We start from the raw sequence: 45,946 nt of genomic DNA, 5'->3' as shown, positions 1-45,946 counted from the left end.
GTATTTTTAATTATATTGAAATATTCTATAATCGAAAGAGACGTCACTCAACACTGGGGTATCTTTCTCCAGTATCTTATGAGCTCGAATCTATGGTAGCCTAACCTAACTTAGTGTCCTTAAATTCGGGGGAAGTCCACTGGAAAGCTGTCGGAAGATATAGTGTTGATGAACATCAGTATGGATCTTCCCTTTGCCATTTCCAGGTTCTGCTCCACAGCAGGCATAGACAAGGTTCAGACATTATCCGACCACAGGGATGCAAGTTTCGGCGCTGCTTATGGCGTTTTAGTCAAAGAATTGAGGCTACTTGCGCGTTCCATATTTATTATTGATAAAAATAATCTAATCAAATATGTTGAGATTGTGCCTGAAATGTCAAACCATCCTGATTATGATAAGGCGATCGAGAATGTGAAGAAAGTAATACGTTGACCCGAAAAAAGCATTTTTTATTTTTGGGGCAAGAGTGGGGAATGAGTGGGAAATGGGGACAGATTTATTTGTTTTTACTTTGATTATTTAGTTTTGCCGGCTGTATCCAAATTATATTCGCCTGCAGGCAGAGGTTTGTTCAAGACATCCGGAAATATAAATGTTGTCTTGTCTACTTTTCTGTACTGTTTCACTTTTATGTTGAGCTCCCATTTCCCTTCTCTCTTAATATTAAGGTTTGAGACTACATAAACCCCGTGTCCCTTTTCTATTACGACAGGGGATTCCTTCATGTCTTGATAGCTGATTTTTATGTCGGCAAATTTAACATCATTGTCATTTTTATCGTGGACTACAATGCCAATCACACCCTTGCCTATTTTGTACTCCTTATCATCAAGCAGAACCTCAACGCTGAACTCTTCCTTCTCTGTAATCCTGAAAAGGCTTTCATTGAAATGTTTTGTAAATTTTGCCTTTCCAGCGTCTGTCTTTTCTTCCAGATGCTGCGCCCGAACATTGATAAAAGCAGGGAAAAATACTATCATAAAAATGGGAATAATGTATTTTCTCATCACAGTTCTCCTTTTAACAAATATTTATTGTAAATAATGTTATCAAATCTGATAGTATAATTCTATGAAAATAAAAATGTGACGGAAGGCGAGGATAACGATATGCATAAAAACATAAATATAAACATAAACCATATTACACGGGTTGAGGGACACGGCAATATTGTAATAGACATAAAAAAGGGCGTAATAAAAGAACTCCGTTTTGATATTATAGAATCGCCGCGGTTTTATGAGGCAATGCTCAGGGGAAGGAGGTATGACGAGGCGCAGCACATTATGTCCAGAATCTGCGGGATATGCGCTGTAAGCCATACCCTCGCCTCAGTAAAGGCGATTGAATCTGCCATGGGCATTGCCATAACAAACCAGTCGGCGCTTTTAAGAAAACTTGCGTTCCACGGCGAAACCATCCAGAGCCATATACTCCACCTCTATTTCCTGATATTGCCGGACTTCTTCAATGCAGGAAGCATAGTCCCTCTTGCCAAAAGCCATCCTGAAATAGTGGCGCGCGGCCTTAGGCTTAAAAAACTTGCCAATAAAATATGCGAGGTTATTGCAGGAAGGCACATACACCCCATATCATTCTTCCCAGGCGGGGTTGCGCATATCCCGAAAAAGGGCGAGTTGAAAGAATTAAAGAAAGGGCTTGAGGAATCATTTGAAGACCTGAATGCAACCCTTGAGATGTTTAAAACCTTTAATGTCCCTCAATATTCCAAAAAAAGGGAATATATCTCGCTTAAGGAAGACGGCGGATACGCATTCTACAGCGGAAATATATCGTCCAGCCAAAAATACACTGCAAAACCCGGCGATTACAGGAAGGTCATAAAGGAAAACATCGTCCCGCAATCCACTGCAAAACATGCCAGAAGCAGAAAAGGTATCTTCATGGTTGGCGCACTTGCAAGGGTGTGCAACAATTTCACGAAACTCTCCCCTGCGGCAAAGAAGGCAGCCAAAGAACTCGGCCTTGCGCCGGATACACACAACCCGTTTATGAACAATATCGCGCAACTTGTTGAAACATTCCATTGCGCAGAGGATGCAATAAAGATAATTGATAAACTCCTGTCAGGCAGCCTCAAAAAAGAGGAATTAAAAAAACCAAAAAAATACGGCAGGGGCGCAGCCGTTGTTGAGGCGCCGAGAGGCTCTCTCTATCATGAATACACAATCAGCAAGAACGGGATTGTAGAAGACGCAAACTGCATTATCCCAACAGCCCAAAACCTTGCTATCATAGAAGATGATTTAAGAAACTTCATCCCGACAATCCTTAATAGACCCAAAGAGGAAATAACAAGGGGCGTAGAATCCCTTGTAAGGGCATACGATCCATGCATATCCTGCTCCACGCATATAATGGATGTAAGGTTTGTATGAGGAGGCTTTATGGCAAAAATCTTAATCATTGACGATGATGCAGATATAGTAGAGGCAGTAAAGATAGTGCTTGGGAGCAAAGGTTACGCTGTTATAACCGCCAATGAAGGCGATGCAGGCTATAAAAAGGCTGAAGCGGAAAGACCTGACCTTGTAATACTTGATGTGATGATGAAGACAAAGGATCAGGGGTTTCAGATAAGCTATAAATTAAAAAACAACCCGGAACTTTCAAAGATACCAATTCTAATGCTCACCTCAGTGGGAAGGGAGACCGGCTTCAGATTCAATAAAGAAACCGATGCAGACTATCTGCCCGTTGAAGAATTTATTGAAAAACCCATAAAACCCAAGGACTTGCTCGTAAAAATTGAGAAACTTCTTAAACAAAAGTGAAGCAAACAACTAACCTGCTGGAAGAGGAGCTTTTACAAAGACTTGAGTGGTTCATCTATATAAGATGGGCCGCAATAGTTTTTATCATTCTCTTATTTCTAACTGCCCTAAACCTGTTTAAGATTATCCTCCCTGCCAGGATTATCTTCTTGCTCGCATTATTTATCGCTATTTATAATGCAGGGTTTAAGCTTTATTTAAAACATAAAACCCCTTCAACCGCTAACATTAGAAGGTTTGCAATTATCCAGAGTATGCTGGATATAATCAGCCTGACCATCCTTATCCATTTTACAGGCGGCGCTGAAAACCCTTTTATATTCTATTTTATATTTCACACCATATTTACAAGCATGCTCCTTTCAAAAAAGGAAAGCTATATTCAGGCAGGCATTATTTGTTTTCTGGTAGTTGGGCTTTTTATATTTGAGTATCTGGATGCCATGCCTCATTACCCTGTAAGAGGATTTCTGAATACAGATATTTATAAAAACTCTGCATATCTGACAGCCATATCATTTGTATTTTCATCCACCATCTTTATTGCCACCTTCTTCACCGCATCTGTATCAGAAAGACTCCGGCTTAAGGAAAATGAGTTAAAAGAGATCGCCCTGAAACTGTTGGAAAAAGACAGACAGAAAGACGAATATGTAAAGATGGTCAGCCACGATTTAAAATCCCCCCTCGCCTCTATCCAGAGCCTTTTGGAGGTTATACTTGGCGGATTTGCCGGAGTTGCTGATGAAAAGACAAAAGAGATTTTGCAGAGGATTTATAAAAAAACAGAGTTTCTCCATCATTATACAAAAGACCTTCTTGATCTATCCAGAATCAGGGCAGAGAGAAATCTCAATCTTCAGAGATTGAATATCAAAGATCTGATATATACTGCCGCTGAAATAGTGCTGCCTAAAATAGGAGAAAAACAGATAGAATTAAAAGTTGCAGTTGATGAGGAGACATCGGAAATAGAAGCGGACAAAGAACTGATAATCCATGTCCTTGCAAACCTTATTGCCAATGCCTTCAAATATACACCGTCGGGCGGAAATGTTCTGGTAAAAGTTTCACAAAGCGATGGTTTTATTATTGTTGAGGTAAAAGATACGGGGATAGGCATACCGGCAGAGGATATGCCGCACATGTTTGAGGAATTTTTCAGGGCCGGCAATGTTGCAAAAACAACAAAAGGCACAGGCCTGGGCCTTTCTCTGGCAAAATATATTATTGAGAGGCACGGAGGCAATATTTCAATAGAAAGCGAATTGGGAAAAGGAACTATTTTTAGGTTTACAATACCAATCAGCAATAACCCCTCATCGCCAATTGAGATAAAGGCCGTTAATGCAACAAAAAAACATTAAGAACGATTTTTTACATTATTCATTATAGCGCTGTCATCATAATGATTAAGCTCACTTGCGCGTCTGGCTTGCGGTTTTTTTGCAAGCAGCAGCGTCAATGTGGAGCGGCTTGTTATCTGAGCGTTTTCTTTATTCGTTCCTGCCACTTTTTCGGATCACGTTTTAAGTGCATTATTGCAGAGACAAGGATAAACTCCTGCCTGAAATGGTACAAAACTCCATAAGGGAATCTATTGGTAATACAGCGTCTTGAGCGGCTGGATATAAGGGGCCATGCTTCAGGAAAGGATTTAATGCGATAAAATGTGTTCTTAACCTCTGCCGCGAATTCATAGCCAAGTCCGGGACACTGTTCGTTATAGTAGTCGACGGTCTCTGCTAATTCTTGTTCTGCGCAGGAGAGAACACGGATTTTCATCGTTTGCTTATCCGCTCAAATACAGCCTCAGCGGAATCGGCACTTATCTGTCCAGCATCGAATGCATCAATTCTTGACTCTGACTCAACGGCCCAGAGAGCATCAATCCGCTCATCATGGCTTTTATCAAAGCTGTGAAAGAGTTCGTCGATTAGTTCCGCTCGTTCTACCGGGTTGAGGCGAAGCGCCTGCTCAAAAATAGTTTGCGTTGCACTTGTCATATCCGAGATTACACCTCCATATTCTTTGGGATCTCAGTTAAATCACAGCATATCAGTTCGTTGGAGTGGTGTCAATTTATACTGCCTGTCCTGTCCAAATCTTATGGGATCTGGTCAACGGGGCATTCAACAAGCAACTGACCAAAGCCGCAGCCAATAACGTTGCTTTAAATCTGACTGTTATGACTGTATTCTTGACCAGTTTATTGATCGTTCTGACTTTCATAGGCGCCTCCCTCTCCTGTTTAATGCCAACGGACATCTCTGCGTTTATGTTCTTCCAAGATGGATTAGGTTGCGGCTTACAGTCAGAGTTGGATTGCCTTGCAGGAATAGAACCTGCACCCGTATCCCCCGAAGGCCAGATGCCATAAGAAACGTTTCACAATTCATTATAGCGCTGTCATCATAACGGCTTCGAGGTGAGTCGCCCGTCGTCGTGGGCGAGGCTCCCTTCACTCTACGTCAGCCTGATGGGCAAGACAAGTGTCCGTTTGCGGCACGTAGGCGGGTCGCCTCCACCGAGTTGTTAGGCGGCGTTGGGTGATCACTTGATGTAGTTGCTGACAAGTTGAAGAGCGAATCCTGCAATCAGGAGGACTACTGCTACATTGGACCAGAAGCAGTAGCGCTTTCCCATGGCGATTTCGGCTTCATCTACCTGCTCTGCGATGAAATAGATGTGGCCCTGGGGATCGATCTTCGGTGGAATGCCGAACTTGAGCAGAAGAATTGCGCCGAGGACGTCCAGGATCAATCCGAGGGAATTGACTGAAGTTGCCACTTGAAGACCCCCTTTCAGGATAACGACAACGCCGCCTAACTAGTAATTATACAGTTTTTGGACTTTATCCAACTTATTGAACCATGTCAACCAAATTATAAAAATAAAATTGACGCAACTATTGAATTTCATTATAGTTATGTGGTTGGATAACATTACAATTTTCATGCATAGCCTGTTTCTTGATAACATACCATGCTTATTACCCCACCCTCACCTTAATCCTCTCCCTGAGGGAGAGGGAGTTAAAGTGTGAAAGCTCTCCCTGAGGGAGAGGAAATATTCCCTACCCTTCAAGGGGAGGGTCAGGGTGGGGATGGGGTATTTTCGGAATCAAAACATTGAACAGCAAAAGCAGGCTGATTATATTTCCTTTGTTTTTCTTTACTTCACAATATCATCCAATCCTTTCATCTGTTCTTTTTGCTTCTGCTCAATAAGTTTTTTTGCATCTTCAGCAGTTTTTTTTGCATCGGAAAATTGCCTGTAAACATTTTCGGCATATGTCTTATAAAGGAATACCATAAGCACTGCTGCTATCGCAACAAAGATGAGTCTGGTTACCATCCTGTTCTTGACATATTTGTTTAAAATAAATATCATTGCAGCCAATAATCCTAAACATGAAACAAGAGCAACAGCCAAAATCTTCTTGTTTGCCGCAAGGGATTTTAAACCCTCCGCAGTTATTCCGCCGCCTATTGCTGCCGGCTCTTTACTGCCTGACATTTTTTCTTTTTCTGCCGGCGCCACTATTACCTGTATCTTCTGTTCTTTGATTGCCTCTGTCTTTGACCTGTATTTTTCCGGCACCTTTGCCAAATCATCAGTAATAGACAGAGTGCCCTTGTCATCAACATATTTATACATATCAGCCCGCGCCCTGACAGAACAAAATATCGCAATGATAATTAGAAGCGCAGGCAATATGGAATAAATCTTTTCTTGATTATTCATATAAGCAGTCTAATCGTAGTTTATGAACCGTGGCAATTATTGCAAGCAGAAAAAAATTGTCAAATGGAAAAATTTTTGCAATCAGCAATACTACCTAAAGTTTTCCTCCCCCTTGACGGGGGAGGGCAGGGTGGGGGTGAAAACTTTTTGTAATACTGCACACCCTCCCCTTAGTCCCCTCCCGTCAAGGGAGGGGAGATTTTAGGTTAGATACCCACCAGCTTGCTGGCGGGTAATTCACTTCAGGATTGCAGCGCTTACCGCTGCGCCGTAATCATATACTAATTGTCCACCGTAATATGCGGTTGTAAGAAGCAGGCCAATCCCCATAACTGCGGCTATCAAATAGTATGGCCTTATCTTGCTGAAATTATCATTTCTCACGAATATATAGCGGACAATAAGTAGGATTATAAATAAAAGCGCGGTGGTAAATGCAAGGGCTTCATGCGTCTCAATAGTATCGGCTATATTAGGCCTGTCTGACGCCACATCCGCTGCAAAATGGCCAAAGATAATGGCAACTATGCCGCCGAGAGCTCCCAGAAATAAAAGGTGAAAGGCGCTCCTTTCAAAATCGTCCTTCTTTGTCACCAACCTCAAGAAATCAAGAAAAACGCTTGTAATCAAAAGCGCTATAGGGAAATGCACTATCATTGGGTGAATCCGTTCTATTGGCATATAACCTCCTTTTTTATTCCCCCCTCTCTCCCTTTTCCTGTTTTATTTTTTTGCCTTCAGAATCAACTCCAGCCATCTCGTTCTCAAGTTTTAAAGCAATATTTGCCGGATTAGCCCATCTTGCGGCGATATCGTATGTATTGATTACCTTCAGCTTGCCTAACAAGAGGTCAAACCTTTCCTCCAGTTCCCTTCCAATTTTCTCTCTTGTGCTCAGGGGCAGATTCCAGAATTTCTCCTTAAAAGGCCCTAATCCCTTTTTCCTTGTCTTATAGATAAATTGCTCGTCAGTCTCAGTTTCCTTTTTCTCCTTTGCCATATGGGTATGCAGATATTTATAAATCTCCTGCCTAAGGCTTTCAGGGAAGTTTTTGCTGTCATAGAGCATATTCTGGAAACCGGTTGCCAAATGCACCTCTGCCGCGCCTCTTTTCTGGAAGAGGTCAAAGGCGTTATCTGGCAGGGTTGATGCGCCGTGCTGGACAACGCCCGCAAGTCCGTAGGCCTTGCGCGCCAGATTGGAAAGTTTTTCAATGGTATCAAAATCAACCTTCACCTTTGCGATTGTGCCGTCCGGCAGGACAACGCCGCCGTGGCTTGTGCCGGTTTGGATGCTCATCTTGCTTATGCCCTTCATGTTGTTGCCCATCCGCGCAAGGGTTGAGAGATAGTTGTCCATAAATGTCCTTAATTCTTCCTCGGTAGAGTTTTTACCCCCCACCTCGCCTATCTCTCCGCCGATGGATATCGGCGTTGTCTCCGGCTCTATATCCCGTATAAATTCAGTAAGCTGCGCTGTAACATCAAAATTAGGCCTCTGCTGTTCTGCAACAGATGCCTTGTTTAAATCCACAATCGTTGACGAATCAATATCTATATTGTAAAAACCCGCGCCGACCGCCTTCTTTATAAGCTCCCTTAATCCGGCAATCTCCTTTTCCCTGTCCTGGGCATAATTCTTCGGGTTTATCTGAAAGTGGTCTCCCTGAATAAAGATAGGGCCTTTGTAGCCTTCTTTTACTGCTGCCGCAATGACAACTGTTGAATATTCATAAGGGCTCTGGTCTGTATAACCCATCTCGCTTTTTGCTATCTCAAATATAATTGCGCCGGCCTTGTTTTTCAGGGCTGACCTAAATAATGCCCGCGCAGTGTCATAAGTAAGCCCTCTTATATTCACCGCAGGCACGGTAAAACCAGCCACCTCTCCCCTCCCCATCGCCTCGTAAAGCCCCTGAATAGACGCAGACCTTATACCCAAAGCTAAAGCCGCAGCCTTTATAAGCCACCTGCAATTGGCCTTTATCTCATTATCGGCATTGAACACCGCATTATAAACAAGCCAGTCCACCGCCTCCATCAGCCTCTTTTCGTCCTGCACCGCCACATTGTCTTTTTCTATTTTTACAATCCCTTTCAGGCAGTCGTGAATGTCCGAAACCTTTTTCTTAAGTTCCATAGAAGCCCTCCTGTTTAGAATAGGCTGAAGGTTGAAGGAAAAAATCCTTTTCTTATACCTTCATCGATCAATCTTAAGCCGGCATTTTACTCTCCCACCCTGTGCACCTTCATCATATTTGTTGCGCCCATTTGGGCCGATGTCCCTGAAACTATAACAACTACATCGCCCTTATTCAAGAGCCTTCTCTTGATAAGCGCCCTCTCGCCAATATCCAACATCCTGTCTGTAGAATCTCCAAAAGGGATGACTACCGGTACAACTCCCCATAAAAGCGGAAGCCTGCAATAGACGGTATTTTCAGGCGTCAGGGCAAACACTTTGCATTTTGGCTTAAGTTTTGAGACAAGCTGCGCAGTCCTTCCTGATATGGTATAGGCTAATATTGCCTTTGCGTCTGTCTCTATGGATGCATCCAGCGCTGCATAGGCAATGGCTAATGGGAATGTTGAGGATTTTCCGGAACCAGTATCGTAGGCTGAAAACATCAACTCAGACCTGCGCCGCCTGAAATCCGATGATATAAGCCCGTTCTCTGCCTCAGATGCAATCTTTGACATCATCTCCACAGCCTCCATCGGATATCTTCCAACAGATGTCTCGCCTGAAAGCATAACCGCATCAGTCCCGTCAAGAATGGCGTTGGCAACATCGCTTGCCTCTGCCCTTGTGGGCCTCGGACTGTTAATCATGGACTCAAGCATCTGTGTTGCTGTTATGACCACCTTTCCTTTTTTATTTGCCCTTTTTATTATATCTTTTTGGATGAGGGGAACCCTCTGCGGCTCCATCTCAACACCAAGGTCGCCCCTCGCCACCATAACACCGTCGGCCTCATCAAGTATATTATCTATATCCTCCACTGCCTCTGGTTTTTCTATCTTGGCTATTACAGGAAGAGAAAATCCGAGCCTTTTGATATAATTCCTTATTGCCTTCACATCTTTGGCGCTTCTAACAAATGAAAGGGCAACATAATCTATGCCCCACTTAAGCCCTTGTTTAAGATTCTTTTTATCCTTTTCTGTCAAAGATGGGACGCTCAGCCTGACACCTGGAAGGTTCATGCCTTTATGCTCTTTAAGGAGGCCGCCTGTTACGACCTTGCATTTTATATCAGCATCGGATGAACTTAAAACCTTCAACTCCATTGTGCCGTCATCCAGAAGTATCCTGTCCCCTTTTTTCACATCTCCTAAAAGGGATTTATAAGGTGTTGAGATAATGCCGGGAGCGCCATATTTTTGCTTTATTGTTATTGTAACAATATCGCCTGATTTGAGATTGATGGGCTTTCCGTCTTTCAAAAGCCCTGTTCTGATCTTTGGCCCCTGAAGGTCAAGGATGATGGAGACAGGCTTAGCTGCCTCTTTGGAGGCTGTGCGAATTATTTTAACCCTTTCTTCATGCCACGATAGGCTGCCGTGGGAAAGATTAAGTCTGAACACATCAACCCCGCTGTTAATAAGCCTTCTTACAGCAGATGCCTTTTCTGTGGCTGGCCCAAGTGTGGCAACAATCTTTGTTTTACGCATAATATAACCTGTATAACCTCTGCGGCGAAACACCGGCATAATAAAGGGAAAGGAAAAACAAATTTCCGATTGTTGTCTTCAGTATCCCTTTTTTCTGCCACTGTCTCGACGATGTGGAAACATCTGCATTTAGCAGAAGGACTTTCCCCTTCTTTCTAATCCTTCTTATAAAATCCACATCCTCCATTAGCGGAAGGCCCATGAAACCGCCTGATGAGAAGAAGGCATCCCTTCTTACAAATATGGCCTGGTCGCCGTAGATGAGGCCAAGATATTTTGCGCGTATATTGGCAACGGCCTCTATTAAACGAAAAGAAAAACCCTTTGAATCTATCTTCAGGCTGAACCCTCCGCCAACAACCAATGTGGGGACAGATTTAAAATCTGTCCCCAGTAAAACATTTTCAATGCAACCCCTCCAATTTTCTGGAAGGGATGTATCGGCATGAAGGAAAAGAAGTATATCACCGGACGCCTCCCTTGCGCCCATGTCCATCTGAATCCCCCTCCCCTTTTCAGTAATGATGATTTTTTCTGTAAAACCTCTGGCTATTTCCCTTGTTGCATCCCTACTTCCACAGTCTACGATGATAATCTCCACACCCTGACCAACTGACTTCAGCGTATCCTCAAGATTATGTTCTTCGTTCAAGGTTGGGATTATGACGGAAATGGACATATTAAATTATCTCAGCGTCAGGCTTTCTTTTGAATATTTCACAATAGGCGAGAGGAAGAATTATATTATCTTCCTTTTGCCTGTTTTGACCTCCACTGACGAAAAGGAAAAAGGAAAAGGGGACGGTTGTCCCCTTTTCTTCTTTTCTTAAAAAATAAGCTGTGATATGGTGGAAAAAGTGAGATTGCAGTACTTATGGTCATTTAAACCTTCCCTTAGGTATAGGGGGCATAACGAAAAATATAGCCCTTAAACCGTCATTTCCTGCTGCTGCATAAATGTTATTATCATCACCCACAAATATAGAGGAGGCACTAATATTCATTCCGTCCTTTTGGGATATAACGGGATTTGCAGGATCAGAAACATCTAATTTAATCATCTCTTTTTCTGATGCAATATACAGATTATTTTCTTTCAGGTAAATATCTCTAATCAAAGAACCTATTTCGATATTCTTTACCTCTTTAACAGATTGAATATCGCTAATATCAAGGATGCGCAGACTATTTTTACCAATGGAAGTAAATACAAAATTATCTTTTGTTCTTACTTTAGTTACACCTTTTCCAGATAATAAATTGATTTTTTTCAATTTTTCGGGATTGCTGATATCCACTATTTCCAATCCCGAATCCCTCTCTGCTATCAATAAATAATTTTTATAAATACACATGTCCATTATATATCCGCCAGGCTTATAGTTGCTTACAGGCTTAGGTTTTGCCAGTTCGGAGATATCTAATAATTGCAAATCATCTTCTTCATTGGCAATATAAATGTAATTGCCTTCCATCAAAACTTTATTGGCTATTCCGCGGGTGTCATATCCGCCGACCCGTTCAGGTTTATAAGAATTGCTGATATCAACAATATGCAATCCTGCATCGCCTGCAGCGATAAAAGCAGTATTGTCTTTTACAAAAAGGCTCTGTGCATCGCCTGGCAAATCGACACTTGTAATCCATGTAGGGTTGCTGGCATTGCTTATATCAATTACATCAAGCCCCTGTGAACCATTCAGCAAATAAGCAAAAATTCCTTTTGTATAAACCTGTCGGGCATAACCGTAATATCCATATCCTCCTATTTCAAAAGGTTTTCTAGGATTGGAAACATTTATTATTTTAATCCCGGATTCCCAATCCGCCAGATAAGCATAGTTGCCTCTTACAGTAACATCCCAGACCATTCCGCTGGTATCATACCCTCCTATTCTTTCAGGTTTTTCCGCATTGCTAATATCTATGACTTGAAGCCCCGCTTTCCAGTCAGCAATATATGCATAGTTACCGGAGACAAAAACCCCTCTTGGATTACCCTGTGTTTTCAAAACGCTTTTAACTTTAGGTCTTTCTGGATTTTTTATATCAATAATATGTAAACCAGTGCTATAAGAAGCAACATAAGCCAAATTATCTTTAATTTTAACATCTTCCGCATTAATAGCGGCAGGATAACTGGCGACAAGTACCGGATTTTTAGGGTTTTTGACATTTATAATCAATAATCCTCCTCTATCTGCCGCTACATAGGCATATCCATCCTTTATCTTTATTCCCCATGCAAATCCCTTGGTTTCAAATCTGCTGATTAATGCTGGATGATAGATATCACTTGCATTAATAATATAGATTCCGCCTTCGTGATCGGCCACATAGATATAATCTTCGACCATATCAACAATATGTGAAAGCCCTTTAGTAGGGACATTACTGATAATCTTAGAATTAATTGGATCGCTTACATCTATAATTTGCAGTCCATGGTCATCATCACCGACATAGGCAATATTCCCTTTTACACATATACGCCTTTTGGCGATCCGGGGGTATGAATATTTGAAATATGAACCGGTTTATAAGGTAAGGTTACATCGTAAATATGCATGCCGGAATACCAATCCGCAAGATAAAGATAGTTGTCTTTAAGAAAAAGTTTTCGCGCATACCCTCCTTTAGTATTGTCTCCAATGATTACTTCTGCAGAACATGGTTTAAAAATAATGGCTGCCAATAATATTCCTAAAGTAAAGTTTAATAAGTCTTTAAATTCTATCTTCATTTTCTATACCTCATTTAATTAATTGGTAAAATACTATCAAACAATAGTGAAAAAGTCATCAAAGGAAATGATTGATATGGACTCTTAAAGTAAAAAGGTAAAAAGGGACGGTTGTATTTTCCCTCTTCCCCGCCTTTCTTTGGTCTCCCTTTTCCCTTCCCTAATTAGGTAAGTTTTTGTGTCTTCTTCAGGCATCCTTCCTCATTCAGGGTCGGGGTTACAACAGCGAGGGTCATATCTATGTCTTAATCGCCTCATCAATCCAGTTTAGATACATCTGCAGCCCGTCTTTTATGGAAAATGCTATAATCTCAGGTGTTTCGTAGCTGTGGAGTGTTTTGACCTTTTTTTTGAGTTTTTCAAAGACAGGCGCCTTGCTTTTCACCATAAGCAAGACCTCTGTTTCTTTACAAACTTTGCCTTTCCATTTAAATACAGACTTTATTCCGGGTATGATATTGCAACATGCCGCAAGCCCTTCTTCAACCAGAGCGCAGGCTATCTTTTCTCCTTCCTTTATAGAACCAACGGTTATGAGAACAAGGATATAATCTTTCATGAGCAAAATGTATCATACTTGATACAGTTGTCAATTATAAAGGAGGCATAAATAAAGGCGGCTAAGGCAGGACGGGCTTAAACTCAAGATTGGGGTATAAATTAGGAGGTCTTTCCCCTTTTTGGCAATACTTTATCTACCATATTAATAAACCTTCTCCATTTGTAATTGTTAGACAATGCAAGCCGTTGAAACATTACCAAAGAATTTAAATGCTGGGTCAATATCGAATTTCCAAAATCCTCGGTGCGCCATTGACGACGTCTGTTTATCCCCTTCCATGTTTCATCTGGCGGGCTTTTTTTCTCTAATTCTTTTAGCAGCCAAGGCGCAATTCTTTCATAGACTAAATCCCGTGTATATCGTGCAACAACACTGAATCGGCTCTTTTTAATGTCTGGCCACGGCCAGCCTTTGAGTCTATATATGTTTTCATAAAATTCATCAGGGATCTTTTTAGCCCATGCAACAAGTTCTTTAGCGATGATTGTTTCTAAATGCGCCTGCAAAGCATCTTTCGGCCTAACCTCTTGGTAGCCTGTAGCTTCGTCAACCAATGCAACAATGCCCACCTGGGCAAAACCTCGCATTAATATTTCTGCTTTTGCTGCTGTTGCTAATTGGTTTTCCGTAAGGACGCCTTTTTCACGCGCCGATAGCCATATTTGACATATTTCAGGCAATAGGGCAGCGGAAATTCCATGCACACTTGCTCCTGTTTCTGTATTGTAACTTATTGGATTTAAGAGTTTTTCCCTTATTTCTGGACCGATAAAAGGCTCTAAATTCCTTATGGAAATATATTCCGGCAATAATCCATTATTACTATGAGAGGCGTTTTTTACCATCTGCAAGTAAAAACCTTCTCCCTTGTTGCCGTTGCCTAATGCCTTTGCTACGCTTCTTTCACTAAGAATACGGGTTCCATCATCAAGAACAGCGCATGGTATTTTGATGCCAATAAGCTTTATTACGCCAAGATGGACAGCTTTTGGTATCTTTAGGTCTGTGTCCCATCTTCCTTTTGCGGCTTTTTGCGCTATTGCTGACCGCTCTTCAGGGGTTAATTTTGCTGCTCGTGCGTAACCACCTATTGCTTTACTATAATTGTCCTTGCGCATGCTTGCACCTGCATTTGTAATTTATGCTTGCATATTACATTATAAAAACATATAATGTCAACTATTATTTAATGCTTAAAGCGGGTCATCTTCACAGTCCAGCCTTTTTCCCAGCATAAATCATATTCATCTCTTTAGTTTTAGGCTCAAACATAAATACCGCCCTGATTTCTTCCTTGCTCTCATCCATATAGATTATAAGATACAGGTTCTTGGTAGTGTCATCAATCCTATACTCACACCACAACCCTTCTTCATTAGACGATGGGATTTTACAAATAAACTCATCTATAATCATCATATTTCCCAATCCCAATCCCATTTCTTCTAATTCCTTTGGTGTTTCTTCCTCCTCCGGACATATTATCTCCATTCCAGATTCGACATCTCCTGTAGAATTCTCACATGCCCATACAGGTGCGCATAGAAAAAGTAAAAGTGTAAATAAAAAGATCTTCATAAAATCACCTCCCTTTTACCTACTTTCACTTGTTGGTATTATAGAATAAATCAAAGTAAAATGCAAGCATTATTTTACAATATGCTTGCATTTTGGACAATTGGGGACGGGACAATTGGGGACTTGGTGTTCAGACTGTGGGCTTCGTAAGGCAGGCAAGATTTTCACTAATTTAGTTACGACTTTGTTTGCAGTTTCTTCAATTCACTGCTTAAAATCGCAAACTCCTCAAGGGTAAGCGTCTCCCCTCTCCTCTTTGGGTCTATATTTATTATATTAAATAATTCAACAAGTTGAGTATGTTTTATATTAAACAACTTTAAGGCATTCAATAAAGTTTTTCTCCTTTGGCCAAAAGATGCTTTTACAACCTTTTTGAAAAAATCGACATCACCAACATCTACCCTCGGCTTATCAAGTATGTTAAATCGAACAACAGATGAATTGACCTTTGGGATAGGATAAAAAGATGACGGCGGAACATCAAATTCTAACTTCACATCAGCAAGCAGCTGAACCATCACGGATAAGATCCCGTATTCTTTAGTATCCGAAGGGGAAACGATTCTTTGCGCCACTTCCTTTTGGAGCATAAAGAGAAACATTGAAAAAATCTCCCGCTCCTCAAGGAGTTTAAAGATAATCGGGGTTGAGATATTGTAAGGAAGATTGGAAACGAGCTTAAGCCTTTTATTATGCTGCGCCGCAAGTTCTTTATAAGAAATCTTGAGGGCATCTGCGCTGATTATCTCAAGATTACTGCAATCACGGAATCTTTCCCTGAGTTTTCCTGCAAGGTCTCTGTCTATTTCTATTGCAATTACCCTTGCCCCGCTGCCCAAAAGCCCTTCTGTCAATATCCCCAGCCCGGGGCCTATTTCTATAACCGTGTCACCTTCACTCAGGCCAAGACATTCAATAATCCTGATCGCAACATTTTTGTCAGTCAGGAAATTCTGGCTGAATCTCTTCCTTGGCAAAAGACTGTATGATTTAAGGAGGCCTTTGTAATTCATCTTTTGACTTATGATAAGATTTTCACATACTTGGCATAGCATTCATATCCAACTCTCCCCTCCCCCCTTTTTTAAGAAGATGATACGCGCATGCCGCAATCATCGCGCCGTTATCACTGCAAAGTTTTGCCTCGGGGAGAAAGAGTCTTATGCCGTTATCTCTGGATTTGTCCGCAAGCTTTTCCCTGAGTCTCGTGTTGCAGGCAACCCCGCCGGAGATTGACAAATCCCTTATATTATTTGCCTTGCACGCCGCAACTGCCTTGTCTATCAACACATCAACCACTGCCTCCTGAAAGCTGGCTGAAAGGTCATTTATATTGATTTTTGATTTTTGATTTTTGATTTTTGATTTAAACCCTGACCCCTGACCCCCGACCCCCGACCCCTGATTTTCAGTTTCCTTAAGATAATTCAAGACTGCTGTCTTTATGCCGCTGAAGCTGAAATCAAATGTATCCTTTGATATATATGGTCTTGTAAATTTTATAGCGGATGGATTTCCTGACCTTGCAAGCCTGTCTATGACAGCCCCGCCCGGATAACCGAGACCGAGGAGTTTTGCAACCTTGTCAAATGCCTCTCCTGCCGCGTCATCCCTCGTCTGTCCCACAATCTCGCAATCACAAAAATCCTTGAATTTAAAAAGCGTAGTGTGGCCGCCTGATACAACAAGGGCGATGAAAGGGAAAACAGGGTATCGGGGGTCGGGGGTCGGGGGTCGGATATTATCATTTCTGATCCCTGATCCCTGACCCCTGATCCCTGTCTCTAAAAACACTGACAAGGGATGCGCCTCTATATGATTCACTCCAACAAACGGCATCCCCTTTACATAGGCAACAGCCTTTGCAAAGGAAAGGCCAACAAGTATAGAACCAACCAGGCCTGGCCCTTGAGTTACGCCAATGGCATCTATATCATTTATAGACACACCTGCCTTATTTAATGCCTCTTCTACAACAGGGATAACGGTTTCAAGATGCCGTCTTGAGGCAAGTTCAGGCACAATGCCGCCATATTTATGGTGTATCTCGTCCTGAGAGGATACAACATTGGAAAGGATATACCTGCCATCCTTTACAACAGCAGCAGCCATATCGTCGCATGAAGATTCAATGCCAAGGATTAGCAGCGTGCTATCTCCCTTATTGCCCTCAAAAACTCCTCTATCTCATTGGATGTATTAAAATACCCCGGGCTTACCCTTACTGCGCCGTTTGGATATGTGCCTGCAGCCTTATGCGCGTGAGGGGCGCAGTGCAGCCCGCACCTGAGCATGATATTGAACTCATTATCAAGCCTGTAGTCTATGTCAGAAGGGTCTTTGCCTTCTATATTGAATGAAACAAGGCATGTCCGCTTTTTTTCATCTGTCGGACCAATGATGCTTATCTCCTTTATCCCTTTCAAACCATCCAATATCTGCCTTATAAGCCCCTCTTCATGCTTCCTTATCTTTTCTACGCCTTCATTTAGTAGAAATTCAATGCCTGCGCCGAGTCCGCCTATGCCCGGAGTATTCATTGTGCCGGCCTCAAGCCTGTCCGGGATTTCCAGCATATCATCATCCTCAGCAGTACCGCCGTCCACAAGAGGCAAGGGCTCAATCCCCTCCTTTATATATAGAAATCCTGTGCCCTGGGGGCCAAAGAGGCTCTTATGTCCTGTGGCAGCGAATATATCTACATTCAATGCCTCAATATCGATCGGCATTGCACCTGCGGTCTGCGCCGCGTCTATCATGAAGATAATGCCTTTTTTTCTGCATACACTGCCTATTTCAGCAACAGGCAGGAGTGCGCCGAATACATTTGAGGCATGGACAACAGATACAAGTTTTGTCTTATTTGTTATTGCCTTTTCAATATCCTTTGGCAGAGTCCAGCCCTCTTTATCAGCCTTAATCCTTATAACCTTAACCCCATCCCTTTCCAGCCTTTTTAGCGGCCTCACCACTGCATTATGCTCAATGGATGTGGTAACAACATGGTCGCCCGGCTTGAGTATGCCCTTAAATGCCACATTTATGGCCTCTGTGGCATTTTTTGTAAATGCAATCCTTGAGGCGTCTTTGATATTAAAGAACTTCGCAGCAGACTCCCTTGCCTCAAATATCACACGGCTGGCGTCCAGCGCCATCCTGTGGCCGCTCCTTCCCGGATTTCCGCCGATATGCCTCAGGATATAATCTATCCTTTTATAAACTGATTCCGGCTTTGGATATGATGTTGCTGCATTGTCAAGGTAAATCATAATGCTATCATATCAATTCTCATGTATAGTTCAAGGAAGAATTTATAATTTAAAAAGTTCATGACTCAAAAAGTTCATAAAATGAAATATATTACTACCTGTTCTTTTGGACAGGTTGCAAGTCTTGCCGAATTAAACAATAATAAAATAGCATGAAACGTACCAACTGCCTTGCGTTAAATTGCTGAGAGCAATACAGATGAGATAGCCAGAGGAACAAACCAATGACATCTCAATCCAATCATTCTTTAATCCCTTCTAAATTCTTTTCGCAACTTTGCGGTCTCATTGCGGCAGGATTAGGGGGGATTGCCATTGTGGGTTGGCTGATGAGATGGAGAATCCTCACCAATATACGGGCAGATTACATCCCCATGGCGCCAAACACAGCCATCTCCTTCATTGTGCTTGGCATATCACTTTGTGCATTCATAACTGAGAGAAAGCGGGGTCTTATATTATCAAGATTCGGCGCTGCCGTGATTTTCGTTCTATCTCTGATCCGATTCACAGAATTTAATATAAATATTAACCTAAATATTGATCAATGGATTTTTAAGGTTCCATCGGAGAAACTCGGTCTTATTCCTATGGGCCAGATGGCTTTGCCTACCACCCTCAATTTCATATTTGCAAGCATTGCGCTTTTTCTTGCCACATCTTTGAAAAGACACTGGTTTGCGGATGCTCTAACAAGGGTACTGGCCGTACTGACAACCTTTATTGGTTTAGCTTTCTGTTTAGGTTACATCTATGGTACGCCATTACTTTATGGCGGGACAACAATACCCATGGCGCTCAATACTGCAATTGCATTTGTTGTTCTGGGCCTTGGACTTGTTGTCAACAACATAAGCCATGACATAGCGGAACGGAAACAAGCTGCGGAAGCGCTGATAAAGACACATGATAAGTTAGAGATACGGGTTGCAGAGCGAACCGCGGAACTGGCCAAAGCCAATGAAGCATTACAGGCCGCAATCATTGAACACAGGCATACAGAGGAAGCATTGAGAAAGAGTGAGGAAAGATTCAGAAGCATCGTTGAGGGGAATTTTGATGCGATACATGTTCTGGATCCTGAGGGGCGATTCACCTATTCCTCCCCGTCGGTGGAGAGAATTACCGGATACAAGCCCGACGACATTATAGGAAAGTACTTCAAGTATTTTATTGCTGAAACTGATATCCCAAAGGCTTCACAGGCCTTTTATAGTATGCTGAACGGCAATGCTATGGAGATGGTGGCGCTTGAGGCAATAAGAAAAGACGGGACCCCTTTCATTATAGAGGCAAATGGTTCCCCTATTTTTAAGGATGGAAAAATTATGGATATCCAGGTGGTATACAGGGACATCACAGAAAAAAGGATACTTGAAGAACAATTAAGACAATCCCAGAAGATGGAGGCTATAGGCCAGCTTGCGGCAAGTGTTGCCCATGATTTCAACAACATCCTGACGGCAATAATAGGATATGGAACCCTTTTGATTAGAAAAAACCCCGACGACAATCTTGTAAATGAATATACGGGCGAGATAATAACCTCGGCCAACCGCGCCGCTGCCCTTACCAGGGACCTGCTTACATTCAGCAGAAAACATACTATAAACCCCCAGCCTGCTCTTTTGAATGAACTCATAAAAATGGTTGAAAGGATTCTGGCAAGGGTGATTGGCGAACAGATTGAACTTAAGGTAATCCTTGCAGATAAAAATATGATAGTGAAAATGGATGCCACTCAGATTGAACATGTTTTCTTAAATCTTGCCGCAAACGCAAGGGATGCCATGCCTGAAGGGGGAAAATTAACCATAGATGTCAGCCATGTGAACTTGGACAATGAATTTATAGACGCCCACAATTACGGTATCCAAGGACAATATGCGCTTATAACCTTTACAGATACAGGCATTGGCATGGATAAAAATATTCAATCAAAGATATTTGACCCATTCTTCACAACCAAAGAGGTTGGAAAAGGCACAGGACTGGGACTGTCAATGGTATATGGCGCTGTTAAACAACATAACGGCTATATAAATGTTTACAGCGAACCCGGGCACGGCACAGTATTTAAAATATACTTGCCTTTGTCAGAAGAAGGCGTCTTGGGTGAAAAGAAAGAGCCGGAGATTGCCGCGCTAAAAGGCAATATGGAAACCATCCTTCTTGCAGAGGATGACCCTGATACCAGAAAAATCATAAAGGCTGTGCTTGAAGAATATAATTATAAGGTTATAGAGGCTGTGGATGGAAACGATGCAATAAGCAAGTTTATGGAGAAGAAGGGTGAAGTTAAGCTCCTTATCCTTGACACAATAATGCCAAAAATAGGCGGCAAACAGGCCTATGAAGGGATTAAAAAGATAGACCCAAATATCAAGGCCATCTTTATAAGCGGATATACAGCGGATATGATAAAGGCAAAGGATTTGCTTGAAACAGGGATTGAACTTCTTGTAAAACCAATAGCGCCGGATAAACTTTTGGTAAAGATCAGAGGGCTGATTGACTTGAAAGGAGGTCTAATGGAATGAATATTGAAACCCAGATTTCAACGCTTGTTGTAGATGACAACACATCTGTCCTTAATTCCATCTCCATGCTTTTAAGGGATTACGGCTATCTCGTTACTGCCTGCAATAGCGCCGAAGACGCATTGGCCGAGCTGCAAAAAAAACAGTTTGATGTTGTGCTGACCGATATACAGATGCCGGGGATGTCAGGCATTAACCTGCTTGAAAAGATACATTCCACTAACAGAAATATCCCTGTAATTTTAATGACAGGGTATACAGAGGTAGATGCGGCAATTGAGGCCGTAAAAAAAGGGGCGTTTGATTTTATTCTCAAGCCTTACAATCCGGATTATCTTGTCGATTCGCTTAAAAAGGCAGTCAATTACCACAGGCTTATAGAGATGGAGGAGAATTATAAACACAGGCTTGAGGAAGATGTAAGAAAAAGAACCATGGAGCTTGCTGAAGCGCTCAGCATGGTTAAGAGCATGAACATTGAAATAGTGCATCGTCTGACCATGGTATCTGAATACAGGGATACTGATACAGGCGCTCATATCAAACGAATAGGTGCATATTCAGGCAAGCTGGCAGAGGCATTGGATATGGAAGAGGATTTTACAGAGGCAATAACCCTTACAAGCAGCATGCACGATATAGGAAAGATAGGTATATCCGACAATATACTCCTTAAACCAGGTTCCCTCACTCAAGAAGAGTTTGCTGTCATGAAAACACATACTTCCATAGGCAGGGAGATATTAGCCGACTCGCCTCATCCGCGCCTTAAAATGGCGGCAAACATTGCCATAACGCATCATGAAAAATGGGATGGCAGCGGTTATCCTCAAGGATTAAAGGGGGTGGGGATACCCGCCGAAGGGAGGATAACCATGATTGTTGACACATACGATGCATTAAGGAGCAAAAGGCCATACAAACCCCCATTCAGCCATGAGGAGGCATGCAGGATAATAACACAAGGAGATGGAAGAACAAAACCTGAACACTTTGACCCGAAAATACTTAAGACATTTATTAAACTGGCGCCGGTGCTTGATAAGATATTTGAAGCACACAAAGATTAGTTATTAAAATCTTACCCTACTTCATCATATTCCCTTACCCTGAACGTCACGGCTATCTCATCCTCTGCAAGCCTTCTACATGCCTCTATATCAAGTCCCGGCACAGCGACAACAGTGGCAACAACCTTTGCAATATGTTTTTTAGCCTCTTTAAGAAACCAGATTATTGCAGAAAATGCATTGTCGCCATACGGCGTTTTTATTAATTTCTGATATGTTGCTGAATCAGGGGCGTTCAGGCTTACGGATATTTCATCCACGAATTTTAGTTCAGGCAGGCAATTTTTCCCGTGGACAAGATTGGCAAGGCCGTCTGTGTCTATCCTGATTTTGCATCCCTGTTTTTTCAGAAACAGGCCAACCTTTTTTATAAGGTCAAGCCTTATAAGAGGCTCGCCAAAACCACAGAACACTATCTCATCGTATCTTGATGCTGGATTTTCTCCCACAGCCTTTATTACATCTGAAAATGCCGGCTCCTCTTTCAATCTCAAATAATGGCCTTTGACAGTATAGGATTTGAATTTTGCGCAGAATGTGCAGTAGTTTGTGCACCTGTTGGTTATATTCAGATAAAGGGATTTTCTGATGGGATATGCTATTTTAGCATCCTCTTTTTCTCTCTCTATGCCAAATAATTCCTTTGCATTCAATGTGGTAATCCTTGCCGCATCATTAAAGGAAAGCTTTTTTATATCAGCAATCTTTTTTGCTGCTTCAACAACAAAAGACGGCTCGTTTCTTTTGCCCCTGTAAGGAAGAGGCGCAAGATACGGGCAGTCTGTTTCAATGAGCATCCTTTCTATCGGGATATTTTTTACAATCTCATGGACATTTGCCGCCTTTGGAAATGTGACAACGCCTGTAAAAGACAGATAAAGCCCCATATCAAGGCATTTTCTTGCCATTTCATAACTGCCTGAAAAACAGTGCAGAACACCGCCTATATCTTTGACGCCTTCCTGCGCAAGTATCTCCAATGTATCACTCTCTGCCTCTCTGCTGTGAATTGTAAGAGGCAGATTCAATTCACGGGCAAGCTCAATGTGTCTGATAAATACCCTTTTCTGTATATCCTTCGGCGAATGTTCATAGTGGTAGTCAAGCCCTGTTTCGCCGATGGCAACAACCTTTGGATGGGATGCAAGTTCTTTAATCTCATTAAATGTTTCTTCACCTGCATCTTTGCTTTCATGCGGATGGGCGCCGAGCGCGGCATAGACCATTGGATATTTATCCGCAAGCCCTGTAATATGCTTAAGCCCTTTTGCCTTTTCCCATGTGCCTACTGTTATTATATATTCCAAACCTGCATCCTGCGCCCTTTTAATTACCTCGTCTCTGTCGTTATCAAACTTTGGGTCGTCAAGATGGGCATGGGTGTCAATGAGTTTTGATTGATTGGACATGATTTTTATCAAGGCTAAAGCCTTGAGTTACTGTAACTCAAACCTTTAGGTTTGAGGTCTTTAAGTCTCTATTTTTGGAAACAACATCTCTCCTTTGCAAACCTTTGTGCCGCTTATATCTTTGCCCCATTTAAATTTAACCTCATCATCAAATAGTATATCGTTAAAGTCTTTTTTCAATCCAAGTTGCTGCCATATTTTTTCAGCGGTGGATGGCATGAAGGAATAGAGGTAAACAGCGATGATACGCAGACCTTCGGCAAGGGTGTAAAGTATGTTGTTGAGCTTTGTTTTATTTCCTTCTTTGTAAACCTTCCATGGCGCTACCTCTTCAATATATCTGTTCATGCTGCCAACGACAGACCAGATGTCAAACAAGACCAGATGGAATTGAAGGTTTTCCATGTGGCTGTTCACATCAATAGGAAAACGGTTTTTGATATTAAACTCACTCTGCTGTTCTATACTAATATTAGAACTATAAACAGGAATTGTACCCTCGCAATATTTCTCGATCATGGTCAGCGTCCGGCTCAACAGATTTCCCAAATCATTTGCCAAATCACCATTTGTCCGTCCAATGAGTGCCTTTGTTGAAAAATCTCCGTCCAATCCAAACGGCACTTCTCTTAAAAGAAAATATCTAAACTGGTCAACGCCATATTTTTCTATCATCTCATGCGGGTCAACCACATTTCCCAAAGACTTGCTCATCTTTTGCCCTTCCACGGTCCACCAGCCGTGGGCAAAGATATTTTTTGGCAAATCCATATCAAGGGCCATGAGCATGGTTGACCAGTAAACTGCATGGGTGGTGAGAATATCTTTGCCGATGAGATGATGGTCAGCAGGCCACCGGCCTGTTTCCGGCGGAGCAAGATCAAGATATTTTGTTGCAGAATAATAGTTCAGCAGCGCGTCAAACCAGACATAGGTGGTGTAGTTTTCATCAAATGGAAGCGGTATGCCCCATGCGAGCCTTGCCTTTGGCCTTGATATGCAGAGGTCGCCAAGGGTTCTGGTCTTGGGGTCGAGAAAACCCAACACCTCATTTCTCCTCGTCGCCGGAAGGATAAAGCCGGGATTGTTTTTTATATGTTCAATGAGCCAGTTTTGATATTTTGCCATAAGAAAAAAATAATTCTCTTCTTCTATATGCTCAACAGGCCGCTTGCAATCAGGACAATTGCCATTCACAACATCTTTCTCTGTCCAGAATCTCTCGCACGGCGTGCAATACATCCCGGAATACGAACGTTTCTCTATCTCTTTCTTGTCCCACAACCTTTGCAGCATTTCCCTGACAACTTTTTTATGCTCATCCTGCGTTGTCCGAATGAAAGCATGCTCACTGATATTCAGCGCCTTCCAGAGATTCCTGAAATTTTCCACCATCAGGTCTGCATGTTCCTGAGGAGTTCTTGCTTTATCCTTTGCAGCCTTCTCCACCTTCTGGCCATGCTCATCCGCGCCTGTTAGAAAAAAGACATCATATCCCTTGAGCCTTTTATACCGCGCAAGACAGTCCGCCGCAACAGTGGTATAGGCATGACCGATGTGTGGCACATCGTTGACATAGTAGATGGGCGTTGTTATGTAAAAGTTTTTTTTGTTTTGAGGCATCTGGAATTACGCACCTGGTAAAGAGGATGGTTGGCTTTGTGAAGGATTATTATTGGAATGGCAGCAATTGGAAGCTGGATTAGCGGCATTCCCGACGCTCTGGCCTGCCTCATATGAAAGACAGCACATAAGCCTGCCGCATACGCCTGACAACTTTGCAGGGTTAAGAGAGAGATTCTGCTCCTTTGCCATCTTAACGCTCACCGGCTCAAAATCCACAAGATGCGAGGAGCAGCAAAGCATCCTGCCACACGGGCCAATCCCTCCCAGCATCTTTGCCTCATCCCTGACCCCTATCTGACGCATCTCTATGCGCGTATGAAGCTCATTAGCCATATCCCTGACAAGTTCCCTAAAGTCCACCCTGTTTTCGGAGATAAAAGAGAATACGACCTTGCTGGAGTCAAAAAGGTATTCTGTATTTATAAGTTTCATAGCAAGACCGTATTTATCTATCTCCCGATTGCAGATAGAAGCCGCCTCTTCCTCCCTTTCTTTATTGAACTCGAACCGTTCCATATCGCTCTCTACAGCCTTTCTGATTACCTTTTTAAAGGGTTGAACAAGACTTGCCTCCCCCTGCTTACTGCTTGGAGGAGCAGGTTTATCAAGCGGACCTCTCGCAACCCAGCCCATATTCATCCCTTTTTCTGTTTCAACAATAACCTGGTCGCCTATCTTGAGTTCCAGATTGTTGACATCAAAATCATATACTTTGCATGCCTTCTTGAATCTTACGCCAACTACTATAGGCATTGTATAACCCTCCCTCAACTCGCCAACTGCATCAATAAATTCTCAACAGTCAATTGTTTATTTGCATATCTCGGCGGCATAATATCAACCTGGGCTTTGTGTATCATTTTAAAACCCGACGTAAGTCTTGAGAATGTATGCCCTTCAACACGTTGTCTCAAAACAGGCAGAAGATCGGAGTTTACAACCATATCCTCCCTCCCCTCCTTTAATATCGCGATATCCCTGTATAATGTCTTTAGAAATTCCAGAGACTCCACAGGCCTCTCACCTTTTGATATTTCCTCTGCCGCCTTAAAGATTCCTTCTGTGTCAGCTAAAGAAAGCCGCGACAGCATTTCTACCATCCTTTTCCTCTGTTCAAGGATGGATTCCATATCCCAGTTTAAGACCTTCCCTATACTTCCGCCGCTCAGAGAAGACAGAAGCATAGCTGCATCTTCGGTCATTCCTAATCGCTCTTTAATTATTCCAACCATAACACCTTTTGGCAATGGTCTAAAATTTATCCTCTGACACCGGGAAATTATGGTTGGCAAAATGGCTGTTACGTCGCTGACAACCAATATTATAACAGAATCAGGCGGCGGCTCTTCAAGCGTCTTGAGAAAGGCATTCTGAGCCTCCTTATTCATCTTTTCCGCGCCATCTACTATACATACCTTCTTGCCGCCCCTGACAGCCCTGTAAGACAGTCTTTGCTGCGCATCTCTCACAGCATCAATCTTTATTGTGCCGGCCACATGATCTACTCCACCGCCCTTTGATTCAGGCTCTCTTGGCTCAATCAGAAAAACATCACTGTATGAGGACTTCTCTATATCCCTGCAATTCTGACAATCCCCGCAAAAATCATTTTTAAATCCCGTGTCCCCGCCTTTAATCAAGAGTGGATTGTCCGTGGAAGCAGCGCAATTAAGAGACTTTGCAAGAGAAATGGCAGTAAAACATTTACCTATGCCTTCCGGTCCAACAAATAGAACGGAATGGGCGATCCTGTCATTTGAAAGCGCCTTTTTTAAAATATTTATCTCTCTATCGTGGCCTAAAATATCTTTGAACGGCATATTAAATCCTCAAAAGTTTTTCCTCAATTATACCACATATCTCCTTATGAATAACAGGGATATCTCTGTCTCCATTTATAATCTTAATTCTGTTAGGTTCTGTTTTAGCCAATTTCAGATAACCTTCCCGCACCTTTTTATGGAATTCAATATCCTCTCTTTCAAAGCGGTCTTCTTTGTTGCTTCCTGCGCGTGTATCTATTCTGGCCAATGCGCGCTTCAACCCGATTTCAGGCGGGCAATCTATAATGAATGTGACGGTCGGCAATATACCTTCGGTTACCCACTTATTAAGATTAGTGACGGCCTCAAGGTCTAAACCCCTCGCATAGCCCTGATAGACCATAGTGGAATCTGCAAACCTGTCGCATAAAACAATTTTCTTATCGAGAAGCGCCGGTTTTATGATTTCATTAACCATCTGCGCCCTGCAGACTGCGTAAAGTAAAAGCTCTGACCATGGAGCAATTGTCATGCCTTCAATATTTAAAAGCATACTTCTTATCTTTTCACCCAATTCCGTTCCGCCAGGCTCTCTTGTGGAAACAACCTGAAAGCTTTTCCATTCAAGATGCTCCTTCAGCATCTCCATCTGTGTTGTTTTTCCACTACCCTCAACTCCTTCAAATGTTATAAACAGGCTCAAATTAACCTCCTTATAAAAGATTTGACTCCTTCAGGACATCCCTTGCTGATACGAGATGTCTGGACAGTTTCAATTCCTCTGCTGTTATACCAAGGGCAAGGCCGACCAATTGGGCAAGATGAAAAACCGGCATGTTTATTTTATGACCTGCCTTTTTCTCTGCCATACCCTGATAATTATCCAGATTTATATGACAAAATGGGCACGGCGTAACCATGCAGCTTCCGCCTTCATCTTTGGCATTTAGAAGCCTCTTTCCTGTCATCTCCATGGCAGTATCTTCTGCAACCAAATCCACCTGAAAACCACAGCATTTTGTTTTTCCATTATACTCCACTGCCTCCGCTCCTAACGTTGAAATCACAGCCTCAAGGGACCACGGCCTTTCAGAGTTGTCAAAACCTAATGCGTCAGACGGCCTCAAGGAATGACACCCATAAAACGGCGCTACCTTAAGGTTTTTTAACGGCCTTGTTACCTTCTTCTTCAAATCCTCCAGCCCATAATCACCTGCTAAAACCCAGAGAAGTTGTTTTATTTTTACAGTCCCATTGTATCTTATATCCGCGCTTGCCAGTATCTCATTTGTCTTTTCTAAGAGTTTGGGGTCATTTTTCAAATCCCTGTTTGCTGTTGACATGACCATAAGGCATGTTGAACATATAGTCATTATGTCCATACCCATCTCCTCTGCCTGGGCAAATATCCGCGCATTAAGGGCAAGATAAAGGTCATAGTTATAGTCTGTTAAAAGGCCTGCGCCGCAGCAGTTTGCCTTCGGCATATCATGGAGCTCAATCCCAAGGATTTCTGCGATCTTTCGGGTTGCTGAATTTGCCTCTTTTGTTATTGCCTGGGATGCGCAGCCGGGATAGTAGGCATATTTTAAGGGATTGGCCATAAATATAGCTTTCAGCTATCAGCTTGCTGACCGCTGACTGTCTCTTTTCTCCTCTTCTTTTCTACTTCCTCATATATCTTTTTCACCTCTTCTATCTTCTCAATCTGCGGAAATATAAGCGGCATGGGCATTTTCCCGTGCATCTCCATCCTTAACCCAAATGGTATCATGCCAATAGACCTTAAAAACCCAAGTGTCTTAAATGTCATAGCAGCCTCATCCAGTCTGCCAACCCTCTTTACAGAATCCACCATGGACTCCACATGCCTTGCGCCATGATTATCTGTAATACCTTCTTTTATCGCCTCTGCCCTTAATCTCTCTATTGCCTGAAGCGGCGCCACATCCTTTGGGCAATACTCTGTGCAGCTGACACACCTTACACAATCCCACATCCCATGCGCCTCGCTGATTTTCTCAAGCCTCTTTTTCTTCTGTTTTTCTCTTGCATCGCCCACAAATCTCCATGCCTTTGCCAAAGCAGCAGGGGCAATAAAATGCCTGTCAATCTCTAATGAGTTACACGCCCCATTACAACAACCGCACATTATACATTTGCTGGAGTTGTTTATCTTCAAGATGTCTTTCTTACTGATAGCTGATAGCTGCTGGCTGATAGCTGATTCAAAGTTCAGCCACGGCTCTATATTGTTTATCTTATCCCAGAATGGATTGAAATCAACAACAAGGTCTTTTATTATCCTGTGATTTGGAAGGGGTTCAATAACAATAGTTCCGCTTTTTTTATATTCAGTAATAAGCTGTGTATTGCAGGCAAGTTTTGGAATGCCGTTTAGGTTTACAGCGCAGGAACCGCAGATGGCGCTCCTGCAGGACCGTCTGAACGCCAATGTTCCATCCTGCTCATCCTTTACAAAATGAAGGGCATCAAGGATGGTCATCCCCTCCTTTGCCTCTATATCATAGGCCTGGAGAAACGGCTCGCAGCCTTCTTTGCCCATTGGGTCGCAGCGTGAAATTTTTAATTTAATCTTCATCTTATTGTGAAGTTAGAAAAGATTGAGCTTACGCATAAATCTATCACCACTGCAATATCCTGTCAATAACTACAATTCGCATGGAAAAGAAACAACTCTGATCCTGATTTTTGGAGTTGAATCGCCGTATTGAATCTGTTAAATTTTGGGGGTTATTAAATTAAATAATCTGCCCATAAAAGGAGAGGCCATGAAGACATATTACTCATCGGAATGCCTGTCTAAAATCAGCGGCAGGCAAATTGTAACAGGCCTCCACTGTTATTGGCTGTACTGCAGGCGCCGGCTCAAGCTGCAGCGGGGCAGTGATATAATTACAGCATTGTTGGGTCAGGGATAAAGGTAGAATGCCAATCTTTGGTCTGCAAAAAATGCTGAATCTTCTGTTCAACCTCTTCTGGTATATCGTAATGTGTTCTGACAAACAGGTTTATATCAGGAGGTAACCGTTTTTTACCCTTATTATAAAGCCCTATATAGTTTTTCAGTTTTGCCTTCCTCCCCTCGCTTGTATCATTGGGCCTCATGCAGAGTTTAGCCGCAAGCGGCAGAACATCTCCTGCGGTTTCGGCATAACATATAAGGCTCTGAGGCGCAGGACCTGTTGAAACCATGTCTTTGAACCTTGCGTCTTTTACACACCAGCCGTTATCCTTTGCCATTAAATTGATGCCATAGTTTTTAAGCCTCGGCCCGAATATAACAGGAATTCCAAGCCTTGCCATGCCAAGCGCAGATGAAAATGCCTTCTGCGTAAAACCGCCCCACAGTATGACTACAGCGCCCACCCTGTTTATTATATAGTCTGCTATCTCCTCATAATTGCCTTCCAGTTTTCTGTGGCACATTATCCTGGCTATCTTTATGCATGCGCCGATAAGATGCGAAGCAGACACGCATGAACCCAAATTTGTGAGGTTGCGGCTGTCGAAAGAATCGGCATTATCTTTAAACAAATCACCCTTTGCAACATCCATTGAGGCGCATCCGCCTGTTGAAACAATATAGCCTCTTGCAAGAAATTCTTCTGCAAGTCTTTTAGCCGCTGAATCTGAATTGATTAGTACAGGTTTTACTGACCACCGACCACTGACCCCTGATCCCTGTCTTTCTTCCGGGCACCCGAATATCCCGATAATCCCAGGTATCTCTCCCATCACAATAGACGGCGCAATCCCTCTTATTTCGCTGTCCCGAATAGGGCCACGGCCGATTCTCAAAAAACCGGGAGCAGAAGGCATTATCTGATTGTTTATAGATTTTTTTCTAACCCCTATATTTAACGCTATCTCTGCCGCCATTTTTTTATCAAGTATTATTCCAGCCCCACTCTTTAAGATATGCTCTTTTACCTTATCCACCGGCGCATCTGTCAAATCACTCAAACCAAGGGCAGTCTCCTGTGTTGTAGCAATAACCAGACTCCCAATCTTATTTGCCTCTCTAACCACATCAGCCCTTATGCACTGCGTATCCAAAATAACCACATCCGCTATTCCTGATTTAATAACATCTAATTGCGCAGACTGGTTGCCGATTATCTTAAAATCATGGCTGTGCCTTGCCCCGTCAGAAGCAGCGCAGCATAGGCCGCAGACCTCTATCTTATCCTTAAGACCTCTTCCTTCAATAAGGCGCATAATCTCATGGGCAACAAATGAATTGTGTCCGATAATGAGGATTACAGGTTTTGATGTGTCAACGGTTTCAAGTCCTATGTTTATCAATTTAGAATTGGATTCGCCCTTTGGCATATTCATGGCGGATAACTGGGCAATGTCTGCAATCTCCATTGCAAGGTTATCCAACATGCCTGCATGGAGCATCTTGCTCACAAAGTCCTCAGGTGACGCCTCTGTGCCGAAGCTTATGGATGAAAGGAGATGGGTTAACTGCCCTTCTATATAGGCAATAATATCTTTCAGATCCCCTATATTTTCAGGCTTACGGCCTGTTATAAGCGTTGTAATTGGGGTTGGTATATTGGTGGGCAAACCGGCAGACACAGGACAGTTTTTGCCAAATCTTTTTATTAAATCCTCTAAAAGCCTTGCAGCATGAGATGTATGGCCTGAGGCGCCTATGACAGCGTCCAGCAATATCGCCCTTGCCTTAAAACCAGTCTCATCAATCCCGCATTTACCTAACCCTTCCTCTTTCCCCCCTTTAGCAAAGGGGGGCTGGGGGGATTTCATCGGCTTGCAAGGCCCAAGTCCGCAGAGGTGGCAGACCTTATCAGATTTTCCAAAAACAGGCTTGTATCTATCCAGCAATGTAAAATCCCATTTCCTGAAACTAAAGATGTCCGGAAATGGGCTATGCAGTGATCTATTCTGTGTTGTTTTTGGCATTGTCAACTTCTTTGCCTGTAGCAGACAGGGAGCACTCTGTTATCTACGGTCGCGGGCGATGCGTTTAAATGGTAGCTGCCCTATTTTCCCTCGACCTTGTTACATTATATCTGAAACAATCCGTCTCGTGGTCATTGACCATGCCAACCGCTTGCATAAAAGCATAACAAATCGTTGAGCCGACAAATTTGAACCCTCGTTTCAGCAAATCTTTACTCATGGCATCAGATTCTTTTGTTGTTGGCGGTATCTCTGATAATGATTTAAATTTATTTTTGATTGGCTTGAAGTTCACGAATTGCCAGATATATGTGTCAAAAGAACCGAACTCCTTTTGAATTTCCAGAAACTTCTTGGCGTTGAGAATTGTCGCGGCAATCTTCAAGCGATTGCGAATAATACCGGGATTGCCGAGCAGACGTTTCACGTCTTTATTGCCATAGCGAGCAATTTTAGCAGGGTCAAAACCGCTCAATGCTTTGCGATAATTCACCCGCTTCTTGAGAACTGTTTGCCATGTGAGCCCTGCCTGTGCGCCTTCTAAGATGAGGAACTCAAATAATTTCTTGTCATCATGGACTGGCACACCCCACTCTTTGTCGTGATACTCGATCATGAGCGGGTTATCATTCAGCCAAGCGCAACGTTTTTGGATTTTTTTTGCTACAGTCATAAATTATTTCAATAGATCTTCTATTGGAACCTCTAACGGCTTGGCTCACTATCCTTACTTAAGAATAACACCACCTTTTTACCCATTATAAGAAACATCTCTTTCCAGCAACCCTTTTAACAGCGCCGCTGTCTCTTCCGCATCTTTTTCGTTCACCTTGCCAATAGCAACGCCTGCATGGACAAGCACATGGTCTCCGACCTCTGCTTCCACAAGGTTCAGAAAAATGGTCTTTTTTACGCCCATTGTTTCCACAATGCCGGTATCACCGTTTTTTTTAACTATTTTCATTGGGATGGCAAGACACATAAACAAATTTTGAATTACTAAAACATCAGGATAGCAGGAATATTACAATAAAACCAAGCCCTGTTGCAAGATGGCACAGTGTAGTAGCCTTTATGGAAGGTATTAGCTCAACAGTATCTTTATAATTTTCAAAAAGCCCTTTTACAGCCTTGATGCCGAATATGGCGGCAGGGATTACAAAGAGAGTAGCAATAGGTAATAAATCCGATATGATCCCTGCTATGATGCTGATATATGCTCCTGCTACAATAAAAAGGAATCCCCATCTCGCCCTTTCCATCCCAAGATATACTACAAGATGGTTTTTTCCGACTGCTTTATCAGCATCGTAGTCAGGGAATTCATTTATATAAAGGATAGCAGCTATTAGAAATAAAAGCGGCAGAGAGGCAAAAACCGCTGTAAAAGAAATATCCTGGGTCTGGACATAGTAAGAGCCGGCAACAGATAAAACACCGAAATTAAGGCCTACGAGCAGTTCCCCCAGTCCACGTCCAGCAAAAAATATGGGCGGCGCAGTGTAGTAATAACCGGAAAATAGCCCCATAGCGCCTATTAACAGCAGAAAAATACCCCTCTCGTAAGCAAGGTAAAGACCTATTATACTGCCTGTTATAAGAAACAAAGCACCAAGGATGTATGTCTCTCTGGGCGTCATGATTTTATTCTGTATCATCCTGCTACCGCCTGTGAATGGGGAGAGGCCTGCCTGGTTTAAATTATCAGAGCCGTTGAGATAGTCAAAGTAGTCGTTTAATACATTTGCCCCTGCATGATAAAGGACAGCCGCGAGCAAAGACAGTAAAAAATAGCCCCGAAAAAATATACCTGTTTCATACCATGCAACTGCAGCGCCGAGACCGACAGGAAGGATTATTGCTGTAAAGAATTGAGGGCGGGTAGCAAAAAAATAGGTCTTGAGTTTTTGCTTTATATCTCCTCTCCTTTTACTAAGTCTTTATAGGATTCTCTCTGCCTGATTATCTTAAATTTATTTCCCTTTACCATAACCTCACTAACCCTCGGCCTCGAGTTGTAATTGCTGGACATGGAGAAACCATATGCCCCCGCGCTCATTATTGCCATAAGGTCGCCTGCTTTGAATTCAGGTAGTTCCCTGTCCTTTGCAAAAAAATCGCCGGATTCACAGATTGGGCCAACTACATCAGCGATAATCTCTTTTGCAGAGTCGTTCTTCTTTATAGGTTTTATGACATGATAAGACCCGTAGAGGCTCGGCCTTGCAAGGTCGTTCATAGCAGCGTCAACAATGATAAATTTTTTCTCTGTGCCTTGTTTTGTATATAAAACCTTTGTTACAAGTATGCCAGCGTTCCCCACCATCACCCTGCCCGGCTCAAATATAAGCGTTACTCCAAGCCCTTTTGTCTCATCTATAACAGCCTTGCCATACTTACTCGGATGCGGGGCATCCTCATCTTTGTAGGTAATTCCAAGGCCGCCGCCTATATCCAGATATTTAATATCAATCCCATGCCTCCGAAGAATGTTAATAATCTCCTTTGTTTTTTTAAGCGCATCAACAAACGGAGAAAGCTGCGTAATCTGCGAACCGATGTGGCAGTCAACACCAACAGGGGTAAGATTTCTCAGATTGTTCCTGGCGTAAATATATTCCTGAATCGCCTGCTCGGTCTCTATGCCAAATTTATTTTTCTTAAGCCCTGTTGAAATATACGGATGCGTCTTGGGATCAACATTAGGATTTACCCGTATGGCAAAACCCGCCTTTTTTTTCAGCCTGCCTGCAATCTTGTTGATTGCCCGCAGTTCCTCAGGCGATTCAACATTGAACATAAGAATCCCTGTTTTAAGCGCATATTCAATCTCATCCTCTTTCTTGCCGACCCCGGAATAGACAATCTTTTTTGGATCTGCGCCAGCCTTCAATGCCCTGAAAAGCTCGCCGCCTGAAACAATATCAACGCCGCTCCCCTCTTTTATAAATGTTTTCAGCACCGCAATATTTGAATTGGCCTTTACCGAATAGCAGATAAGATGCGGCACAGTTTTAAACGCCTCATCAAAGGCCGTGTAGTGCCTTATGAGGGTTTTATGGCTGTAGATATAGCACGGCGTTCCGACTTCCCTTGCGATCTTTTCTACGGCCACGCCTTCGGCGTAAAATTTATTTTTCTTGTAGGTGAAAAAGTGCATTTCTTGTGATTCCTCCTGTTAAAAATATATGGGATGATGGAAAAGACGGCTTAACGCCAGAAATCAGCCGCCGCGCTTTTTGCGGTCGGCGTGGAACGACTCGTTAACAAACCCTATTTTTTATATCGATTAACAACTGTTTCAATAGTCTCTTTAACTTTTGCATCGTCTATTTTACGAGGATTGATTGTTCTATAGGCCACAACCTTAGACATGAGTCGATTTATTGCTTCGTCGTTTTGTGAGAGCATAGTAAAGTTCAAAGGCTTGTTGATCAGACCGCTCCAATGTTCAATGATATGGCTATCAAGCTCACTCTCAAGGTATTTTTTAGCCTCTGCGAGGTCTCCAGCGTTTAGCAACTCAAGTGTTCTCATGGTGAAATAGGACTCTGCGACTGAAGCTTGAAAGACGCGAAATGCGTAACCGTTGTTAAATCCAATGAAACCACCAGCCATAAATGCTCCGCACAGTAGAATTACTAATACTATGCCTACAACTATCTTTCTTGATCTCGTCATAAAAACCCTCGCGGTATTTTTTGTAGGCTAACAAGTTATTATCCAGTTTCTGTCTTTTACCAAAACAAAACCTGACAATCAATTCAAAACGATCTGGCAATGAACTATGGCCGCTTTTTCTGGTCCTGCCTATTATCAAAAACAGAATGAATTACAATTTCACAATCTTCTATAGTGTAAAATATTGAGAAAGGGAATCTTCTAATCACGCACCTTTTGAAATTGGAATAGCATATTGCATACATCTCAGGGAAAGAGAGAATGCTGTTTAACGATACTTCTACGCAATCAAGAAATTCAAAACCGAGTCCTCTTCTTTGTTTTTCATACCATTCAAAAGCCAACTCAACATCAACGATAGACCTATCCGTATAACGAAGAATCATTTGTATTTATTCCTGATTTTCTTATGTGTATCTTCCCAACTGTGAAGTTTTAATTTTCCATTCTTATATTCGCCATATCGTTTATCCAATTCTGTTTTTTGCCATTCCGGCATCGGCAACTCCGCATTATGCAGGGCAATGCCGTCCCAAATGTCTTCAACCAATATCAGTTTCTCCGACAAGCCCAGCTTATCTATCTCTTTTACGATTTCATTCGACCTCATGATGCCCCTCCCATTTGAATTTATGTGTCAAAATATAACATTTTTCAGCAAGTAGGGTGGGCTATGCCCACCCTACTTACCTTAACATCACTGAGAAACGGACTCAGCAGGCGGCTTTGGCGGCGCCTTTTTGCCGCAACCCATAACTACAGTGGACAGTGAATAGTGGAGAGTGAATAGCAAGAAAAACACCAAAATCTTTTTTAGTTTCTGACCACTGACCACTAACCACTGACCACTACAGTTTATCATTTCATCTCCCTCTCAATCTCCTTCAGCCTCTTTTTCACAGTCTCCAGCGCTGTTCCGCCCTTTGTTTTTCTGCTGTTGGCCGATGCCTCTACGGAAATTACTTTTTTAATATCTTTATCAAACATCTTGGAAAATCCCTTCCATTCATCAAGAGACAAATCCTCCAAACCTTGCGATGTCTTGATGCAGTAGGCGACAATACTACCGACGATATGGTGGCTCTCCCTGAACGGAATCCCTTTTTTAACCAAATAATCCGCCGCATCCGTTGCAGTAAGAAACCCGTGCTTTGTTGCATCAAGCATCCTCTCTTTATTTATCCTCATTGCAGCAAGCATGGGAGAAAATACTCTGAGGCAGTCTTTGACAGTATCTATAGTATCAAATAAGGCCTCTTTGTCTTCCTGTATATCTTTGTTATACGCAAGAGGAAGACCCTTCATCACAGTAAGCAAGGCCGTCAAATTTCCATAAACCCTGCCTGTCTTGCCCCTCACAAGTTCAGGCACATCAGGATTTTTCTTCTGCGGCATTATGGATGAGCCGGTTGAAAACGCATCCGACAATTCAATAAAACCAAACTCCTGCGAAGACCATAAAATCAATTCTTCGCTAAATCTGCTTAAGTGCATCATCAGGATTGATGCCGCAGCGCAAAACTCTATGCAGAAGTCCCTATCGCTGACACTGTCAATGCTGTTATCCGTCGGCCTTGAAAAGCCCAGCTCCTTTGCAACAAAATCCCTTTCCAGAGGATACGGACTTCCTGCCAGCGCGCCTGCGCCGAGGGGCATGACATTTACCCGCTTAAAGCAATCGGTGAACCGCTCATAATCCCGCTTGAGCATTTCATAATACGCAAGGAGATGATGGCTGAATAAGAGCGGCTGCGCCCTTTGGAGATGGGTATAGCCCGGCATTATGCAATCAAGATTTTTCCTTGCAACATCCGCCAGAGTTTTTTGCAGATTTTTTATCGAACGGTGAATCTCTTTAATCTCGTCCCTTAGATACAACCGTATATCAAGCGCCACCTGATCGTTCCGAGACCTTGCTGTATGCAGCTTCCCGCCAACAGGCCCGATCTTTTCCATAAGTCTTTTTTCAATTGCCATGTGGATATCTTCCAGATCGGAGGTGAATTTAAACCTGCCGGCCTCAATCTCTTTTTCAACCGCCTTTAAACCGGCTATAATCTTACCCGCCTCTTTCTTCGCAATAATCCCAACCCTTGCCAGCATCCGCGCATGGACAATAGAGCCCATGATATCATGCCTGTAGAGCCGCCTATCAAAAGAGATAGAGCCGTTGAACTCTTCAACGAGTTTATCTGTTGCTTCTGTAAAACGACCTGACCATGGTTTGGATATGTTGGTCTTTTTCATTTATCTACTCCCTGCATTATCGCCACCAAACAATTTTTCAATATAACTTTCTACCTCTTTTATAAACCTCTCTGCCTTGACCAATTCACTCTCTGCGATTTCTTTGGTTATTTCCGGATAGTCGGCATAATCCGCCTTTTCCCTATACTCCTTGCCCTCATGGATAATTTTGCTTGCATCGCTGCTTATCTTGCCGGTCTTGACAAAATGCTTGTCAAAAAGAGATATTACGCCGGAATGTTTGGCGCTATCCATATCCTCGGTTGCAAGAACAGCACGGGCAGCGGTAAATACAGCGTAATAGGAACGGCTGACTGAATCCAGAAGGTGGTTATTTGCAAGCAATTCCTTTGCAGACTGGAAATGCTCTTTTGCCCTTTCAAGACGATGTTTAGCCAATCCGCTGCTATGCCGCATAGAGGATAATTCCGTCCTTGTCTATCTCCTGAACAAAGAGAGTATTTGCATCGCGGTTGTTATTATACTCGCTTTCGCTCAAAACCACAGCGGATATCAAAATCCCTTGCTCTATACTTATTTCCGATGATATTGCCGCTATCTTTTCCATAACATCAGGACTAAACTTCTTAACCAACACAAATACATCTATATCCGATTCGGATTTGTAATCTCCCCTCGCTTTTGAGCCAAAGACTTCCAGCAGGATAAGATTATGAGACAGCATATCCCTGACTGCGGTTTCAAACCTCTGAACAGCCGCCTTCTCTTTATCCGTCAGATGCTTCAGTCTATTTAAAACTTTATCTGTCATCTTACCCCTCATCCTCCACATCTCCCTTGCTAAGCCCAAACGCATCATGCAAAGTCCTTACCGCCAGTTCCGTATATTTAGCGTCAATCACAGCGGATATTTTTATTTCAGATGTTGAAATCATCTGTATATTTATGCCTTCCTTTGCCATGGTTTCAAACATCTTTGAAGCAACCCCTGCATGGCTTCTCATGCCTGCGCCCACAATAGAGACCTTTGCAATATTTGTATCGGAAAGCACCTTGCCTGCCTTCATCTCTTTGGCGGTTTTTTCCACCAGTTGAAGCGCCTTTTTAAAATCCGCCTTTGACACAGTGAATGTCAAATCCGTATGACTGTCGTGGCTCACATTCTGCACAATCATATCCACATTTATATTTGCCTTTGTAAGCGGGGCAAAGAGTCTTGCCGCAATCCCGGGCCTGTCCGGCACCTTTGCAATAGTTATCTTTGCCTCGTCTTTATTATAAGTAACGCCTGAAACTATCACCTTCTCCATATCTTTATCCTCCTTTGTAACAAGCGTCCCTTCTGCATCGGTAAAAGACGACTTTACCATCATCGGGACATTATATTTCTTTGCGAATTCAACAGACCTTGTCTGCAATACCTTTGCGCCGAGACTTGCCATCTCAAGCATCTCATCATAAGAGACCTTTTTCAACTTCCTCGCATCAGGACAGATATTCGGGTCTGTAGTGTAAACGCCTTCCACATCCGTGTATATCTCACACACATCCGCCTTAAGCGCAGCGGCAAGGGCAACAGCGGTTGTATCAGAACCGCCTCTGCCGAGTGTTGTTATATTCCCTTCCTTATCAACACCCTGAAATCCTGCAACCACAACAATATTTCCTTTTTTAAGTTCTGACAATATAGCGCCGGTTTCTATCTCCTCAATCCTTGCCTTGCCGAATGCGCTGTCTGTTATAATCGGCACCTGATGGCCGAGAAACGATTTTGCGCCAAAACCCAAATCCTGAAGCGCCAGCGCCAAAAGCCCGATTGTAACCTGCTCGCCTGTTGACACAACCATATCGTATTCCCTGCCTATGGGAAACTCCTTCATCTGATTTGCAAGGTCAACTAATTTGTTGGTCTCGCCGGACATGGCAGATACCGCCACCACAACCTTGTGCCCTTTCTTTTTTGTCTGCGCAACCCTTATGGCAACATTTCTGATCCTCTCCACATTGCCGACTGATGTTCCGCCATATTTCTGAACAATGAGAGCCATTATTTTCTCCTTCCTATTTTATGTATCGCCATTCCATGCACATCCTCTGCCGCCTCCAGAACAATCTCCGGCAAGGTCGGATGGGCGTGGATGGTTTCTGTTATATGCTTTAATTTTCCACCGCCTTTTACCACAACCGCAACCTCGCCTATTAAATCAGTAGCATGCGCGCCCACGATTGTTGCGCCAAGCACCCTGTCTGTTCCCTCTTCGGTAATGAGCTGCATAAATCCTTCTGTCTCGCCCATGGCAAGGGCCTTTCCGCTTGCAGCATAAGGGAACCTGCCGACAGTTATCTTAATCCCCTTTGCCTCTGCATCTTTTTCTCTGAGTCCAACGCTTGCAATCTCAGGGTCTGTGAATATGCCTCCTGGTACTGCCGAATAATCCATCCATTTATCCTTGCCAAGCGCATTTTCAACTGCAACAATTGCGCCTGCGCTCGCAATATGCGCAAGGAGCATCTGCCCTGTAACATCGCCGATAGCATATATCCCTTTTACATTAGTCTCCATCTTATTATTTATCTTTATGCGCCCCTTTTCAACCTCTACACCGGCCTTTTCAAGCCCTATGCCTGTGGAATTGAAACTCCTCCCGATGGTAACAAGAACCTTTTCAGTAAGAAATTCTTTACCGTCTTTAAGCCTTGTCTTAACGCCATCGGCTGTTGCCACAATACTTTCAACGTTTGCCTCTGTCAATACCTCAATGCCTGCGTCCTTAAATGCCTTTGCGATAGTCTTCACAACCTGTTTATCCTCTGTAGAAAGAATAGTAGGGAGAAGCTCCACAACTTTTACAGAACTGCCGAATTTCGCAAATATATTCGCAAACTCGCACCCCATCACACCGCCGCCGATTATCAAAATGCTCTTTGGAAGTTTTTTAAGATTCAATGCCTCTGTGGATGTAATTACATTCTCCCTGTCAATATTAAATGCCGGTATCATTGCCGGCTCGGAACCTGTAGCTATTATGATATTCTTTGCAGTTATAACATCGGCCGTGCCGTCTTTTTTCTCAACCTTGACCTTGCCGATTGCCTCAATAGAGCCGGTTCCGTTTATTACTGTAACGCCGTTTCCTTTTAGAAGCTGGCCAACACCGCCCACAAGTTTTTTTACAACATCGTCTTTCCTCTCAACAGCCTTTGCGATATCAAAGGCCACCTCGCCTGTATTTACACCAAATTCAGCGGCCTTTTTGACAGTGGCGATTGTCTTTGCTGAATAATAAAGCGCCTTTGTGGGGATACAGCCCCTGTTGAGGCATGTGCCGCCGAGGGCATCCTTTTCAATAAGAGCTACTTTCGCGCCCATTTGCGCAGCCCGTATTGCGCCTACATATCCGCCAGGCCCACCGCCTATAACAACAATATCAAATTCCTGCATCTTGCCTCCTATATTCATTAAGCTTGCAACTTCCCGATAGCTTAAGTTAGGTAACATATTTTTAAAAATATTTAAAGAGAAAATACTGCTATGCTAACCTGTTTTATCTAACCTGTTTTATCTTGACAGGTTTATTTATCTAACCTAAAATCAGATAAAAATGCTATTGTGATATAAAAATGTTTGGCATCTGGCCGCGTCACGTCAAACCATGCAAAGATGGATAACGCTAAACATAAACTGCTGAAACTGGTTCTGGTCTGTCTTATCTGTATCGGGCTGGTCATCGGGTTGGCCATGCTCATTCAATCCCTCACCCGATAAATAACGAGGAAGGAGATAACTCAATGAAACTAAACAAGAACATGGGTTCACTGGACCGTATCATCCGAATGGTGATTGCCGCTGTAATCGCTCTTTTGTACATCAACGGCAATCTTTCCGGACTGGCGGCTATCGCCCTGGGCATTCTGGCCGTCATCTTCGTCGTCACCAGTATCTTTAGCTTTTGCCCGCTGTATCTGCTGTTTGGGCTTACTACCCGCAAGCAATAACCCAGCCGGCAAGGTGAAACCAGCTTAGGCGGCCAAAAATCAGTTGCCAGCAAGATATCTGAGGAAGATGTGAAAAAGGAGTTTAAGCAGGCGGGTTATAGACTAAAAAGGAGACTGATTTATTTATATAACAAATCACGTCAGCGGATGGCTAATAGCCGCTGCTGAATTTTACGTTGGGCTGCGTAGGCGCATAAAGTATGCACACTGATTGAATGACCTGACGGCAAAGCCAAAAAAAATGGTATTATTAAGTAATCACGAAGAAAGGAGACAAGCAATGCGTATAAGCAACATTCAAGAAATCACTAAATTAAGCACACCGGAAAAGATTCTGTTGGTTGAGGATCTATGGGATAGTATTGCTTTGGATGAATCTGCAGTGCCTGTTCCTCAAAGCCATATGCAGAAGTTGGACAAAAGGCTCAAAAAATATAAATCTGCTCCGGGCGACCTTTTATCTCTTGAAGAAGTTCGGATATAAACCAACAATAAGGGAGGTCGTATATGCGCTATGAAGTTGAATCACAGTGCCCGAACTGTAATGAGAAATTTACACACTCGTATGACGAAGGGGAAAATATAGCAGTTTATTTGGATCTTATCAATGGCGATGTTCATCGTCTTGCCGAGTCTTACGCACCTTTTGGATGCTTTTTACTTCTATGTCAAGTTGCCAACCTGAAGCCAACAGTAGACCTTGCTTTCCTATGGCTCCACGAATATAGAGTCGGATTTGGCAACAGAATCCACGAGGTTCTCCGTACGTTGACTCCACGAGAGGAACAAATCCTTATTCTACGCTACGGCTTAGTCTGGCCTGAACCAAAAACATTGCAAGAAATTGGGTTCCAAAAGGACTTCCACCTTTCACGACAAGCAGTCCATAATATTGAACGAAGGGCCATTAATAGGCTCAGGCATCCAGTACGGTTTAAGCTTCTTAGGGATTTAATAGAACGCATTAAGAAATACAAAAGTATGCGGAACCAAAAACACAGGTTAAAGAGCGGAGTAGTTCTTAAATTCCCAGAAACTGCAAAAAAGCAACGATGAAGAAAAAATGACATTATCACTAGACATTAACTCATTTGAATCATTCATTGATCGTTGGCTTGAGAAGGCTGAAGCAATACAATTAAGTCAAGACGACCTCGCCTCTTATTTTGATAAATTCTTCACTCTGTTCGTTGTCTATAATAAACTGTATATGGAAGCAACCTTTAAGATGTGGCAGGATGGTAGGCTAAAGTTGCCTGAACCAGGAAAGAACAATTTTCCAGATACTAATGCCGCAACAAGATATCTTCTAAAGTTTCTTGATCCAAAAATTATTATACAAAATTTGACAAGCACTATAAACACAAATAGCGCTATCAATAATTTGATGGATATATTAGAAAATGGTTCATTTTATGTGCTTCTCAAAGCTCCTGATATGGTGGGAGACCGACAAGCCGACGAGATACTTTTGAAAAAAATGACATCATGCGATGAAAAGAAAAAAGCGGAAGCGATACTTGAGTTCATACATGCAATTCGTTGCAATACATTTCATGGTAGCAAAAGTTATTCACAAGATCAAATTGAAGTGCTTGCCCCATGTATAAAGATTTTGGAAAAACTTATTCCCATGCTGAGAGAAGAGCTAATTAGCAATCCAACGCATCATTAAGGTTGTGTAGAAATGGAAATACAGAGGGAGAATAACAACGCGATGCTTCCCATATTTATAAGAAAATTGTCTAATAAGCCCCTTATAACGGATTGCTGATAGCCATTGCGCAGTTTAGGCATTCCAAAACAAAACATCCCCCACCCTTCATAATTGAGTAGTTTTATAAACCTCTATCTTCCTCGTCTTTTCCCCTGTGTAAAAAATAGGATTACCCTTGTAAAACATTTCTTGACAGATAACACAATCATGTGTACACTGGTAGTCATAATGCACATGGAGGTAATTTTATGATTACTGCGGGGATAAAAGAGGCGCGCCAGCATCTTACAGAATACCTTTCAAAAGTAGAAAAGGGGGAAGAAATTATTATCTCTAAAAGGAATGAACCCATTGCTATAATCAAGCCTATAAAGAACAAGGCAAGACGCAATCTGGAGAGCCATAAAGAGTTAAGGGCTTTAATTATTGCAAAGGGGAGGCCATTGTCAGAGGTTGTCGCCGAATCAAGAAAAGAGGAGGCATATTAATGTCATCTCTATTTGTTGACACCAGCTCTCTGGTTAAATTTTACTATCCTGAACCTGACAGCGACAAAGTAGAGGCTATTTTGCTTCAATCCGGGCGGATATACATCTCCAGCCTGACTATTGTGGAGATGGCCTCCGCCTTATCAAAAAAAGTGAGAATGCGCGAACTTGAAAAAGAGAAGGAAACTGTTATATGGAATACATTTCTTGACGACCTCCAGACAGGACAGATGGAGGTAATTACTGTTGATGACAGGCACTATTTTAAGGCTGCCGACCTGATAAGGGAGTTTGGCGGCAAGTATGGCATTAAGACACTGGATTCTATCCATCTTTCAGTAGCCCACAACCTTCACGGCGCCAAATTCCTCTGCTCGGACAAGACCCTTGCCAAAGTTGCTTTAAAGATGGGCGTGAAATTGGAAAGGTAGTTTTAGCTTTTGCAATCTGGAGTTTTCTTTATAATATTCAAACCTTACCTGCCTTACCTGTCCACTCAACATTTATCTTCTTCGTCTTTTCCCCTGTGTAAAAATCACTCTTTCATTGTTTCCTGCTTACTATTGCCAGGTATAAACCACCCAAACAACAAAACTTCAAGAATCATTCTTATTTTATTAAACGCCAGTTCTATGGCATTTGCCGGTGAATAGAGTTCAATCATATTTATGTCATATCACCGTCTCAAAAATTCCGCCGGCGTTATAACCTCTGCGTTCATCTTTCCGCTAAAATGCTCCTTATCCCATGTCACAAAATACGAGGCGTGGGGAATATACGATGCCACTGAAGCGATGGTCAGGGTGTCGCCGAAACTTGCTTTGAGCGTCATGACATCCATAATATCTTTTATTTTCAACTCAGGCAGATGGGCATCAAGGGAGATGGACGGAACTACCTCTATATTGTATCTGCGTGGAAAGTATCCGTAGAACTCCAGCAACTGTCTCTCATTCAGGTTAAAGGATAATATCCCAACTATCTCAAGAAGATTGACAAGAGATACAACGCCGCACCGCCTTGCAGCGACCAGCTTCAGGAATCTGCTGTTGACGGCAAAGTTTCTGTCGCCTTGGTATCGCAGGTCTATGATAAAGACATTGCTGTCAATGATGGCTACATACGCTTTCTTGACCATTGTATGCCTTCCTGCCATGATCTAAACGCCGGTTTTGTCCTTTTTAAAGCATCTTCTATATCTTCCCATGCCTCTTCAAAAGGTCTTATTTCCATACGCGCCTTTTTCTTAGTCTCTTCGAAAGGGAGTATAACCGCAGCAGGCCTTCCCCTGAACGTTACGACAACTTCCTCTCTCTTTGCAATAGCCTTCATTACTTCACCGGTATGATTTTTTAAATCCCTGGCAGTCATAGTTTTCATAGTACCTCCGTAATATAGCTACTTGACATTAAGATAGCTATTATGGTAGTTTTTGTCAATAAAAAAATACTATGGTTGTGTTACTTCTATCTTTCTCGTCTTTTCCCCTGTATAAAAAAATCTTATCAACAAATATCTTGCCGGTAAAAGCGGAATGGCCTTTTCTGCCCATTCTACGATGGTAACTCCGTCACTATAGAAATATTCTTCTATACCAAGTTCGTGTATCTCATTTATATCGCCAAGGCGGTAAAGGTCAAGATGATAAACAGGGAGCCTTCCCTCGTATTTATTCACTATGGTAAATGAGGGGCTTTTTACATATCCTGTCACCCCTAATCCCTGCGCCAGTCCTTGCGTAAATACGGTCTTGCCTGCGCCAAGTTCTCCGATAAGAGCTATCACATCCCCTGCCTTAAGCCCCTCGCCTATCTTCCTGCCAAGCTCCATAGTTTCTTGCGGAGAAGATGTTCGAAAAACCTCTTTTTTTTTACTCACCAACTTCCCCCGGTATACCATGCAGTTTGTCGATTTATCGGCGTATCTTGTAGTTGCTGATTTATCAACGCATTTGAAAACGCCCATAAATGGGCAACTACATGAATGAGTTAATCACCTGCGGCAATATATTTAATATATCCCCTGCCATCATGCCAACCTGCCCCTTTTCCTTTGCCGCCTCATCCCCTGCCAATCCATGCAGATATACCCCTATCCTTGCGGCATCAATATGGCTGTAA

The 45,946-nt window shown here is 42.7% G+C and carries 57 protein-coding genes; 14 read left to right on the top strand and 43 right to left on the bottom strand.

Annotation, left to right across the window (positions count from 1 at the left end):
• Both Q8P28_07570 and Q8P28_07565 read left to right on the top strand, forming a co-directional pair.
• Positions 1-104, top strand: a 104-nt coding sequence (locus Q8P28_07570; GenBank protein MDP2682648.1) for an IS3 family transposase, incomplete at its 5' end; no start/stop codon positions are given.
• Positions 105-180: 76 nt separating this feature from the next.
• Complete coding sequence (locus tag Q8P28_07565) at positions 181-435, top strand: redoxin family protein (GenBank protein ID MDP2682647.1); 255 nt, start codon at positions 181-183, stop codon at positions 433-435.
• A gap of 83 nt (positions 436-518) precedes the next feature.
• Here Q8P28_07565 and Q8P28_07560 read toward each other — a convergent pair whose 3' ends face one another.
• Positions 519-1,010: a hypothetical protein gene (locus Q8P28_07560; protein MDP2682646.1), complete on the bottom strand. Its 492-nt coding sequence runs from the start codon at positions 1,008-1,010 to the stop codon at positions 519-521.
• Positions 1,011-1,112: 102 nt separating this feature from the next.
• Between Q8P28_07560 and Q8P28_07555 the strand changes: the two genes are divergently transcribed.
• The 3 genes from Q8P28_07555 to Q8P28_07545 are packed head-to-tail and all read left to right on the top strand — an operon-like array spanning position 1,113 to position 4,165.
• Positions 1,113-2,402: a Ni/Fe hydrogenase subunit alpha gene (locus Q8P28_07555; GenBank protein ID MDP2682645.1), complete on the top strand. Its 1,290-nt coding sequence runs from the start codon at positions 1,113-1,115 to the stop codon at positions 2,400-2,402.
• Positions 2,403-2,411: 9 nt separating this feature from the next.
• On the top strand, positions 2,412-2,798 hold the full coding sequence (locus Q8P28_07550; protein ID MDP2682644.1) for a response regulator: 387 nt from the start codon (positions 2,412-2,414) through the stop codon (positions 2,796-2,798).
• On the top strand, positions 2,795-4,165 hold the full coding sequence (locus Q8P28_07545; protein MDP2682643.1) for a HAMP domain-containing sensor histidine kinase: 1,371 nt from the start codon (positions 2,795-2,797) through the stop codon (positions 4,163-4,165). The genes Q8P28_07550 and Q8P28_07545 overlap by 4 nt, the downstream gene beginning before the upstream one ends.
• A 112-nt stretch (positions 4,166-4,277) precedes the next feature.
• On the opposite strand, the gene Q8P28_07540 is transcribed toward Q8P28_07545, so the two are convergent.
• The 8 genes from Q8P28_07540 to Q8P28_07505 form a co-directional block, all read right to left on the bottom strand.
• Positions 4,278-4,583 carry a type II toxin-antitoxin system RelE/ParE family toxin gene (locus Q8P28_07540; GenBank protein MDP2682642.1) on the bottom strand — a complete coding sequence of 102 codons (306 nt, stop codon included), beginning with the start codon at positions 4,581-4,583 and terminating at the stop codon, positions 4,278-4,280.
• Positions 4,580-4,804, bottom strand: coding sequence for an addiction module protein (locus Q8P28_07535; protein ID MDP2682641.1), 225 nt, complete (start codon positions 4,802-4,804; stop codon positions 4,580-4,582). The genes Q8P28_07540 and Q8P28_07535 overlap by 4 nt, the downstream gene beginning before the upstream one ends.
• Before the next feature lie 547 nt (positions 4,805-5,351).
• A complete protein-coding gene (locus Q8P28_07530; GenBank protein MDP2682640.1) occupies positions 5,352-5,588 on the bottom strand; it encodes a hypothetical protein in 237 nt (78 codons plus the stop codon).
• Positions 5,589-5,972: 384 nt separating this feature from the next.
• Positions 5,973-6,545: a hypothetical protein gene (locus Q8P28_07525; GenBank protein ID MDP2682639.1), complete on the bottom strand. Its 573-nt coding sequence runs from the start codon at positions 6,543-6,545 to the stop codon at positions 5,973-5,975.
• Between the two features lie 237 nt (positions 6,546-6,782).
• A complete protein-coding gene (locus Q8P28_07520; GenBank protein ID MDP2682638.1) occupies positions 6,783-7,226 on the bottom strand; it encodes a DUF2231 domain-containing protein in 444 nt (147 codons plus the stop codon).
• A gap of 13 nt (positions 7,227-7,239) precedes the next feature.
• Complete coding sequence (locus Q8P28_07515) at positions 7,240-8,685, bottom strand: class II fructose-bisphosphate aldolase (GenBank protein ID MDP2682637.1); 1,446 nt, start codon at positions 8,683-8,685, stop codon at positions 7,240-7,242.
• Positions 8,686-8,771: 86 nt separating this feature from the next.
• Positions 8,772-10,220 carry a pyruvate kinase gene (gene pyk, locus Q8P28_07510; protein ID MDP2682636.1) on the bottom strand — a complete coding sequence of 483 codons (1,449 nt, stop codon included), beginning with the start codon at positions 10,218-10,220 and terminating at the stop codon, positions 8,772-8,774.
• On the bottom strand, positions 10,213-10,899 hold the full coding sequence (locus tag Q8P28_07505) for a TIGR04283 family arsenosugar biosynthesis glycosyltransferase (GenBank protein ID MDP2682635.1): 687 nt from the start codon (positions 10,897-10,899) through the stop codon (positions 10,213-10,215). The genes pyk and Q8P28_07505 overlap by 8 nt, the downstream gene beginning before the upstream one ends.
• Here Q8P28_07505 and Q8P28_07500 point away from each other — a divergent pair.
• On the top strand, positions 10,892-11,050 hold the full coding sequence (locus Q8P28_07500; protein ID MDP2682634.1) for a hypothetical protein: 159 nt from the start codon (positions 10,892-10,894) through the stop codon (positions 11,048-11,050). The genes Q8P28_07505 and Q8P28_07500 overlap by 8 nt on opposite strands.
• Positions 11,051-11,098: 48 nt before the next feature.
• Here the strand turns inward: Q8P28_07500 and Q8P28_07495 are convergent, their stop codons facing one another.
• The 8 genes from Q8P28_07495 to Q8P28_07460 form a co-directional block, all read right to left on the bottom strand.
• Positions 11,099-12,577 carry a beta-propeller domain-containing protein gene (locus tag Q8P28_07495; protein MDP2682633.1) on the bottom strand — a complete coding sequence of 493 codons (1,479 nt, stop codon included), beginning with the start codon at positions 12,575-12,577 and terminating at the stop codon, positions 11,099-11,101.
• Positions 12,578-12,699: 122 nt separating this feature from the next.
• A complete protein-coding gene (locus Q8P28_07490) occupies positions 12,700-12,963 on the bottom strand; it encodes a hypothetical protein (protein ID MDP2682632.1) in 264 nt (87 codons plus the stop codon).
• Positions 12,964-13,201: 238 nt separating this feature from the next.
• Positions 13,202-13,522, bottom strand: coding sequence for a divalent-cation tolerance protein CutA (gene cutA / locus Q8P28_07485; protein ID MDP2682631.1), 321 nt, complete (start codon positions 13,520-13,522; stop codon positions 13,202-13,204).
• A 101-nt stretch (positions 13,523-13,623) separates the two neighbouring features.
• On the bottom strand, positions 13,624-14,370 hold the full coding sequence (locus tag Q8P28_07480) for a P63C domain-containing protein (GenBank protein MDP2682630.1): 747 nt from the start codon (positions 14,368-14,370) through the stop codon (positions 13,624-13,626).
• Between the two features lie 364 nt (positions 14,371-14,734).
• Positions 14,735-15,103, bottom strand: a complete 369-nt coding sequence (locus tag Q8P28_07475) for a hypothetical protein (protein ID MDP2682629.1) — start codon at positions 15,101-15,103, stop codon at positions 14,735-14,737.
• A gap of 176 nt (positions 15,104-15,279) precedes the next feature.
• Positions 15,280-16,119: a 16S rRNA (adenine(1518)-N(6)/adenine(1519)-N(6))-dimethyltransferase RsmA gene (gene rsmA, locus Q8P28_07470; GenBank protein MDP2682628.1), complete on the bottom strand. Its 840-nt coding sequence runs from the start codon at positions 16,117-16,119 to the stop codon at positions 15,280-15,282.
• 22 nt (positions 16,120-16,141) lie between these two features.
• A complete protein-coding gene (gene tsaD / locus Q8P28_07465; protein ID MDP2682627.1) occupies positions 16,142-17,254 on the bottom strand; it encodes a tRNA (adenosine(37)-N6)-threonylcarbamoyltransferase complex transferase subunit TsaD in 1,113 nt (370 codons plus the stop codon).
• On the bottom strand, positions 17,248-18,375 hold the full coding sequence (locus Q8P28_07460; protein ID MDP2682626.1) for an aminotransferase class V-fold PLP-dependent enzyme: 1,128 nt from the start codon (positions 18,373-18,375) through the stop codon (positions 17,248-17,250). Before Q8P28_07460 ends, tsaD begins: the two co-directional genes overlap by 7 nt.
• A 224-nt stretch (positions 18,376-18,599) precedes the next feature.
• Here Q8P28_07460 and Q8P28_07455 point away from each other — a divergent pair, with 224 nt between their 5' ends.
• Positions 18,600-20,915 (top strand): PAS domain S-box protein, encoded by a 2,316-nt coding sequence (locus Q8P28_07455; GenBank protein MDP2682625.1) that lies wholly within the window; start codon positions 18,600-18,602, stop codon positions 20,913-20,915.
• Positions 20,912-21,985 carry a response regulator gene (locus tag Q8P28_07450; protein MDP2682624.1) on the top strand — a complete coding sequence of 358 codons (1,074 nt, stop codon included), beginning with the start codon at positions 20,912-20,914 and terminating at the stop codon, positions 21,983-21,985. Before Q8P28_07455 ends, Q8P28_07450 begins: the two co-directional genes overlap by 4 nt.
• 11 nt (positions 21,986-21,996) lie before the next feature.
• Here the strand turns inward: Q8P28_07450 and Q8P28_07445 are convergent, their stop codons facing one another.
• From Q8P28_07445 to Q8P28_07340, 22 genes are all read right to left on the bottom strand, one after another.
• Positions 21,997-23,394 carry a YchF/TatD family DNA exonuclease gene (locus tag Q8P28_07445; protein MDP2682623.1) on the bottom strand — a complete coding sequence of 466 codons (1,398 nt, stop codon included), beginning with the start codon at positions 23,392-23,394 and terminating at the stop codon, positions 21,997-21,999.
• 60 nt (positions 23,395-23,454) lie between these two features.
• The gene (gene metG, locus Q8P28_07440; GenBank protein ID MDP2682622.1) at positions 23,455-25,017 is read right to left on the bottom strand and encodes a methionine--tRNA ligase; all 1,563 of its coding nucleotides are present in this window, start codon (positions 25,015-25,017) and stop codon (positions 23,455-23,457) included.
• Between the two features lie 6 nt (positions 25,018-25,023).
• On the bottom strand, positions 25,024-25,773 hold the full coding sequence (locus Q8P28_07435; protein MDP2682621.1) for a stage 0 sporulation family protein: 750 nt from the start codon (positions 25,771-25,773) through the stop codon (positions 25,024-25,026).
• 14 nt (positions 25,774-25,787) lie between these two features.
• On the bottom strand, positions 25,788-26,840 hold the full coding sequence (locus Q8P28_07430; GenBank protein ID MDP2682620.1) for a DNA polymerase III subunit delta': 1,053 nt from the start codon (positions 26,838-26,840) through the stop codon (positions 25,788-25,790).
• A 1-nt stretch (position 26,841) separates the two neighbouring features.
• On the bottom strand, positions 26,842-27,486 hold the full coding sequence (gene tmk / locus Q8P28_07425; GenBank protein MDP2682619.1) for a dTMP kinase: 645 nt from the start codon (positions 27,484-27,486) through the stop codon (positions 26,842-26,844).
• A 10-nt stretch (positions 27,487-27,496) separates the two neighbouring features.
• Positions 27,497-28,387: a CoB--CoM heterodisulfide reductase iron-sulfur subunit B family protein gene (locus Q8P28_07420; protein MDP2682618.1), complete on the bottom strand. Its 891-nt coding sequence runs from the start codon at positions 28,385-28,387 to the stop codon at positions 27,497-27,499.
• Between the two features lie 11 nt (positions 28,388-28,398).
• Complete coding sequence (locus Q8P28_07415; protein ID MDP2682617.1) at positions 28,399-29,385, bottom strand: succinate dehydrogenase/fumarate reductase iron-sulfur subunit; 987 nt, start codon at positions 29,383-29,385, stop codon at positions 28,399-28,401.
• Positions 29,386-29,699: 314 nt separating this feature from the next.
• On the bottom strand, positions 29,700-31,736 hold the full coding sequence (locus Q8P28_07410) for a hypothetical protein (protein ID MDP2682616.1): 2,037 nt from the start codon (positions 31,734-31,736) through the stop codon (positions 29,700-29,702).
• Between the two features lie 64 nt (positions 31,737-31,800).
• Positions 31,801-32,409: a DNA-3-methyladenine glycosylase I gene (locus tag Q8P28_07405; protein MDP2682615.1), complete on the bottom strand. Its 609-nt coding sequence runs from the start codon at positions 32,407-32,409 to the stop codon at positions 31,801-31,803.
• Positions 32,410-32,487: 78 nt separating this feature from the next.
• Positions 32,488-32,718, bottom strand: coding sequence for a HypC/HybG/HupF family hydrogenase formation chaperone (locus Q8P28_07400; protein ID MDP2682614.1), 231 nt, complete (start codon positions 32,716-32,718; stop codon positions 32,488-32,490).
• 25 nt (positions 32,719-32,743) lie between these two features.
• A complete protein-coding gene (locus tag Q8P28_07395; protein ID MDP2682613.1) occupies positions 32,744-33,592 on the bottom strand; it encodes a prenyltransferase in 849 nt (282 codons plus the stop codon).
• 56 nt (positions 33,593-33,648) lie between these two features.
• Positions 33,649-34,896, bottom strand: coding sequence for a diaminopimelate decarboxylase (gene lysA / locus Q8P28_07390; GenBank protein MDP2682612.1), 1,248 nt, complete (start codon positions 34,894-34,896; stop codon positions 33,649-33,651).
• Between the two features lie 113 nt (positions 34,897-35,009).
• A complete protein-coding gene (locus Q8P28_07385; protein MDP2682611.1) occupies positions 35,010-35,417 on the bottom strand; it encodes a hypothetical protein in 408 nt (135 codons plus the stop codon).
• A 104-nt stretch (positions 35,418-35,521) separates the two neighbouring features.
• Complete coding sequence (locus Q8P28_07380; protein MDP2682610.1) at positions 35,522-35,803, bottom strand: type II toxin-antitoxin system RelE/ParE family toxin; 282 nt, start codon at positions 35,801-35,803, stop codon at positions 35,522-35,524.
• Complete coding sequence (locus tag Q8P28_07375; GenBank protein ID MDP2682609.1) at positions 35,800-36,027, bottom strand: addiction module protein; 228 nt, start codon at positions 36,025-36,027, stop codon at positions 35,800-35,802. The genes Q8P28_07380 and Q8P28_07375 overlap by 4 nt, the downstream gene beginning before the upstream one ends.
• A gap of 87 nt (positions 36,028-36,114) precedes the next feature.
• Positions 36,115-36,279 carry a hypothetical protein gene (locus Q8P28_07370; GenBank protein MDP2682608.1) on the bottom strand — a complete coding sequence of 55 codons (165 nt, stop codon included), beginning with the start codon at positions 36,277-36,279 and terminating at the stop codon, positions 36,115-36,117.
• Positions 36,276-37,664: an argininosuccinate lyase gene (gene argH / locus Q8P28_07365; protein MDP2682607.1), complete on the bottom strand. Its 1,389-nt coding sequence runs from the start codon at positions 37,662-37,664 to the stop codon at positions 36,276-36,278. The genes Q8P28_07370 and argH overlap by 4 nt, the downstream gene beginning before the upstream one ends.
• Positions 37,665-38,081: a HEPN domain-containing protein gene (locus Q8P28_07360; protein MDP2682606.1), complete on the bottom strand. Its 417-nt coding sequence runs from the start codon at positions 38,079-38,081 to the stop codon at positions 37,665-37,667.
• Complete coding sequence (locus Q8P28_07355) at positions 38,071-38,436, bottom strand: nucleotidyltransferase domain-containing protein (GenBank protein MDP2682605.1); 366 nt, start codon at positions 38,434-38,436, stop codon at positions 38,071-38,073. Before Q8P28_07355 ends, Q8P28_07360 begins: the two co-directional genes overlap by 11 nt.
• A gap of 1 nt (position 38,437) precedes the next feature.
• Positions 38,438-39,673 (bottom strand): aspartate kinase, encoded by a 1,236-nt coding sequence (locus Q8P28_07350; GenBank protein MDP2682604.1) that lies wholly within the window; start codon positions 39,671-39,673, stop codon positions 38,438-38,440.
• Positions 39,673-41,067: a dihydrolipoyl dehydrogenase gene (gene lpdA / locus Q8P28_07345; GenBank protein MDP2682603.1), complete on the bottom strand. Its 1,395-nt coding sequence runs from the start codon at positions 41,065-41,067 to the stop codon at positions 39,673-39,675. The genes Q8P28_07350 and lpdA overlap by 1 nt, the downstream gene beginning before the upstream one ends.
• Positions 41,068-41,198: 131 nt before the next feature.
• Entirely contained in the window at positions 41,199-41,372 is a 174-nt protein-coding gene (locus tag Q8P28_07340) for a hypothetical protein (GenBank protein MDP2682602.1), read from the bottom strand.
• Positions 41,373-41,432: 60 nt separating this feature from the next.
• On the opposite strand from Q8P28_07340, the gene Q8P28_07335 reads away from it, so the two are divergent.
• From Q8P28_07335 to Q8P28_07310, 6 genes are all read left to right on the top strand, one after another.
• The gene (locus tag Q8P28_07335; GenBank protein ID MDP2682601.1) at positions 41,433-41,621 is read left to right on the top strand and encodes a DUF2892 domain-containing protein; all 189 of its coding nucleotides are present in this window, start codon (positions 41,433-41,435) and stop codon (positions 41,619-41,621) included.
• A gap of 280 nt (positions 41,622-41,901) precedes the next feature.
• Complete coding sequence (locus Q8P28_07330; GenBank protein MDP2682600.1) at positions 41,902-42,105, top strand: addiction module protein; 204 nt, start codon at positions 41,902-41,904, stop codon at positions 42,103-42,105.
• 23 nt (positions 42,106-42,128) lie between these two features.
• Positions 42,129-42,677: a sigma factor-like helix-turn-helix DNA-binding protein gene (locus Q8P28_07325; protein MDP2682599.1), complete on the top strand. Its 549-nt coding sequence runs from the start codon at positions 42,129-42,131 to the stop codon at positions 42,675-42,677.
• 7 nt (positions 42,678-42,684) lie between these two features.
• A complete protein-coding gene (locus Q8P28_07320; GenBank protein MDP2682598.1) occupies positions 42,685-43,296 on the top strand; it encodes a hypothetical protein in 612 nt (203 codons plus the stop codon).
• A gap of 290 nt (positions 43,297-43,586) precedes the next feature.
• Complete coding sequence (locus Q8P28_07315; protein MDP2682597.1) at positions 43,587-43,826, top strand: type II toxin-antitoxin system prevent-host-death family antitoxin; 240 nt, start codon at positions 43,587-43,589, stop codon at positions 43,824-43,826.
• On the top strand, positions 43,826-44,257 hold the full coding sequence (locus Q8P28_07310) for a type II toxin-antitoxin system VapC family toxin (protein MDP2682596.1): 432 nt from the start codon (positions 43,826-43,828) through the stop codon (positions 44,255-44,257). The genes Q8P28_07315 and Q8P28_07310 overlap by 1 nt, the downstream gene beginning before the upstream one ends.
• Positions 44,258-44,361: 104 nt before the next feature.
• Here the strand turns inward: Q8P28_07310 and Q8P28_07305 are convergent, their stop codons facing one another.
• From Q8P28_07305 to tsaE, 4 genes are all read right to left on the bottom strand, one after another.
• Positions 44,362-44,490: a hypothetical protein gene (locus tag Q8P28_07305; GenBank protein MDP2682595.1), complete on the bottom strand. Its 129-nt coding sequence runs from the start codon at positions 44,488-44,490 to the stop codon at positions 44,362-44,364.
• Between the two features lie 12 nt (positions 44,491-44,502).
• A complete protein-coding gene (locus Q8P28_07300; GenBank protein MDP2682594.1) occupies positions 44,503-44,964 on the bottom strand; it encodes a hypothetical protein in 462 nt (153 codons plus the stop codon).
• Positions 44,943-45,206 carry a type II toxin-antitoxin system prevent-host-death family antitoxin gene (locus Q8P28_07295; GenBank protein ID MDP2682593.1) on the bottom strand — a complete coding sequence of 88 codons (264 nt, stop codon included), beginning with the start codon at positions 45,204-45,206 and terminating at the stop codon, positions 44,943-44,945. Before Q8P28_07295 ends, Q8P28_07300 begins: the two co-directional genes overlap by 22 nt.
• Positions 45,207-45,275: 69 nt before the next feature.
• On the bottom strand, positions 45,276-45,704 hold the full coding sequence (gene tsaE / locus Q8P28_07290; GenBank protein ID MDP2682592.1) for a tRNA (adenosine(37)-N6)-threonylcarbamoyltransferase complex ATPase subunit type 1 TsaE: 429 nt from the start codon (positions 45,702-45,704) through the stop codon (positions 45,276-45,278).
• Between the last annotated feature and the right edge of the window lie 242 nt (positions 45,705-45,946).

This window comes from Deltaproteobacteria bacterium (assembly GCA_030690165.1).
In the GTDB taxonomy this organism is placed as follows: domain Bacteria; phylum Desulfobacterota; class GWC2-55-46; order UBA9637; family UBA9637; genus JACRNJ01.
This window is presented reverse-complemented; position numbering and strand designations above follow the sequence as displayed.

What these genes read in the sequence shown, in the direction of transcription:
- Q8P28_07565 (MDP2682647.1), top strand. Translation starts at nt 181, where the DNA reads ATGGATCTTCCCTTTGCCATTTCCAGGTTCTGCTCCACAGCAGGCATA.
- Q8P28_07560 (MDP2682646.1), bottom strand. Translation starts at nt 1,010, where the DNA reads ATGAGAAAATACATTATTCCCATTTTTATGATAGTATTTTTCCCTGCT.
- Q8P28_07555 (MDP2682645.1), top strand. Translation starts at nt 1,113, where the DNA reads ATGCATAAAAACATAAATATAAACATAAACCATATTACACGGGTTGAG.
- Q8P28_07550 (MDP2682644.1), top strand. Translation starts at nt 2,412, where the DNA reads ATGGCAAAAATCTTAATCATTGACGATGATGCAGATATAGTAGAGGCA.
- Q8P28_07540 (MDP2682642.1), bottom strand. Translation starts at nt 4,583, where the DNA reads ATGAAAATCCGTGTTCTCTCCTGCGCAGAACAAGAATTAGCAGAGACC.
- Q8P28_07535 (MDP2682641.1), bottom strand. Translation starts at nt 4,804, where the DNA reads ATGACAAGTGCAACGCAAACTATTTTTGAGCAGGCGCTTCGCCTCAAC.
- Q8P28_07525 (MDP2682639.1), bottom strand. Translation starts at nt 6,545, where the DNA reads ATGAATAATCAAGAAAAGATTTATTCCATATTGCCTGCGCTTCTAATT.
- Q8P28_07520 (MDP2682638.1), bottom strand. Translation starts at nt 7,226, where the DNA reads ATGCCAATAGAACGGATTCACCCAATGATAGTGCATTTCCCTATAGCG.
- Q8P28_07515 (MDP2682637.1), bottom strand. Translation starts at nt 8,685, where the DNA reads ATGGAACTTAAGAAAAAGGTTTCGGACATTCACGACTGCCTGAAAGGG.
- pyk (MDP2682636.1), bottom strand. Translation starts at nt 10,220, where the DNA reads ATGCGTAAAACAAAGATTGTTGCCACACTTGGGCCAGCCACAGAAAAG.
- Q8P28_07500 (MDP2682634.1), top strand. Translation starts at nt 10,892, where the DNA reads ATGGACATATTAAATTATCTCAGCGTCAGGCTTTCTTTTGAATATTTC.
- Q8P28_07505 (MDP2682635.1), bottom strand. Translation starts at nt 10,899, where the DNA reads ATGTCCATTTCCGTCATAATCCCAACCTTGAACGAAGAACATAATCTT.
- Q8P28_07495 (MDP2682633.1), bottom strand. Translation starts at nt 12,577, where the DNA reads ATGGTCGAAGATTATATCTATGTGGCCGATCACGAAGGCGGAATCTAT.
- Q8P28_07490 (MDP2682632.1), bottom strand. Translation starts at nt 12,963, where the DNA reads ATGAAGATAGAATTTAAAGACTTATTAAACTTTACTTTAGGAATATTA.
- cutA (MDP2682631.1), bottom strand. Translation starts at nt 13,522, where the DNA reads ATGAAAGATTATATCCTTGTTCTCATAACCGTTGGTTCTATAAAGGAA.
- Q8P28_07480 (MDP2682630.1), bottom strand. Translation starts at nt 14,370, where the DNA reads ATGGTAAAAAACGCCTCTCATAGTAATAATGGATTATTGCCGGAATAT.
- Q8P28_07475 (MDP2682629.1), bottom strand. Translation starts at nt 15,103, where the DNA reads ATGAAGATCTTTTTATTTACACTTTTACTTTTTCTATGCGCACCTGTA.
- rsmA (MDP2682628.1), bottom strand. Translation starts at nt 16,119, where the DNA reads ATGAATTACAAAGGCCTCCTTAAATCATACAGTCTTTTGCCAAGGAAG.
- Q8P28_07460 (MDP2682626.1), bottom strand. Translation starts at nt 18,375, where the DNA reads ATGATTTACCTTGACAATGCAGCAACATCATATCCAAAGCCGGAATCA.
- Q8P28_07455 (MDP2682625.1), top strand. Translation starts at nt 18,600, where the DNA reads ATGACATCTCAATCCAATCATTCTTTAATCCCTTCTAAATTCTTTTCG.
- Q8P28_07450 (MDP2682624.1), top strand. Translation starts at nt 20,912, where the DNA reads ATGAATATTGAAACCCAGATTTCAACGCTTGTTGTAGATGACAACACA.
- Q8P28_07445 (MDP2682623.1), bottom strand. Translation starts at nt 23,394, where the DNA reads ATGTCCAATCAATCAAAACTCATTGACACCCATGCCCATCTTGACGAC.
- metG (MDP2682622.1), bottom strand. Translation starts at nt 25,017, where the DNA reads ATGCCTCAAAACAAAAAAAACTTTTACATAACAACGCCCATCTACTAT.
- Q8P28_07435 (MDP2682621.1), bottom strand. Translation starts at nt 25,773, where the DNA reads ATGCCTATAGTAGTTGGCGTAAGATTCAAGAAGGCATGCAAAGTATAT.
- Q8P28_07430 (MDP2682620.1), bottom strand. Translation starts at nt 26,840, where the DNA reads ATGCCGTTCAAAGATATTTTAGGCCACGATAGAGAGATAAATATTTTA.
- Q8P28_07420 (MDP2682618.1), bottom strand. Translation starts at nt 28,387, where the DNA reads ATGGCCAATCCCTTAAAATATGCCTACTATCCCGGCTGCGCATCCCAG.
- Q8P28_07415 (MDP2682617.1), bottom strand. Translation starts at nt 29,385, where the DNA reads ATGAAGATTAAATTAAAAATTTCACGCTGCGACCCAATGGGCAAAGAA.
- Q8P28_07410 (MDP2682616.1), bottom strand. Translation starts at nt 31,736, where the DNA reads ATGCCAAAAACAACACAGAATAGATCACTGCATAGCCCATTTCCGGAC.
- Q8P28_07405 (MDP2682615.1), bottom strand. Translation starts at nt 32,409, where the DNA reads ATGACTGTAGCAAAAAAAATCCAAAAACGTTGCGCTTGGCTGAATGAT.
- Q8P28_07400 (MDP2682614.1), bottom strand. Translation starts at nt 32,718, where the DNA reads ATGTGTCTTGCCATCCCAATGAAAATAGTTAAAAAAAACGGTGATACC.
- lysA (MDP2682612.1), bottom strand. Translation starts at nt 34,896, where the DNA reads ATGCACTTTTTCACCTACAAGAAAAATAAATTTTACGCCGAAGGCGTG.
- Q8P28_07385 (MDP2682611.1), bottom strand. Translation starts at nt 35,417, where the DNA reads ATGACGAGATCAAGAAAGATAGTTGTAGGCATAGTATTAGTAATTCTA.
- Q8P28_07380 (MDP2682610.1), bottom strand. Translation starts at nt 35,803, where the DNA reads ATGATTCTTCGTTATACGGATAGGTCTATCGTTGATGTTGAGTTGGCT.
- Q8P28_07375 (MDP2682609.1), bottom strand. Translation starts at nt 36,027, where the DNA reads ATGAGGTCGAATGAAATCGTAAAAGAGATAGATAAGCTGGGCTTGTCG.
- Q8P28_07370 (MDP2682608.1), bottom strand. Translation starts at nt 36,279, where the DNA reads ATGATAAACTGTAGTGGTCAGTGGTTAGTGGTCAGTGGTCAGAAACTA.
- argH (MDP2682607.1), bottom strand. Translation starts at nt 37,664, where the DNA reads ATGAAAAAGACCAACATATCCAAACCATGGTCAGGTCGTTTTACAGAA.
- Q8P28_07360 (MDP2682606.1), bottom strand. Translation starts at nt 38,081, where the DNA reads ATGCGGCATAGCAGCGGATTGGCTAAACATCGTCTTGAAAGGGCAAAA.
- Q8P28_07355 (MDP2682605.1), bottom strand. Translation starts at nt 38,436, where the DNA reads ATGACAGATAAAGTTTTAAATAGACTGAAGCATCTGACGGATAAAGAG.
- Q8P28_07350 (MDP2682604.1), bottom strand. Translation starts at nt 39,673, where the DNA reads ATGGCTCTCATTGTTCAGAAATATGGCGGAACATCAGTCGGCAATGTG.
- lpdA (MDP2682603.1), bottom strand. Translation starts at nt 41,067, where the DNA reads ATGCAGGAATTTGATATTGTTGTTATAGGCGGTGGGCCTGGCGGATAT.
- Q8P28_07340 (MDP2682602.1), bottom strand. Translation starts at nt 41,372, where the DNA reads ATGAGCATGGCCAACCCGATGACCAGCCCGATACAGATAAGACAGACC.
- Q8P28_07335 (MDP2682601.1), top strand. Translation starts at nt 41,433, where the DNA reads ATGGGTTCACTGGACCGTATCATCCGAATGGTGATTGCCGCTGTAATC.
- Q8P28_07330 (MDP2682600.1), top strand. Translation starts at nt 41,902, where the DNA reads ATGCGTATAAGCAACATTCAAGAAATCACTAAATTAAGCACACCGGAA.
- Q8P28_07325 (MDP2682599.1), top strand. Translation starts at nt 42,129, where the DNA reads ATGCGCTATGAAGTTGAATCACAGTGCCCGAACTGTAATGAGAAATTT.
- Q8P28_07320 (MDP2682598.1), top strand. Translation starts at nt 42,685, where the DNA reads ATGACATTATCACTAGACATTAACTCATTTGAATCATTCATTGATCGT.
- Q8P28_07315 (MDP2682597.1), top strand. Translation starts at nt 43,587, where the DNA reads ATGATTACTGCGGGGATAAAAGAGGCGCGCCAGCATCTTACAGAATAC.
- Q8P28_07310 (MDP2682596.1), top strand. Translation starts at nt 43,826, where the DNA reads ATGTCATCTCTATTTGTTGACACCAGCTCTCTGGTTAAATTTTACTAT.
- Q8P28_07305 (MDP2682595.1), bottom strand. Translation starts at nt 44,490, where the DNA reads ATGATTGAACTCTATTCACCGGCAAATGCCATAGAACTGGCGTTTAAT.
- Q8P28_07300 (MDP2682594.1), bottom strand. Translation starts at nt 44,964, where the DNA reads ATGGTCAAGAAAGCGTATGTAGCCATCATTGACAGCAATGTCTTTATC.
- Q8P28_07295 (MDP2682593.1), bottom strand. Translation starts at nt 45,206, where the DNA reads ATGAAAACTATGACTGCCAGGGATTTAAAAAATCATACCGGTGAAGTA.